Raw genomic sequence first — 57671 nt, 5'->3', positions numbered from 1 at the left:
TTTGAGATCACGTTTATATGAAACATCTTTATCTGAAATTGGCTTTTATAGCTGAAGCAAATTACACATTGTGGTCAGATTCTTTTAAGCACAAGACCTGGTATTATGAATAACGGGCATCCTGTTTTGAATAAGGGCTGTTTTGTTAAGAATTTAAAGAAAACCGGTACAAATGATCCGGGAAGAGCTTCATCCGGAAGGTGGTATTGGATGAATTTTGTGCGCTGAACAAAATAATATTTGTAATGATTAAATTAGTGGTTGAAATTCTATTTTTATATATCGAAACTTGAGGACTAGAAATTAATAAACCTATTATGGATAAAAGAGTAAAATTTGACTTTGAAATATATTTCACGAATGGAGGAAGCATTAAAGGCGAAGATTTTCGTCTGGATATAGCGGGAGATACGATAACGGACAAAGAGCTGGCCGATTATATTGTAGCTGACTTAAGATTGCTGATGGTTGGCCAAACCAAAATCCTAAACAAAGAAATCCTAACAGAACCACATAAAAGAACGCCAATTGATGCGGAAATTGAGCAGGATCTGTTAATTGATTTGAGTCATACCATTGAAGAGGGGCTTGTCACTTACAAAGGTTTGCCTGCTCCGGTGATCTGTGATTATTTAAGCAGGGAAAACTCAAAACAATTTTATGAGGAAGGGACAGAATTTCAGATTGGAAAAATTGAAATGGTAAGCAATACAGGGACTTATATTGACTGTCCGTTTCATCGATTTGAGCATGGCAAAGACCTTTCGGAAATTGGCCTGGAATGTTTCACCGACCTGGATGCAGTTGTGATCAGCATTCCTTTTTCAGAAAAACTGGAAATCACAGAGGAGCAACTAAAAAACTATGAAATCAGAAACAGGGCAGTGTTGATACACACCGGTTGGGACAAGAACTGGAATACGGAAAGATATTATGAAAACCATCCATATTTAACAGAAGGAGCTGCGAAATACCTGAGAGATTGCAGCGTTAAGTTGGTAGGTATTGATTCACACAATATTGACAATACCCAGGGTAGGAGCCGACCTGTGCACACGATACTTTTAGGGGCAGAAATCCTAATCGTAGAACATCTTTGCAACTTATATCTGTTACCGAAATCTGATTTTACATTTAGCGCAATACCGCCTAAATTTAAAGGGGTCGGGACATTTCCGGTAAGGGCAATGGCTAAACTCAGGAAAATATAGGGATCAGTTGCTTTTCAGGATTTCGACAGTATGGCTAAGTATTTAACTGCAATGGCTCGGAATTTTGGTGTTCTGCAGATCGATGCCTGGTCAAAAAAGCATCGATAATAATCAATATTGGAATAATTTTTTGGCGATTCAATTGCTAATTTAGATGTCTGCTTATTTAAATTGATTATTTTTTTTCAAGTAGTAAAAACCAAATGTAGATTAACAAAAACCAGCTTAACCGAACCTTCCAATCCCATTGTCGAATCATTTCCTATACCATCCAATTAACATCTCATGAAAAAAATAATGATACCATCACACGAATCACTCAGGTTTGTTTCTCAGGCTGATATCGTCTACTGTAAATCAGACAATTGTTATACGAGTATCTTTTTAAATAATGGAGAAGAATTGTTGGTTTGTAAATCGTTGAAGAAAATCGCTCAGGAATTAGATGCTTTATTATTTGTTAGGGTAAATCAGTCCTATTTGATAAATAAAGATTGTATTAAATTAATAGACAAGAAAAGCAAATTTATAGAATTAATAAATAGTCAGCGTATTCCATTTACGATAACTATTTCAGAATTGCTTTCCCTTATTTCTGTAAATTTGGTCTGATGGGGATAGCCTCTTTATCTCTTTCATAAGTGTTTGCTGCTCTACTTTTGACCTGGTCATTTTGATGGCCAGCCGATAATGATGTATAGCTTTTTCAACGTCTTTATCAGCGTACAGGTAGCCCAATAATTGATGGTAGTAATTGCTATCGTTCATGTCTAATTTTTCCGCTTCAGAAATGGCCTTTTCATAGCCATGAACTTTAGCTAATGCAAATGTCCTGTTCAATGCAATGATGGGGGAATATGCGGTAATCATCAGCTGATCGTATAGTTGCAGGATGTGTTGCCATTTGGTTTCATCAGCAGGTGTGCTGTGCCAGTAGGCGATACCTGCCTCCAAATGATATTTCGAGATTTCAGGACCATCGAAAGCATTGATCAGATAATAGTTGCCCCGATCTATGAGTGATTGATCCCATAATCTGCTGTCCTGTTGTCCGTAAGCGATGGCTTCGCCCGTATGACTGATCCTCGCGTCCAGGCGTGAGCTTTGGTAGCACATTAAAGCAAGCAATGCGTTTGATTTTGGGGTATTGGTCAGGGGATTTTCCAGGAGTACAAGGGCAAGCCTCACCGCTTCTGAACAGAGGTCTTTTCGTATCAGTTGATCGTTTGTTTTTGAGAAATAACCTTCATTAAAGACCAGATATAAAGTCTTTAAGACCGTTTCGATTCTTGATTTAATATCCGCTTCCGTTAAATTGATGAGCTGGAAACTGTCGTTACGGAGGTTTGCTCTGGCCCTGAGCAGTCTTTTTTTTATCGTTTCCGGTTTTGCCAAAAAAGCATTGGCAATTTCTTCCACACTAAAGCCGCAGAGGATTTGAAGTGCCAGACAGATTTGTGCTTCGGCTGAATTTGCAGGATTACAAACCGCAAAAATCATGGCCAGCTGGCTGTCGGCAATCTGCTGGCTATCAAATTCAAAATGTTGCTCCTCCTGAAGCTTTCCTTTTATCAGTTCATTTCTAACCTGGTTTTCAAAAATTGCGGCACGTTTAAAATGATCTTTGGTTTTATTCTTTGCAACAGTGTAGAGCCAGGCGGCAGGGTTTTTTGGGATCCCATTAATTGCCCAGTTTTCGGATGCTTTTAAAAAGGTGTCACTGGCAATATCCTCCGCAATTTCGATATACTTCATCCCAAAATGACGACACAGGACGGCCGTCATTTTGGTATACTCCTGTCGGAATAAATGGGGTAAAAGTTGCTCGACTGAATTTGCCTGTTCCTGCATGAACTATGTTTTTAACAGCTCCCGTACTTCAATGTTTCCACCGATTTTAAAAATAGGATTACTTTTTGCCAATTCAACAGCCTCCTCAATGGTCTCTGTTTTTACAATGATATAGCCGCTGATAAATTCTTTGATCTCGGTGTATGGCCCGTCAGTAGTGACATTGTTGGCATGTACAGTCACCGCACTTCCCGGAATTGGCAGCAGTGTGTTTCCTTTATCAACCAGTTTATTTTGTGCTACAATGCCGGCAAGCCAGCTCATCCTTTCCTGCATTTGCTCAGGTGAAGGTTTAAAATTGATGTCGTTTATTCTGAAGATTAATGCGAATTCTTTCATAATGGTATTAAATTTATAGATATTTTAAATATTTCTGCAAATTTCATCGTAGTCGACCTTAAAGTCTGGTTTTTTTGTTCCTTCAATAATCAGGGGTTGAATGTCATCGATTCCTATGTATTTTAAGATCGCAGTAAGGTGATTCACGATGTAGTCATTAACGGGGTTGAATTCCTGGTTATAGCTTCCGCCTGCAGTGATGGCAAGGTATACCGTTTTATCCGTCAGTAATCCGATTCGCGTTCCGTCTGCCTGATATTTAATCGTTTGTCCTAACCTGACGATCTGATCTATATAGGCCTTTAATGTAGCATGTATTCCAAAATTATACATTGGTGCGCCTAATATGATCACATCAGCATTCCTGATTTCCGATAATAGCGTATCTGAATAGCCTAATTTTTGCCTTTCCTCTTCAGTGATGTTGTTCCCATCTTTGAAAGATGCGTAAATCTGTGGACCATCCAGGTAAGGGGGACGGTCATCGATCAGGTTCCGTTCGGTAATGTGACTTCCCGGGTATTTCAGGACCAGCTTTTTAATAATCGCGTTTCCCAGCTGAATGCTGTGAGAATAATTCCCCATTGGGCTGGAAATAATGTGTAATAGATTTTTCATTAGCATATAATTGTTTTTTTTAGCCCTATAACGATTGGGATTTAGGAACGGGGACATTTTTCTGATGTCGATTTTTTACAATTCTGAATCAACTTAAATAGAGAATTTTGCCTGTAAAATTTCTATTTTTACCCTCTTGTAGGTCTTTAAAGAAGCATAAATGCAATATCTTATTGGTGCAATCATCGCCGTTTACATTGCCATACTGATTTTAGGTAAAAAGAAAAAGGGCACCGCTGATTATATATTGGCAGCCTGGTCATTTTTTGCGGGGCTGCACCTGAGTTATATCTACTACTATGCAAGCGGCAAATATCTGGACATGCCGGCGCTAATAGGCTGGAACGCGCCTATTCCGCTTGCCCATGGACCCTTTTTTTATGCTTATGTCCTGCAACTCACACAACAACAGAAAACGAGATATCGCTGGTTGCTGGTTTTTGCCCCCTTCTTTTTAGCCTACCTGTACCTGTTGCCTAAACTGCAACCCCTGTCGGACGCCGCTAAAATTTCATTGTTAAATGGAAATCAGCCACCTGAACTGAAATGCGAATATCTCTTTCCTGTGCTTACTTTTCTGATTATTTGTTCGGGAGTCGTTTATGTCGCAGCGGTGCTGGTCCTGCTTAGAAAGCATAAAAGAAACATCAACGAACAGCTTTCCAATACGGAGAGAATAAGGCTGATCTGGATACGTCACCTGATTACCGGAATCGTTATTATTCTCAGTTTCTTCATTTTGGGCCAGGCGGAACTGACTTTTCTTTCGGTAGTTGGCTTCATCGTTTTCCTTGGCTATTTTGGAATAAGACAAGTTGGGATCATCAGTGATGAAACTGTGGAAGAAGAAATCGTAAAGACGAGGTACGAAAAATCAACCCTAACGGATGAGATGGCTCAAAAAATACATGCTGAATTGATCGCAGTGATGCAAACTGAGCAATTGTATAAAGCTCCGGATCTTAGCCTGAACATGCTGGCGAAGCGATTAGGGGTTCATCCCGGTTTATTGTCCCAGGTTTTAAATGCCGAAGAGCAAAAAAGCTTTTACGACTATATCAATGAACATCGGGTCAATGAATTTAAAGTGCTGGTGGGTTTACCGGAAAATCGAAACTTTACGATTTTAGCCATTGCATTTGATTGCGGGTTCAATTCAAAATCATCCTTCAATAGAAATTTTAAGAAGATCACACAGCTCTCCCCATCTGCTTATGTAAAGCAGCTGCAGTTGCACATGGCCGAAGAATGATAGAATTATAGGTGCCAACTCATCTGGTGGGACGATTGCAGCAGTTGAAGTCCGGATACTTGCAGTATGAATTACATACGTTATGCAGCTCTGGCTATGCTGAAAGGTCTTCCTTTCCTTATGCTGCCGATTGAAAACAGATTTTTATCAGCAACATTTAAAAACAAATTACATATGAAAACAGTGAATTTAATTAATCGGATGGCCTCGCTTACCATGGTACTGGCACTTACGACAGCGGTATTTACAGGATGTTCTAAAAATAAGGAGGAGGGCCCGGTTGGTTCGACTGACAAAGGGATGGTCAAGATGACCGTTACTACGTCCGGCGAGTTTGACAAGAACAAGGGGGCGGATATCAATGTGACCGTGTCGTCGCACGACAGCCGTGCTAATTATCAAAAGTGGAAAGTCAATGGAGTTGAAACGGGCGCAGAGATGAACCATACTTACCTGAGTGATGCTTTTAACGGAGGTAAAACTTTGATATTAGAATCGCCGGAGACTTACCTGGGCGCCAGTGTTAATGTAAGTGCTGCTACATCTGACATCGGTTATACTTTAAAATATAAGCTCGAAGAAAAAGGAAAGGTAGTAGAAGAAGCAACGGTTTTAGTTTCTAAAGACAAACCAGTAAGGAAAAACTGGGTATTCAGCAATTATGGTAAATAGAATCCATTACTTCTCCGGACTTATCTTATCCGTATTTATTGCTTTTCATTTAGCAAATCAGCTTTTCTCCCTTTTTGGAGCTGAGGCACATATTGAACTGATGACTTTACTCAGAACGGTTTACCGACACATCGTCGTGGAGACCGTTCTCCTTTTTGCTGTCGCATTTCAAGTGGCAACAGGAATCAGGTTGTCATTTAAGAAGGGTAAAAAATCGATAGTCGAGCGGGTACAGCTTTATTCAGGGCTGTATCTTTCTCTTTTTCTCATCGTACACGTGACTGCGGTGATGTACGGCCGACAGTTGCAGCTGGATACCAACTTTTATTTCGCTGCCGCGGGAATGAATATATATCCTGCAACCTTTATCTTCATTCCCTACTATTTTTTTGCCGTAGTTGCCGTAACGCTTCATTTGGCTTCGCTGCACTACCTAAAAACAAAATCTGCAAAGGTTTCCTATAGCATTGCAATCATTGGAATAACGGTTTCCATACTGATGATTACCGGTTATACCGATGCTTTTAACTGGAGGACAATACCGGTTGAGTATGAAAATTTCATTAAAGGGGTGTTGCCGACCAAACCGCGAGTTCATTTCCTGCCGGGTCCATAAAATGAAACCTTCTTCCCCCCGGAAAGCTGAAAATTTCCTTAGAGATTTGTCCTCCTGCTTCCATAATTCTATGCTGTATTTGTACCAGGTCTTCATGGTAAAGAATAACCAGCGCGCCGTTTTGTACAGTGGCATCGCTTTGGAAAAAACCTCCTTCAAGTCCGCTTTCTGAAAAAGCAACATATCCGGGGCCATAGTCGGTAAATTTCCAGTTAAATGAAGCCTGATAGAACTGTTTTATTGCCGCCAGATCGCTGGCTTGAAATTCAACGTAATTGATGTGGTTATTTTTCATGCGCTCAATTTAAGTATAATCTGTCAATTGATAAATCCACTCAATTTTTTGATGCCAGTCAGGTTCCAGACATAGTCTTTAGTAGTAACACATAAAAAAAGGAAGTGGACTGAATCCACTTCCTTTTAAAATTTACTACCCCCGTTACCAGTTCGGATTTTGGACCAGTGTTCCATTGCTGAGCGCAACCTGGGCCGTAGGTATTGGCCACAGGTAATCCCTGCTCAAATTGAATTTACGGTTTGCACTGGCTTGTGCCACCACAAAGCCATTTGGATCCCTTGGAGGAACCGTACCACTGGGATTTTCTGAAGCGATGTACTTTCTGCTCAAAATAGCCTGTGGTAATACAGTTTCCGCAGTTTTCCACCTCAGCAGGTCCCAGTAACGGAAGCCTTCAAAAGCAAGTTCAATCCGGCGTTCGTTTCGTATGGCAGCCAGTAAAGCCGGACCGGCCGTAGTATTAGGCAGTTCTGCAAGGATCGTTGGGTCTCCGTTCACGTTTCCTGTCGCCCTGCGCCTGATTTTATTAATCGTATTGTCGATATCTGCCGGTGCAATTACATTTAATTCATAAGCTGCCTCTGCATAATTCAATAGTACTTCCGAATACCTGATCACATTGTAGTTGACATAACTTTGCTGGCGGAACCAATCTCCGAAAGTAAAATATTTCCTCATCCTGTAGGATATGGCCGGTAAATAGGTGACGATTCCGGTAATTGAAGGGTAAGGTAATGACTTGTTGAATATCGTCTGTCTCATCCGCGGATCTCTGTTTTGGTACTCTTCCAGGGAACTTGCCGGGCTGGCAATCGGAACATAAGGCGTACCATCTTTCATTGGATAAGCGTCGACAAGTGCTTTGGTAGGCGCAATGGTACCTTGCTCTGCCAGACGCAGATAACCATGCGATATAATGTTATTTGATGCATTTTGACCATAGTTTTTAACCAGGATGTTTTCCTTATTCGTGGCATAGGTATAATTTACCTGTGGACCAAAAGTATTTGTTATCGGATTGCCGGCGGCTCCACCATTGTATTGAAACTCATAGTAATAGCTGTCGGCCGCATCTGCTCCAGGTGCGTAATACAAACTATGTTTGCTTTCTGTGATCACCAGTTTACTGGCATCATAAGCGATTTGTAAATTGCTCGTCGCGGTTGGCAGGCTGCGGTATTTATCCCAGGTACCGGCAAACAGCGCTACCCTCGATTTGTAAGCCAGTGCCGCGGAACGGGTAATGCGTCCATAGTCAGCAGCCGGCTGCACATCGGCAGCCGGACAATTTGCTGCTACAAAATCCAGATCGGCATAAATATGATTGATCACCGTCTGTCTCGCTGTTCTGGGGGTATATAAAGCCTGGTCATCCGCATTTGCAATGGTCCGGTCCAGATAAGGGACATCACCATAGCGCTTTACCAATTCAAAATAGGCGTGGGCCCTGAAAAACCTGGCCTCTGCGATAAATCTATTGATCGTGGCTGCATCACCGGTCACACCCGGCGCTTTCTCGATCAGGTTATTTGCAGCCCTGATCAGGCGGTAAGCATTGGTCCATTCGCCCGCGCTTGCCGGTGCAATGCGTGCCCCGTCTCCGATCCCCTGACTGCCGGTGCCATAAGCATCATCCGAATAATTGTCCTGGTAGGGAGTAGGGTTTCCACTGAGATCCCCGGTAAAACCGGGCAAAAAAGTATATAAGTAATTGGCAGCCTGGCCAAGATCGGAGGTTGTTTTCCAAAAGCCATCGTCTGAAAGCGTAGTTTGCGGGGTTTGGTCCAGATTTTTCCGGCAACCAGCTATCAACAAAAGCAGCGCAGGTAATAGCCAGATCATTTTAATGGAATATGTTCGGGTCATGTTGTTAAAAATTAGGTGATATTGAAATAAGATCTTCTGCTTTAAAAGGTAACGTTTAAGCCAAATGCATAGGTTGCTGCATAAGGGTAGTTAAACGCAACATTATTCGGGCTTTCAGGATCGAAGTATTTGAACTTCATCTTTGAGGCCGTCCAGATGTCCTGGGCGGTGAAGAATATCCTCAGCCTGTCTATATTTACCTTTTCCGTCAGCGATTTTTTGAAGGTATAGCCCAGCTGTACATTTTTTAAGCGGATGTACGCTCCGTTCTGCAGCAATGAACTGTTTACCCTGGTATTGGTTCCTCCTCCGGACAATGGTCTTGGATACTGTGCATTCGGACGTTCCGGAGTCCAATAGTTGTCCCTGTAGTCGTCGTGCGGATACCTCCAGCTGTTCACAAAAGGAATGATCTCACTCGAAAAGATTTGAAAATTACGTTTGCCTACACCCTGAAGGAAAACGGTAGCATCAATGCCTTTCCATTGTGCGTTTAAATTCAAACCGAAGCTATATCTCGGATCGGTATTTCCGAGGTAAACCAGGTCACCATGATCGGCTTCCGTACCTAGCCCGCCGTTGATGAGGTTGTTGCCATCTATATCCTGATATTTATAGTCGCCGGGCCCCTGGTTGTTGGAACCAAACTGCTTGGGGCTGTTGGTCACTTCTTCCTGCGACTGGAAATATCCGGTTGTTCTATACCCGAAAATTGAGTTCACAGAATAGCCGGGTATGGTTCGGTTTACACCTTCCCTGTAAACAACACTACCCTTAAAATCAGTGATCTTATTTTTATTGTCGCTGATGTTGAAACCTACGCCATAATTCAGTTCACCTGCTTTATCCTTCCAGCTGGCATTAAATTCCCAACCTTTGGTTTCCATGCTTAAGGCATTGGTCGTACTTGGGGTTACCCCCAAAAGATCGGGCAGAGCCACCTGAAACAGCATGTTGTCATTGGCTTTTTTAAAATAGTCAAAGCTGGCTGTTAAGCGGTTGTTCAGAAAAGCCATATCTAAACCAATGTTATAGGTCTTGATAATTTCCCAGCCAATGGCAGGCGAGGGTAAGCCGCTTTGAAAAATGGTGGCACTGGCAGAGTTGTTAAAAGGGTAGATGCCATTGGAAAGTGTCGGGACATAGTCGTAATTTCTTTCCCAGGCATTTTCAGATAGCAAGGCATTGCCGAGCTTTCCATACGAGGCCCTTAGTTTGAATTCGTTTACAAATTTCAGGTTGTCACTAAACCATTTTTCCTGCGTTAAGCGCCAGGCAGCCGAAAAACCGGGGAAGTTTTGGCTTTTATAGCCTGGTGCCAAACGCGAGGTTGCATCATTACGAAATACAAATTCGAGGTAATACTTGTCCTTATAATTATAGTTAAACCTTCCAAATAACGAGACCCAGGTATTGGTTTGAATCGCATCCCCAACAGCATTTATCGGCAGGTTTGGTAAGGTGGTATAATTGAGTGTGGGCAAGTCGTTGTTTACTAAATTGCTTTTAGTGGCATAAATAAGGTCGTAATTGTAATCCTGGTATTGGAAACCAGCTAAAGCCTTAAAGTGATGGTCGGCCAGGTCTAGATTGTACTCGGCAGTTGCATTTGCACTATAGCTGTTCTGGGTAATGCGTTGCTTATAAAGACTGTTAGGGTTGTTTAGAAAGCTGGTTGGCAGGAATTTCTGACTTGGCTTATCCCAGCTATAGAGGGGGACCGTGACCAGTGAACGGTCCTGGTTTCCCTGTTCAAAGCGGGGGCTGAAGGTCGCGCTCAAAACGAGCCCTTTTGCCAGACTATCGGCTTTCAAGGTAAAAACGCCATCAAATGTTTTAGTTGTTGTTCTTCTATAGCCTCCTTTTTCCAGCCATGCCTGAGTCCTTCCGGAGTCGCCACCGAAAACACTGCCATCCTCGTTGAAAATAGGGAATACCCTCCTTATGTTGTACATGTTATAAAGCAAGCCCCCATCGCCGGATGCGTTAATAGACTGGGAGATATCGACCCTGTTCCTGATAAAAGATAACCTGCTGTCCAGGCTGAAAATTTTATTGAATTTGGTGCTCATGTTGAACCGTGCATTGTAGCGGTCGTTGTTGTCCGGTCCGAATTTAAAAATGCCTTTATTGTCATTGTAACCGAGGCCGATAAAATACTGACTGCTTTCGGTACCACCACTAATGTTTAAATTGTGGTTTTGGGTATAATAGCTTTTTCTGATAAACTGTTTAATGGGATCCGTATTGTAGTAATAGAACTGATTGGTGGGGTCATTTGGCTGAAAGCTCTGGCTGGGATCCTGCATCCAGGCAATCTGCTGATTGGTCCAGGCAGGGGTACCATTGTTATTCACGTTGGCCAGATTTTGTAAGGTCGCTTCTTCCCAGGAGTTTAAACGGCCGGGCACATTCATGATCTGTTTGTTCGACAATAAACCGGTATAGTTAACCTTGGTCTTGCTGTTTGCAGTTCCTTTTTTTGTGGTGATGAGCATGACGCCGTTTGCTGCTTTTGCCCCGTAAATGGCCGCCGCTGCAGCATCTTTCAATACAGATATGCTTTCAATGTCGTTCGGGTTTATCTGTGTCAGATCGGTGTATTCTATTCCGTCTACAATTAACAGGGGATTGTTTGGCCCGTTAACGGAAGAAATCCCGCGGATGTTCAATTTCCAGCCTTCATTGCCCGGCTGACCGCTGTTACGGGTTACAATCAATCCCGGTGCTACTCCTTGCAGGGCTTCAACGACATTGTTTACCGGTCTGTTTTCAATTGCCTTGGTGTCAATTGTAGAAATCGATCCGGAAATACTTGTTCGTTTTTGCGTACCGAAGCCTACGACGACCACTTCGCCCAAATCGCCGGTCGCCAGTTGAATCGTCAGGCTGTAATCAGTCCTTGCATCAACAGTAATGCGCGCTTCGGAGTAGGATAGGTGCCTGGCGATAAGGACATCGCCAGGACGGGCATTGATCGTAAATTTGCCTGCTCCGTCGGTCTGGGCTTTGGCTGAACCGCCTGCAACCATAATGGTTACCCCTGGGATGCCGAGTCCGTCGGTACCCTTAATCGTACCGGTAATGTTTTTTGTTTGTGGCCAGGCCAGAAATGGCAGCAAAACAAAGAGCACAACATATTTCAAATGAAAAATACATCGTACTAATTTCAGATTTGTAAAATACCTCATAAGCATTCTTGGTTTAGTAGTTAGGTTAATTTGTGTGTGTGGTACACGGTGTTGAAAAAATTGGTTGGGCCAATATTAGGGTAGCGACCGAAAAAAAAAGTCGGAAATCTTTAAGAAAAAGGGTGAAAATTTTTAATATAAGGGTGGATCAGAATGTCAGTTCTATGCCTGTTTTTGCAGCTAAAGCGTTGAATTCCGCGCCGTTAAACCTTGTTTTTAAACTTCCTCCCTGGTTTAGGTAGGCTTCGTCAATTCCTTTCCAGGTTGCCCCGTATTTTTTTTCTAACCCTATCGATATGCTGATGCTTTTTGAGAGTTTGTATGAAGTGCTCAGCCCGGCAGATAAGCTATAACCGTTGGCGGTTTGCTTAAAGCTCAGCGGCTGACGGAACATTTCGTTCAGGTTCCATTGTGCCTTTGCCAGGTAACGGTAATAGCCGGCCTCGATGTTAAGGCCAAAGAGAAATCTTTTCAATTGACAATTGATTTCGGCCCCGGCAATGCCTCCTTTCCAGGTGTTTTTATAGCTGGAATTCAGGGGCGGATCACTTTCATGATCAGGAAGGTCGAGGATATACAGCTTCCGGTCGGAATACGCAATCCCCAGGTAAGGCTTTAAGTTAAGAGAGCTTCCTATAGGAAATCCATACTTCAGTTGCAGGGAATAGTCGTACAGGCTTCCCTTATTGGCCATTCCTTCCAGGTTGAAAAACGGATCCTGCCTGTTGTTCTGCAGGTAATCTGTATCTGTAACCGAACCTTTCTTAATGTGGTGCAGGCTAAAATTAGCGCCAAGTTCTAAACGGCCAAATAACCTTCGACTGATGCCAATATTGAATTTAGGGCCCCTCATCTTAGTCCAAACCAGTTCGGATAAAATATTGGGTGGGCCACCATCAGCATTCCCGGCTATTGACCAGTTGTAATCGTGTTCGAAATGTGCAACAGAAGCCGTAATTCTCCAAGATGGCGACTGTGGGTAGGCATAAAATGCACTAAACACCAATAGGAGTATGGAAATTGTTTTCTTCAAGCTGTGGAGGATAAAAACCCATGCTGTATTCCGACAGCATGGGTTGGGTTTTGTTTTCTAAAATGGTGTGCTAAAGCATTAGTTTAGTTTTGTCAGCTTAAACCTTTGCGCGGCAGAAGCTGTATTAGCGGTAACTACGACTATTTTAGCCAGATCTGCGGAACTGCCGTCCTTAACGGCCAATCTCAGTGAAGTGGCGTGTTTTGGTGCAAAGCTGAAACCATCATTGCCCCGGTTGTACAGGTTGAATTTCTGGGAGTTACCGTTAGTGTTGGTGCTGATTTCAACCTGGGCGCCGCTTACTGTCGAAGCGCCTTCCACCGTAAGTACTTTTGTGGTATCCAATACTGATTTGAACTGATAGGAATGGTCTGCCAGTTTCCTGATGCGGAACCTCTGGTTATTCCCGGTGCTGTTGGCATAAAGGATGATGTCGGTGCCGTTTGTGGTGGAAGCACCGGTGATGTCAATTGATTTTGTGCTCAGATAAGCAGGACTGATCCTGTATATTCCCTCAGAGGCAGCAGGGAAATACAAAGACCTCAGGCCAGCTGCATCTCCAGTACTAATGTTGGCCCGCTGACCGGTAAAGGTGGTCCCGTCCAGCCTGGTCATTGGTGGATCGTTCACATCGATTGCAAAAGATGTAGAGCTGTATAGCATGACAGAATTGAAATCGAAAGGCCCTTGACCAGCGTAGTCAGAGAAAATATTGTAGTTGTGCGCGTTGCCGGAACTTACCTTCGAGATGTCTACGATGACATAGGAATTTCTGTCGGGCCTGCACTGTTCATGCATCACGCCCAGGGAATGCATCACCTCATGCATTGTAATGCCTAGATGGGTATAATTGAACATGTTTACCGTGTTGACCCTTCCCGGGAACCATCCCAGTGGCGAGTTGTTGCCTGTCGACTTTTTAAACTGCATGTATTCGGGCTGCGTAGTACGTTGGATGAACTGGATCCCTGTTGAATCCGTCAGCCTGTCCAGCGCGAGGTCTATTGTCGCCTTGAAGGAATTGTGTTGCGCAGTGGTCAGCCCATCAGTAGTTGGATACTGGTAATATACTTTTGCGCCTGGCCAGGTCGACAAAAAGTTTTGTACGGTGGTTGCCCGCTCTACTGAACTCAGCCCCGACAGGCTTAGTTTCTTTAAGGCGTTGAACTGCTGTTTGTTCAGAATGATGTCATCGGCATAGAAAAACTCATCGTTGATTTCTTTAACGATATTGACATGTCCGTTGATGCTCAGCTTATGGACTACCGTATCGCCACTCTTGCCCGAAGTGGTCGGGTCTGCATCGGCATTGCCGATATTTTTCTTGCAAGAGAACAGTACAGTGGCAACAAGGCACAATCCCAGGATTGGTTTAAAAATTGGTTTCATGTTTTTTGGTTTAGGTTAAATTCTGTAATGGTGTTTTAAGGGATTAATTCAGCTTTGTCAGCTTAAACTTTTGCGCTGCTGAAGCCGTATTGGCGGTAACCACTACTATTTTGGCCAGATCTGCAGAACTCCCATCCTTAACTGCCAGTCTGAGTGTTGTGGCATGTCTTGGTGCAAAGCTGAAACCATCATTTCCCATGTTGTACAGGTTGAATTTCTGAGCATTACTGCTGGTGTTGGTGCTGATTTCTACCTGGGCTCCGCTTGTTGTTGAAGCGCCTTCTACCGTAAGTACTTTTGTGGTATCCAGTACCGATTTGAATTGATAGGAATGGTCTGCCAGTTTCCGGATGCGGAACCTTTGGTTATTCCCGGTACTGTTGGCATAAAGGATGATGTCGGTGCCGTTTGCAGTAGCGCCGCCAGTGATGTCAACTGATTTTGTGCTCAGGTAAGAAGGACTGATCCTGTAAATTCCGCTGGCAACAACAGGAAAATACAAAGCCCTTAAGCCCCTGGCATCCCCGGTGCTAAGATAGCTTCTCTGACCTGTAAAGGTGCTTCCGTCGAGTTTTGTCATCGGTGCATTGGTCGTGTTGTTTGCAAAATCCCATGAGCTGTACAGCATCACCGAATTGAAGTCGAAAGGGCCATGACCGGCATAATCTGCGTAAATGTTATAATTGAAGGCACTGGCGGCAACTACCTTGGTCACATCGACAATAACATAGGAATTTCTGTCTGGTCTGCACTGTTCATGCATCACGCCCAGAGAGTGCATGACTTCGTGCATGGTAATGCCCACAGAGGTATAGCTGGCCATGTTCACTGTGTTGACCTGATTTGCGGTCCAGCCAAGGGGCGAGTTGTTGCCGGTGTGTTTTTTAAACTGCATGTATTCCGGTTGTGTACTGCGCAGGATGAACTGTATGCCTGTCGAATCTGTAAGTCTGGCGAGGGCGGTATTGATCGTCGCTTTGAAGGAATTGTGCTGCGCAGTGGTCAGCCCATCAGTAGTCGGGTACTGGTAGTATACCTTTCCACCAGGCCAGGTTTTTAAAAAGTTCTGTACGATGGTGGCACGCTCTACGGTAGCCAGGCCCGACAGGGTTAGTCTTTTTAAAGCATTGAACTGTTCCTTGTTCAGGATGATGTCATCGGCATAGAAAAATTCATTGTTAATCTCTTTAACAATATTGGCCTGGCCGCTGATGTTGAGCTTGTGCACGATCGTATCGCCATTGCGACTGGAACTGACAGGTTCCCCATCGGCATTGTCGATATTCTTTTTACAAGAAAAAAATACGGTGCTGGTTACAAGGCACAATCCCAGGATTGGTTTGAAAATTGATCTCATTGGTTTTTTTGGTTTAGGTTTATAAAAATGATGATTGAATTAAATTATTATCTCAAATCTAGTTGGGAGCCAGGGTTTTGAGGGGGGGAATCATTAACATTTTGGGTGAAAATTTTTAAACCTGGGCGCTGTATTGACGCGAAGAGCGCCTGACAGTATTTGAATCGGTTAAAATTTAATTAGATTTGAATAAACCAGATATTCTAACCAAACCTCTATGAACAATGTTTTTTGTTCCCTGTTCACCAGATTTTTTCTGCTGTTTTCTATTTGTATTGGTTTATATGGAGGAGCTTATGGACAGGAACCTTCATTTGTCAACCTGAATGTGGAGCATGGATTATCCCAGAATTCAGTTCTGGCGATCACACAGGATTCAAGAGGTTTTATCTGGTTTGGTACCGGAGCGGGCCTGAACAGGTACGATGGTACCCGTTTTAAGATTTATACCTCCGGGGCGGACAATCCAAATGGTATTTTGGACAATTATGTAAAATTACTGCTGGCGGATTCTTTCCAACAAATATGGGTGGGAACGGCCGAAGGACTAACGAGGCTGGATGTGCAGACCAACTCGTTCTTCAGCATCAGAAACCGATCATTTGCAAAAGGGAAAGTTACACTCAACACCATCTATGAAGATCAACAGAAACGTTTTTGGGTCGGGACGAAAAATGGACTTTTTCTGTTAACGGATAGAAAAAAGAACAGCTTCAAAAGGATGTATGCCGGTTCGATCGCCGGGCAGGACATCAGGTCTATATATCAGGATTCAGAAAATTGCCTTTGGCTGGGAACAGATCAGGGCATCAGCAAAATCAGTAACCTGGGTAAAAATCCGGTACACCGCAGTTTCAGGCAGGTGATGAATGATGGTGCCGCCGTAACTCATCATATCACTGCGATTTGTGAAGATAAAAATAAAACACTTTGGATTGGCAGTTCTATGGGGGGATTGGCTTTTTACGATATAAAAAAGCAAGAATTTGTTAAACCTGCAATTCCCGGCCTTTCCGGAAAAACCATCCGCGCAATTACAGCAGGGAATAACAGGTTATGGGTGGGGACGGAGGACGGATTATATATCGTAGATCCGGTAACAAAGGCAGCTTCGGTTTATCAGCACAACCCGCTTGATGTAAAGAGCTTAAGTCAGAATTCTGTTTACAGTATTTTTCGCGATTTAAATGGTTCTATGTGGGTTGGGACCTATTATGGTGGTGTAAATGTGGTGTATCCCCATAATAATGTCTTTTATGGATCACTTAGCCTTCCGGCAGGTACTGTTAAAAATCACAACAATGTGGTCAGGGGCATTACCGAAGACAAGGAGCATAATTTGTTCATTGCAACAGATGGCGGTGGTCTGAATAAAAACAGCGGAGGATCAGTGCAGGTATTTAGAAATTCTCCAAATGAAGAAAACAGCATTGGAAGTAACCATGTAAAAACCGTTTATAAAGATTTAGACGGAGACATCTGGGCTGGAACGCATGAAGGAGGCTTGAATTTATATGCCCGCGGAAGTAAAGGCTTTAAAAGATTTTTTTATAAAAATAATGGAAAAAACTCCAATCGTGATGTGCTAACGCTGTTGCAAGATACGAGGAGGCGTTTTTGGATTGGAACCAATTATGGATTGATCGTTGCGAAGAAAAACGGCCAAAACCTGAGTCCTGACCCTGAAATAAATGTCAGCCTGCTCAGCAATGTCATTGTTAGAAATATTGCCGAAGATGCCGCAAAAAACATCTGGTTCGCTACTGATTCCGGGGTGTTCCTGCTTAGAAATAATGCTAAATACGTAGAGGCCATCAAAGAATTGAGGCAGGTATATGTCATGTCTATCCATCCGGATAACAAGGGGAATTTATGGTTGGGGACCTATCAGCAGGGTTTAATCCGATACAATGTTCAGAATAGGAGCCAAAAGGTTTTCAGGATTTGCGATGGTTTACCTGATAACAATGTGTTCAGCATTCAGGAAGATGAACACCGCAATCTTTGGATGGGGACGAGCTGTGGTTTATTGAAAATAAACATGGACACCCACAGAATTCAAACATTTGACTTGAAGGATGGCTTAAAAGGTGCTGTTTTTGCCGCGAACTCCGTTTATAAGGCAGGGAATGGAAAGATGTATTTTGGAAGCGAAACGGGGTATACCAGTTTTTTTCCTGATCAGATTAAAACGAACGATTATGTGGCTCCTTTAGCCATTACCTCTTTAAAGCTTCTCGGCCATACGGAGGGGATTCATTTGAAAGAGAAATTATTGACGAATGGGAATGACGAAACGAAAAAAGTTCAGTTTTCAGCTGATGAGAAAGCTTTTACAGTGGAGTTTTCACTGCTCAGTTACATCAGGTCTGGTAAAAATGTTTATGCTTATAAACTTGAAGGGCTGGATAAAAACTGGATTTATACGAACAACGCATCTATTACCTACACGCATCTGCCAACAGGTAATTATACACTTTACATCAAAGGGGCAAACAATGATGGGGTCTGGAGCAAGCCTGTCGGGATTAATTTAGAGATTTTGCCCCCTTTTTGGAAAACATGGTGGGCTTATTTATTTTATGTCCTAATGATTGCGGGGCTCTTGTTTTTTGTCGTACGGTTCTTGTTTTTACAGACCCTCGTAAAAAAGGAAAATGCATTGCATCAATTCAAATTAAACTTTTTCTCCAATATTTCTCATGAGATCCGTACACACCTGGTCCTAATTCTGGGCCCCCTGGAAAAATTAAACATTTACAGCAAAGAAGACGAGAGTGTAAACAGAAGTCTTGAAAATATGAAAAGGCAGGCAGACCGGCTTTTAGCGCTGGTTAATGAACAGCTGGACTTCAGGAGGGTGGAAATGGGGAACCTGAAGTTGGAAATTGGCGAGCACAACATCCAGACGTTCTTACAGGATATTTTAGTCAGCTTCGAACACCTTTATGCTGCTCAAAATATCCGTACATCGATCGTTTGCAATGCACAGCAGCTGATGCTTTATTTCGATAAAAGGCAATTGGAAAAGGTGGTCTTTAACCTGTTGTCCAATGCGTTCAAATTTACACATCGGGGTGGGGAAGTGAAGATCATTATTGATGAAACTAAAACCGGATTGACCATAAACATTGAGGACAATGGGAAGGGGATCTCGGCCGGCAACCTGGACAAGATTTTCAGCAATTTTTATCAGGAAGAAGATGCTGACTTGCAGAATACAGGATATGGACTTGGATTGGCCTTGTCAAAAGCAATTGTAGAATTACATAAAGGCACATTGTCTGTGGAAAGTGGATGGGTAAACCAGGAAAACAAGACCGTTTTTACCGTATTTCTATTGTTCGATAAAAAACATTTCGGGCAATATCCATTGGTTGAAAATGATTTTTCGACAGAAATATTAATGAAATGTACCGACGAACCAGAGGCTTTATGCAAGGCTTCTTTACAGGACGATTCTTCGGCCGGGGAAATGAAAGTGGAGGAGTTTCAGTCCATTTTAATCATCGAAGATAATGCAGAAGTCAGCGCTTTTATCGGGGAGTCGCTTAAAGGTAACTATAAAATTTTACAGGCAGCCAATGGAATAGATGGATTTAATCTAGCCGTTGAGCAAATTCCGGATGTGATTATCAGCGATGTGATGATGCCAAAAATGGGCGGATATGAACTGTGTAAAAAGTTGAAAACGGATATCCGGACAAGCCATATCCCAGTGATTTTACTCACCGCCAAATCGGAAGCAGATCATTATAGAAATGGCCTTGAAATGGGTGCTGATATTTATTTAACGAAACCATTTAGTATCGGTATCCTGCAGCTGCACATTCAGAATCTGCTCCGCTTGTCTCAGAAAATACGTGATCAGTTTGGACCTGGCGTGCTGACAAATTTATCTGAAATACCGGCCATAGGGAAAATTGATCAGCAGTTTCTGGATAAAATCATTAAAATAGTAAACGACAATTTAGAAGACTTTGAATTTGGGGTAGCAGAGCTGGCTGCGGCTGTTGGGATGAGCATACCTGTGTTGTATAGAAAGCTAAAGGCCGTCAGCAACCTCTCAGTAAACGAACTGATCAAGTCAATTAAAATGGACCGGGCTTACGATTTGTTAAAAAGAGGCGACACAAGAGCGTATGACATCGCTTACAAACTAGGCTACAACGATAAAAAGCATTTCAGCAAAGAATTTAAGAAAAAGTTCGGTCAGTCCCCATTGGAGCTGGAAAAGACTTTAGTAAATTCCTGATCTTTAGCTGATGTGCCAGTCCGATTTTAACAGCGCAAACTGATATTCACTGACCCATTTACCATCCGAAAATGCACTTTCTTTGAAATACTCTTCTTCTTTGAAGCCCAGGCTTTTCAACAAAGCTATTGCGGCCTCGTCCTGAGCGTCCACGATTTTTACAATGCGGTTCACTTCCGATTTATTAAACAGGAGGGATATCATTGCTGCTGATGCTTCTTTTGCATAGCCCTTACGTTGTTCCTCAGGAGAGATGCTGACCTTCATTTCGGCAGTAAACTTGTCATTCTTTTGTAGTCTAAGGTAGCAATCCCCAATTCTTTGATTACCGACCTTACTTTTTAGTACATATATTGACCAGCCGCTGGTTATTATTTTATCCGGTCCGCTTTTTGGTGCCGCAATGGCGGTTCCTAAATCCAAAAGATACTCCCGATAGCTGATGATGTCAAAATCCGAACAGGCATAATCGGAATCCTGGTTTGAATGCTCCGTTTTCGGATTGATCTTTTCTGAAATTTCCAGGGTTTTACGGGCATTTAACGCACCTGCATAGGCACTATCCGAAACTTCTCTTCCATTATCTTTAACAAATGAAATATAGGCTTCCATACGTTCATTTATATGTTCCTGAGCGATCTTGAGGGTATGTGTTCCTTCAATTCTTTTTGACCCGATCAAATCGCATTGGGATATTTTTAAATCAGGAAAATAGACCACGAGCATTGCACGATCGTCATGAGTCATTCGCTCAATTTCGGAGGGCAATTGCCAGTTAAATGTGATTTTATCATCTGTTTGGCTGATGGAAGGGTGAATGGCTACAGGAAGTGTTCCCATGCTCAGTAATACTTTGCTATAGTCCAGACTGGTGTTTGGATATGTGCCCTGAAGCGCATTCTTTTTATTGTAAGAAACTGCCTCATTGTATTCGTTTCTGTCCGTTCCGGCCACTACAAGGCGATATCCTACCTGTATAGCCGGGAGGGAAGGGCTCAGGATCTCATTTACGAGCGTCATCTTTTGACAGTTTGCTTTCCTGCCCGGAGTGAGCGGTTTAGAGCTTCTACCTATTTTTCTGATGACGTATTTACCTTTTAAGGTATAGCCAACCAAATTGCCGATTCTACCATGGAATCCGCCAAATATGCCGTTTATTAATTTTCCCATAACTGTTGTTGAATTAAGTAATTAAGCTTTGTGATAACAAGTTACGAAATGTTTTTGATATGATTATTGGATGCTGTTAATTAAAATTAATAATTACCACATTGTAAATACATAGTTAACAGGCTGGTTAGACCAATGATTGACCTATCAACTACCTGTTAATGATTAAATAACCACTAATAAAAATAAAACACAAATGATTAACAAATCAGTTACAGTCAAGACTGAACGGATGCCTTAATCTTTAAACCGGAGTCCAGGCACTTAACAAACGATAATGGAGCTCGCTTACTTTTTCTTTTCCAGGTATCTGGTGTTTCTGTTCTATAGGGCTTTTAGCTGAGTATTGCAGAATGATTTGTAATTAAACTTTCAGTATATTTTGAAAGTTAAATAACTTGTGTTATGTTTGTCTATGGAACTGGCAGAAGCAAAACAGAAATTTATCGAAGCATGGGGTAAACTAGGTTCAGAGTGGGGGATAAACCGTACGATGGCACAGGTACATGCCTTATTGCTGGTCTCGCCCGAGGCCCTGACTACAGAAGAAATCATGGATGCCCTGAGTATTTCCAGGGGAAATGCGAACATGACCCTGAGGGACCTGATCGGATGGGGGCTGGTAGAAAAGCAACACCGGGCGGGGGAGCGTAAAGAGTATTTCTTTGCAGATAAAGACACCTGGAACATTGCAAAACAGGTGGCTAAAGAACGAAGAAAGCGAGAGCTTGATCCGGTGATAAAAATTCTGGATGAACTCTCGGGTGTAAAAGGAGACGCTAAGGATCCGGAATACCTGACTTTTCATAAGTCGGTGACCGATATTAATAAGCTGGCAAAGAATGTAGACAAAACACTGGATACGATGATCAAAGCGGAAGAGAACTGGTTTTGGGGATCTATAGTTAAAATGTTTAGGTAGGCCTTTTTTTAGATAAGAAAATAAAACCATACCGGGTATCGGAATGTAAAACAGAAAAATTATGACAACGAATTTTTATAATGCAACCTTGCTTAAGGGCCTTGCTATGTCCAATCTTTTGGCCTTCCTGATAGTAGGACTTATGAAATACTCCAAAATACCGGACAATGGAACACTCGTGTTTTCGATATTTGTGATTGTACCTATATTAATGGGGATGGTGAGTGCCTGGTTCTGGATCAAAATTGAGCTGAAAACCAGAGCACTTATCGGATACACGATCTTAAATGGTCTCCTTGCCATTTTATTAAGCTTCGTCTTTCTGCGTGAAGGTGTGATTTGCCTGCTTATGGTATCTCCACTTATTTTTGCCTTTCTCATTACCGGGGTTTTTCTGGGACTGCGCATGTTCCGTAAAAATAACCAAAAGCTAAATGTAAGTGTGTTCTCCCTGCTCTTCGTGGTGTTCGTAGTCGATTCGCTCTCAGAACATAGTTATGTAAATCTGGTTGCGGATGAAATAGTGATCAAGGCCACACCTGAACAGATCTGGAAGAATGTGGTTGCCTTTGATAAAATAGAAAAGAAAGATGATTACTGGTTATTCCAGATCGGCATGCCCAGTCCAGCGCAAACTACGGTAGAGGGGTATTATAAAGGAGCAGGGCGGAAATGCATTTTTAGTAACGGCTATACTTTTGACGAAAAGATCGTGACTTATGAACCGAATAAGGACCTCACTTTTGACATCATTAGCCAACCCCTTGATCCTGAAATTATGGGACATATAGACATCCTCCGGGGGCAATTTCTGTTGAAAGACAATGGAAACGGAACGACTACATTAGTTGGTAACAGCTGGTACCGCCTGCACGTTTTTCCCGTTTGGTATTATGACATCTGGGCCAAAAGCATCGTCAGGAACGTGCATGTGAGGGTCATGGAGCACATTAAAACGTTAAGTGAAAAAGGATAAGGTATGATAAAGCTGGTAGGAAATTTCCTACCAGAAAACCGTGTACAGCGCAGTCAGTATTCCCATGATGAGGAGGGATCCAATGATAAAACCGGTGTTGACTTTAAACATAGCCGTATCCACTTCGATGGCCTTCCGGTCGGCTTCTTTTTCCGGTTTCCAGAGACTAATCGTCACCATAATGATCACAATTAACACAAAATCAATGGTCATTCTGTCGAGGAAAGGATAGTCCGGAAATGCGCCGTTTGTCCATACGGGCAGGAATTTTAACACCGTTGAAATGGGAATCGTCAATAGGGCTCCGGTCATCGCTGCTGCAGCTGAAGTACGTTTCCAGTAAAAGCCAAGTAAGAAAATGGCCAATACACCAGGAGAAATAAATCCGACATATTCCTGTATGAACTGGTAAGCCTGATCCAATGATTTTAGGGCTGGGGTAACCAGTGCTGCAACCGTAAGGGAAACGACAACTGCCCATCGGCCTACGCGGACCATCTTTTTATCGGTCGCCTCTTTTTCAAAGTATTTCTTATAAATGTCCAGAGAGAAAATGGTCGATATGCTGTTTGCTTTACCTGCCAGTGAAGCGACGATGGCTGCTGTAAGTGCGGCAAATGCGATCCCTTTTACTCCTGGGGGCAGTAAATTCATTAGCGTTGGATAAGCATGATCTGGTTTAACCATTCCTCCATCAGACATTTCTGCATGAAACAGTCCTTTATTGTGCAGTACGTACATCACAATTCCCGGAAGTACGGCAATTACAGGAATCAACAATTTTAAAAATGCGGCAAATAAAATTCCCTTCCTTGCGGTTTTAAGATCAGCTCCTAAAGCGCGTTGCACAATGTATTGATTGCAACCCCAGTAGGCGAGGTTGTTGATCAGCATTCCTCCGATCAGTACAGACAGGCCAGGAAGTTCTTTGTAATACTTGTGAGAAGAATCGAATATCATGTGAAAATGCCCCGGGGCTTCGCTCCTTAAAACGGAGAGTCCCTTGAAAATATCCTGACCAAATCCATACTCCTGTGCAAGTAAGGAAAGCGCAAGATAGGTGGTGATCAAACCGCCAAGAATCAAGACGATGACCTGGATGACATCGGTATAGCCGATTACTTTCATTCCCCCTAAAGTGACTACCATTGAAAAAATACTCAAGCCGAAAATACACCACTCAAAACTCAGGGTAGATATCGAGGAAATGGCCAGTGCACCGAGATAGATAATGGAGGTCAGGTTTACAAATACATAGACCAGTAACCAGAATACCGCCATTACCGTGCTGACTTTATCGTTGTACCGCTTCGATAAGAACTGCGGCATGGTAAAGATTTTGTTTTTCAGATAAACCGGAATGATAAAGATGGCGACAATAATTAAAGTTGCTGCAGCCATCCACTCGTAAGAAGCAATGGCCAGCCCCAATGCAAAGCCGGAACCTGACATCCCGATAAAATGCTCTGCCGAGATGTTTGATGCGATTAAGGAGGCCCCGATTGCCCACCAGGTTAAGGAACCTTCAGCAAGGAAAAAATCCTTTGAACTGATGTTACTTGACTTTTTCTTATGATAAATATAATAGCCATAGGCAGATACGGCGATCAGGTAAATAAAAAAAACAATATAGTCTGAAGTTTGTAATTGGTTCATGGTTTAGGCTGCTCTCTATTTATATTTGGCGTTGTGGGGATTCAGTATACATTGTGATCGCTCACAAAATGCTTAACTGTTGCACGAATGTGGCGTTTTCGTACAACAGCAGGGGGGATTAGCTCAGGGCTAGAATTTCAGTGTAAGCGGAAGGTATTTGCTCACCAATGCCTGATAATAAGGCTTCAGTTCCTCCCAGCTTTTTTGGTTGGGGTTCTTGGAGTAGAGATCGTAAGGGTTAAACAGGTCCACCCATTTAAACATTTCATGATCTTTTTCATTCATCAGGTGATCGTAAGCGTGTTCCCGGTGCTGGGCATAGAAAGAGTGGTAACGAAGCATGTATAAACCTGGTTCAGGGATATAGTCTTTCATCATATGGTATACATATTCATCATGACCCCAGGACATATGGACCTGATCCAAACCGCAGTTTTCTTTGTAAACACCCAATTTGCTTTGATAAGTTTCATTGTTGAAATCCGGATTCTGACTGAAAAATTCAGGAAAAACAATTTTATCAGAATAGGCGCATCCTACCGGAAAAGTATCACCTACTACTGCCCATTGCGGCTCACCAAATAAGCAAAGCACCTTTCCCATGTCGTGAATCAGGCCTACCAAGACCATCCAATCGGGATGTCCGTCATTTCTGATGGCTTCAGAGGTTTGAAGGAGGTGCTGCATCTGATCTAAGTCTGTATCCGGATCAGAATCGTCTACCAGTTCATTTAAAAAATCGAAAGCTTTCCAGATCGGCATTTCTTTTTTATCGAATTTCAGGTAGTCTGCTTTTTTCTGAATCACGAAATCATAAGTCTGGTAGGTATGGTTGAGCCGGTAAAATTCTTTTACCCCATCTTTTACCGTTTCTTCATAATTTCTGAATTCTTCTTCTTTTTTTTCTTTGTTGATTTCAGCAGGATCCGGATAACGGTTCAACACGTCGTGTTCCCATTCATCTAAGTTCTCTAAGGGACTATTGTCTTTCGCTGCGGAATTGATTTGGTTAGTATTCATAGGATTGCAGATTAATCTTAATTGTTAATTCAGTCCGTTTATAGTATTAAAGTTGTAGTTTTGAAAGGGTAGATACTCAGTTCTAGCCGGATTTATTTACTTAACCGATTAAGTAAATGGTCAACCTAACCAAATTAACCAAACTATCTATTAACCAAAGTATCTTTAGTAAAATGGGTAACATCACCATTAAAATGTTGGCTAAGGAATTGAATTTGTCAACTGCTGCCGTGTCAAAAGCTTTAAGGGATAGCCACGAGATTAGTGAGGGTACTAAAAAACGCGTGTTGGAATTGGCGGCCGCTTTGAATTATGTACCGCATCCCTATGCGGGAAGCTTACGGGAAAAGAAAAGCAATACCATTGCGGTAGTGATTCCGGAAGTGGCTGATAGTTTCTTCTCCTTAGCTTTAAACGGCATTGAAGCAGTAGCCATTGCGAATGGTTATCATGCGCTGATTTACCTTACCCATGAATCTTTTGAGCGTGAAAAGACACTTTTAAAGGACCTGGAATCGGGACGGGTGGATGGTGTCATCATGTCCGTTACCATGAAAACCGATACTTTTGATCACCTCAAATCTTTGAATAAGATGGTGCCAATGGTCTTTTTTGATCGGGTCTGTGAAGAAATTGATACGGCAAAGATCACCACAAATGATGAGGAATGCGGTTATCAGGCCACTCAGCATTTGATAGACAGTGGTTGTAAAAAGATTGCCATCCTGTCCATCTCAGAATCCTTATCGATCAATTCTAAAAGAATTCAAGGGTATCAGCAGGCATTGCTGGAAAACGGAAGGGAAGGTGATCCGGCCTCGATTATTGACTATGGGGAAGATTCTGTTGAAAATTTTGAACAGCTCAGAAAGGTGTTTAGGGAGGTAGACAGGCCCGATGGTATTGTGGCGACGGTAAGTAAAATGACGACTGATATTTATCTGGTCTGTATGGAATTGGGCCTTCGGATTCCCCAGGATGTTAAAGTGGTTTCTTTCTCTAACGATTCTACAGTTGCCATACTAAACCCTTCCTTAACGACGATTACCCAGCCTGCATTTGAAATGGGGGAATTGGCCGCTGGTATTCTGTTTAAAGCATTGAAGAAAAAGTACCTGGTATTGAGCGAAGAAAGTACGGTTGTTCCTTCTCAGCTTTTTGTGAGGAATTCCACGTCCTCATCGGTTTAGATAAACTCCTTAAATTAGACATATGAAACCATCATGATCTTACAGATTACACAACGAAATGAATGCCAAGATCATGATCGCTTCATCACCATTAAAGACAAATATATTCCAATGAAAAAAATGTTTTCGCTCTGTTTTTTGATTTGCCTTTATTGTAGTGCGTATGCACAGCATAGCGGCGTAACTTTTAAATCATCCGATCCGGCACTGGAAACTGCCTTTGTAAGGGCAAAAGAAATGGCTTTAAGCTATAAAGGTAAACCTGGAGATCCGGTAGGCCCATGGTATGAATCGGCATTGCCACCACGTTCTGCGTTTTGCATGCGGGATGTTGCACATCAGAGTCTCGGTGCTGAGGCATTGGGATTAAATAAGGAGAACAAAAACATGTTCCGGCTTTTTGTTAAAGGAATCTCCGCCTCAAAAGATTGGTGTTCTTATTGGGAGATCAACCATTTCGGAAAACCGGCTGTTGAGGACTATCGGAATGACAAGGAATTCTGGTATAACCTGAATGCAAATTTTGACATCATCACTGCAAGTTGGAAACTGTATTTATGGACGGGCGATGAAGAGTACATTAAAGGAGCAGATTTTGTGAATTTTCAGGAAAAATCTGTCAGCGATTATATTGATAGTTGGGTATTACAGGTAGATTCTCTTTTGAGCAGACCTACTCATCCAAATGCTGCGGTTCCTTTTAATGAACAGGATGCCTTTCACAGGTGCCGTGGTTTACCTTCTTATACAGAAGGTCTTCCGAATATCAAAATGGGGGTGGATCTGGTGGCTGCATTATACCGTGGCCTGAGCTCCTATGCGGAGATACTGGAGGTAAAAGGACAACATCAAAAAGCAAAGTTATACAGGAAAAAAGCCCTCGCTTATCAGAAGAGCATTGATGCATTCTGGTGGAATGATTCCGCTTCGCGATACCACACGTTTTATACTAGTGACCACAAGTTTGGGATGGATGAAGGAGAAACATTCTTGTTGTGGTTTGACGCTTTAAAAGAAGGGGAGAGAAAGGAAAAGACCATACAGCGTTTGCTATCCAGGGACTGGAATGTAGAAAATCTGTCTTATTTTCCATTGATCATGTATCAGAACGGACAGGTAGAAAAGGCTTATGGTTATATGCTGCATTTAACAGATCCTGCGACGAAAAGAAGGGAATATCCGGAGGTGTCTTTTGGCGTGGTTAAGGGTTTTGTAGAAGGTTTGATGGGACTGGAAGCTGATGCAAGGATTAACCAGATCAGCACTTTATATCGTGGGAAATCAGATAGCAGGTCAGAACTAAGAGATGTTCCTGTATTGAATACGCTGATCACGGTAAAGCATGACGGAAATAAGAAAACGACCTTAATTAATAACGGGAAAAAGAAAATTTTGTGGCAGGCAAAGTTTGTAAATGATCAGGGGAAAATCGTGATTAAAGAATCAGTTTGGGTGCAACCGAAAACCACTAAAGAAGTGAGTGGCATTTAGAATGAATATTGTGCTGCAGTTAGGGTGAGTATTGTGCTGAAAATTTGTTAATTTGTAGCTATTAATTGCTTTTCATCCTTAATTTATACTGTTATGAGATCAACCCAATACATTACCTTAGGCTTATGCGTACTCTCTTTGAGTGCCTGTAGCATCTTTAAAAAAACTGCTAAAGAACAAACAGCAGAAGACGCGAAACAAAGCAATGTTATCACCGACCGGAGATGGAAACTGGTGGAACTTGCAGGTAAGCCGGTAGCTGATAAAGTAAATGGCAAAGAACCGTTTCTTTTACTTCAAAAAAGCGATAGCCGTTATTCGGCTTCCGGAGGTTGTAATGGAATAGGAGGTGAGTTTACGCTGGAAAATAACGGAAGAATAAAATTCGCTCAAGGCATGTCTACGATGATGGCTTGTGAAAATATGGAGGTTGAACAGGAGCTGAGCAAAGCTTTGATCACCGCCGATAATTATAGTCTTAGCGGAGATAATCTGTCTTTAAACAAAGCCAGAATGGCTCCATTGGCACGCTTTAAAGCGGTAAAATAACAAGGCTTAAACGTAAGAGTCAAAAGACTTAAACATAAGAAGAGGAACTTAGCATTTTTGCATAAGTTCCTCTTTATCATTAAGGGGGGATTAAATATGGATGTTATTTTTTCTGTACGCCTTTTTTTGCCGCTTCGATAATTACGCTGGCTACTTTTTCTGGTTGCGACATGAAGATCACGTGGCTTCCTTTTACTTCTGTCACTTTCGTATTGGAGCGTTTGTACATCGCATGTTGAATCTCCGGAGCAATACTTTTATCTTCTGTAGCGATCAAGCCATAGGCAGGTTTATCTCTCCAGGCTGCATGGGTAACCGGTGTGATGAATCCTTTTGCGTAAAAGGCCCCTTGTGAAGCGTACATGAAATCTGCTTCTTCCTTACTGATGTCGGCAGCGAAACCTTTGTGGAATTTTGCTTTGTCATAATAAACGATTCCTTTATCGTCCGGAGCAAGAACTCCGTTTTCCGGCGCTGGAGGAGCGGTTTGAAGCCATTGTATCGTCGACTCCCCATTGTCCGGCTGGAATGCTGCGATGTAGACCAGCGCCGCTACTTTTGGGTGATTTCCTGCTTCAGTAATTACTGTTCCACCCCAGGAGTGTCCTGCCAGAATTACCGGGCCATCTTGTTTATCTAAAACAACTTGAGTTGCTTTTACATCATCTTCAAGAGAGGATAAAGGGTTTTGCACTACAGTTACATGGTATCCTTTTTTTGTAAGCACAGTATACAATGCTTTATATCCTGAGCCATCTGCAAATGCTCCATGTACCAATACCACATTTTTTATTTCCTGAGCGTTTACTTCATTCACTGTACCTGCTACTGAAGCGATTGCAACTGTTGTTGCTAATAAACCAGTTTTGATTTTGTTTTTTAGATTTAGAGTTTTCATCTTTTTTAGCGTTGAGTTTTTTGTTCGGATCAACAATACAAAGATGGGGCGAAATGAGGCCTCAGGTAATAGACATACTTCCTATTAGATTGTAATTTTTTCCCTTACGCGATTTGCTTTTTATTTCTGTAGCCAATGGGAGAGTAGGAGGTGTGTTTTTTGAAGAAATTACTGAAATAAGCAGGATCTTCAAATCCAAGCTCATAGGTGATTTCCTTGGAAGACTTGTCTGTGTAGTACAATAGCCTTTTTGCTTCTATAATGATGCGTTCCTGGATGATCTGGATGGGTGTTTTTTGCTGAAATAAGGCAAATAGGTTTGACAATGTTTTGGGGGATCTGTTGAGTTGTTGCGCATAGAAATTAACGGAATGCTCATTGTGAAAATTGCCTTCTACCAAGAGGTTGAATTTACGGATGATGTTGAACCTGTCGCTCTGCATTTTGGGATCCGGGAGGTATTCTGATTTGGCCAGCTGGGTCACCGTAATGATCAGTCTTTTTAATAACATGATGAGCATATCGTTCTGGACATTGTCGGAAGTGTTCATTTCGGAAATAAACATATTGAGCAATAACAACATTTTTTCCTGCGCAGCTTCGTTCAGATTGATGAATAAGTTTTGACCTATCGCAAATAGAAAGCCTACACAGCTGACTTCCGAATCATGGTCTATCATACAGTAAAACTCCCTGTTGAATTGCCAGGCTACGACATCTGCACTGCGATCAAAAAAGAACGACTGATTGAACATCAGCGGTAAAACAGATTGTGCCGGAAAGACCATTTCTTCCCCATCAATAGTGACTACCTGCTGCTCAGCACGGTTCCAGACGATCGTGAAATATTTATTGTCGCGGTCTTTGCTATAGAACAGCCGGTCAAAATATTGCTCCGAGTTTAGGAGTAGCAGGTGGCCACCAGAATTTGAATCAGTGAGGTGTAATTTCATTTCAGGTAAAAGTAAATGATTAATTTTGCAGTTTATGAAAAAACAATCCATCCCCATACATGTAGCCGAACTGGAAGAAAATGGTATCGAGATTCATCCGATCAGCAATAATATCGAACCTTATCAAATGCCCCATCGGGATGATCACTATATGTTCATTATTCAACAGGCGGGCTCGATGCTACTGGAAGTGGATTTTAAGGAAGTATCCATACTCGGGGCCTCCCTGTGTTTCGTTGCTCCCGGACAGGTACACCGGTACTTAAATTATGACGATGCTCAGGGCTGGATGTTATTTGCAGACACGAGTTTACTTTCTGTACAGAGCAGGGACATTTTTAGCGCCTATTTTAATGCAGGGCAAATGGCTGCCGTTGAAAAAGATGATGCGGTATTTAAGCTGGTGCCTTTGTTGGAGGAGGTAGTCGGTAATGTTTTGGTTCCATTGCGCGAAAAGCTGATCAGTTCGCTTACAGACAGCCTCACTTCATTGATCGCTTCCAGCATTCTAAAAGGACAACATATTACACATGTGATCGGTGGACAAAAATACAACACCGTGATCCGGTTTAAAAAACTGGTAGCTGAAAAATATAGTGTCCTGAAGCAAGTGAAAGATTATGCTGAAATGCTCAACCTTAGTCCACTTTACCTGAATGAAATCACGAAAGAAATCACCGGATTCTCTGCAAGTTACTGGATTAGCCAGGAGATCATTCTGGAAGCCAAGCGAATGTTGTATTATACAACGCTTGATGTCAAACAGATCGCTTACGCTTTGGGGTATGAAGACCATGCCTACTTTTCCCGGTTTTTTAAGAAACATGTAGGGATGACTGCCCTTACTTTCAGAACTACTTCAGGAACATAAAACCGTTATTTGTCCAATCATAACCCTTGTCTGGCTATCTTTTGAGCGTAGCCTGTCCTGTAATTTTGTAGCCGTATAATAATTAATAACATACGTTACAAAATGACAGAAACAAACCACCTTGCATTGGTTATCGAGGATAATCAGACCAGGGACAAGCACATCACAACGACACCGGAACAGCGTTTTCAAAAAATAATCATACCGATCATTGTTTCGGTTTTTGCCATCTACCTCAGCATTGGGATGACCCTCGGTGTACTTCCCGGCTTTGTGAAAAACGAATTGAAATTTGACAGCCTTCTGGTAGGGGTCGTGATCGGGCTACAATTTTTAGCTACCTTATTAACCAGGGCTTATGCCGGTAAACTCACCGACACTAAAGGTCCGAAATCGAGCAGTAAAATCGGAATACTACTGATCATCTTATCCGGTATCATCTATCTGATCGCTGCATTTTTTAGTCAGCTGGCTTTAGTCGCTTTAGGACTGATCATGCTCGCGAGGATCGTTCATGGTATTGCAGAGAGTTTATCCATTACCAGTGCCCTAACCTGGGGGATCGGATTGGTGGGCACCCAGAAATCGGGCAAGGTGATGACCTGGAACGGGATTGCCATGTACGCCGGAATAGCGATAGGTGCGCCGATGGCGATATGGATGAAAAGTACTTTTGGCCTTTCTTCTGTGTTTGCCGGGCTAATATTACTTTCTATCATCAGCTGGCTTTCTACCGTTCAGCTTCCAACTTTACCGGTTGATGCCTCGCATGTCAGGACTCCGTTTTACAAAGTGATCGGGCTTATCGCCGGACAAGGATTGGGACTGGCCTTTTCCTCTATTGGATTCGCCTGTTTATCTTCCTTTATTTCCTTGTTATTTGCTGCCAAAAACTGGGGCAACCCATCTATGGCTTTTATGATATTCGGGACGACGTACATTCTGACGAGGGTGTTTTTCTCCTCCTTTCCCGATAAGTTTGGCGGATACAGGGTAGCGCTTGTGTCTTTGCTCATCGAGGCTGCAGGCCAGCTGTTGATCTGTTTTTCATTGACAGAAACGATGGCACTGTTGGGTTGTGCGCTTACGGGTGTTGGGTTCTCCCTGATATTTCCTGCTTTAGGCGTCCTGGCGATTAAAAAGGTGGCACCGCAGATGAGAGGAACAGCACTGGCAGGCTACGCGGCGTTTTTTGACCTTTCTTTGGCGCTTGCAGGCCCGATTGCAGGCCTCATCGCGGGATGGTTCAGTTATCAGGCAATTTACCTGTTTGGCGCGATTAGTTGTCTGCTGGCCTTATTCATTGTCTTTTCTAATAAGCATAAGTAAAGCATTATTTGTCTTAGAATCATATATCATTCATTATGGAAATTGTAAAGAAAAAGGGAATACGCTCCGTGTTTAGCGTAAAGGAAAAAATATTCCTTAGCCCACATTATATCCGCATTATCTTTGAGATGACGGAGCAACAAGTTAAAAAGTTTGCCAACGCACAGATTGGTGCACACAATAAAATATTTATCCCTGCACGAGGTTCAGCTGAGGTTCTATTTCCGGATGATGCCGAAGAAAGCGGGAAGGAGGCGTCCGTAAAAAGGACCTATACTACCAGACATATCGATCTTTTAAAGAAGGAATTATGGATTGATTTCATAGACCATGCAGATCATGGTCCGGCATCTTACTGGGCAAGCCGGGCGGTTGCAGGAAGCAAGCTGGGGATTGCCATGAAAGAAGGCGGCAGACCCTTGTTTCCGGATGTAACGGCGTATTTCTTTGTTGGAGACAGCACTGCAATTCCCGTTATTGGGGCGATGATGGAGCAATTGCCGCCTCATGTGCAGCTGAAAGCAATTCTGGAGGTACATGGGGAAGAAGATGTGATCAGTCTGCCTTCCAAAGCCAATGCAAGCATTAATTGGGTTTACAATAAGCAACCTGAAATGGGCAGTAAGCTTTTTGAAGTGGTAAGGGATTTAAGCTTAACAAATCACCATAGCTTTTTCTTTTTTGCAGGTGAATATGATAGCGCGAAAAAGATCAAACAACACTTTAAAGAGACGATGGGTTGGTTACCTGTCAGTTATTCTGTGGTTTCTTACTGGAAAAGAGGTGCATCAGAAGATGAGTCTTCATTACTGCGCTCCGTGGACAGACGTTCTTAATTACAGATGATTTTACCGGAAGTTCTTCAGTAGATTTTGAGGTCAAACAGAAATAATCGAAGAGCCTGTATCATAAATCATGATTCAGGCTCTCTGACTATTATTTCATAGATTGATATAAATACATGCTATAATCAGTTGGAACTCCGGCATGGTCTAATTGCCGGAGCATCGCTGTAATATTTCCTCTATGATAGGTCCCGTGATTTACAACGTGTTGTATTACCTCACTATGTTGCATGGACAAAGTCGAATAGATCACAGTTTGTTCCATGTCAGTAGTGCTGACAAAATCATAGTAGCTTTTGGATAACAGATCCTGTTTTTTTCCAAAATCCTGAAGATTTAAGGCTTTTACTTCTTCTGTAAGTCTTGCAATTGTACTCCTTATGGCCTCGTAATCATCTGATGTATATTTCCTTGTTAAGAGTGAATGCCACCCATAGTCAACAATATAAATATGCATTAGTGTATCAAAAATAGACGGGAAAACACTTTTGATATTTTCATGGCATAGTTCTGACGGGAGTTGCATTAAGTGATTTAAAAGAGTTTTATTGGCCCAGGTATTATAATTAAAAAGCTTTATTGAATGATTGCTCATCATTGTCTTTATTATGTGTAAATGAAAAATGATTAGATTTTTATGTATGAAAAATACATACATTCTTATGCCAGAAATTGATATAGACATATCAATGCGACATAATCATAGAATTACCAACCAGCTTTGAGATTTAGCAGGTCAGTTTTTTGGTTATATGTGTGATTGGATTTTCCATGGTCACCTCCTTCTCTTTTGAGTAAGTAATAAGTCAAAAATATACTTTTTTTTCCGTAGAACAAACTTAACTATATCACCAGATTTGTGACCATTGCTCTTGCCTTGAGGCCTTCGCTATGAAGTTTACGAATGATGTGGAAGATGCCAATGATCTGGTTCAGGATACGTTGATTAAAGTCATTCGTTATCATGACTTGTATAAACTATTTTGAAGGCTATAAATACCATGAAATAGCCGAAGAACTGAACTTCCCGATTGGTAGCTGGCAATTTCATTGCTGATTAATCTTTTTCAATCCTTTATAGTCAAATATCCAGGAGCGACCGGGAAATATCGGTCGGAAATTAGCATGGGAATTTTTCTACTTCACACAAATAGAAAAAACAATGAAAAAGCAAATTCTAATGATGTTGGGACTGATGGCAGTATTGTCGTCCTGTTCCAGCTACAACTATTATTCAGTCAGCAATAAGAAACTGAATTCCGAATACAGTACCTATGCCTGGTTACCTGATGGCAAGTCCAAAGCTTCGAGCGTGTATGATAATGATGTTGCAGCGGATAAGATTGTAGAGGCAGCAAGCACGGAGCTAGACAAGAGGGGATTTAGGTTGGATAACCGGAAGCCGGATCTGTTGGTCAGGTATACTGCCGTGGTGAGCAAAGAAACAAAATCTTATAATGAGCCGGTATATTACGATCCTCCCGGAAGGTATATTCCGCGTGTAGGTATTCACCGTGGCCGTGCTTTTTACTATTATTCTTACCGTAATCCTTTTCCTGTATATGTAGGTAATGAGCAGCGGACTGTCAATGTAAAACAAGGCAGTATCATGATCGATTTAATCGACCGAAGGTCTAAAAAAGTAATCTGGAGAGGCTGGGCAGAAGGAGAACTCAATAATCCGGAGAAGGCAATTAATCAATTGCCGGAAGTGATAGCGAACATTTTTAAAAAGTTCCCGGCTTAAGGAAGGGTTGATGACGGTTAGGTTTTAAGGATATATGCTGTGCAGGGCTTTGCCTCGCCGGGATATATCCTTTTTTATTATATTAATTTACTGATTAGTAGTGTTTTGGATTGTTTATTGGTAGGTTTTTTTTCGTAACTTTAAGTTCATATACGGTTGTTACCTTTACAGTAGATATGGAAATTATATTATGGAAATTAACTACACCATCGCAGCTGCTGTATTAATTGCTGTAGCAGCATTGATTGTCTTCCTGATCCGAAAGAATGAGAAGGATAGAAAAAAAATGGAAAAGGAAATTATCGATTCAGAGATTAAGCCTGAAAAGCACGACTCGGGGCACGTATAGTACATACTAGAGAAGGGGGAGGGTATGACCATACTCATCATTGTTATCGGATTGGCGCTATTATTTGATGTCATCAATGGTTTCCATGATGCCGCTAATTCTATCGCAACTGTGGTCGGAACACGGGTTTTATCTCCTCGGTTGGCGGTGTTATGGGCAGCCTTTTTCAATTTCATTTCGTATTTAATTTTTAAGCTTCATGTCGCAAATACAATTGCCAAGGGTATTGTTCATCCCGAAATTGTAACGATGCAGGTCCTGATAGCGGGATTACTGGCGGCCATTATATGGAATCTGGCGACCTGGTTCTTTGCACTTCCTTCAAGTTCTTCCCATACTTTAATTGGTGGTTTTGTCGGAGCGGCCATCGCAGGTGCTGGTTTCAGCGCCGTAATGTACTCGGCAGTTTTAAAAATTGTGCTGTTTATCTTTTTGGCGCCCTTAATCGGCATGTTGGTTTCTACGGTGATTTCTATCGTGGTGATGTGGGTTTGCAGAAATTCTAACCGGGGAACAGTAACCCGGCATTTTAAAAAATTGCAGTTGGTTTCTGCAGCAGCTTTTAGTATTGGGCATGGTGCAAATGATGCGCAGAAAATAATGGGTATCATCGCTGTAGCCTTAATTGCTTCCGGAGAATTGGATAAAAATGCGGAGATCCCATTTTGGGTTGTGATCTCCTGCCATACTGCGATGGGACTAGGTACCTTACTTGGAGGCTGGCGTATTGTTAAAACAATGGGGTCGAAAATAACCCATTTGAAACCCTTTGAAGGATTTAGTGCGGAGACTTCAGGAGCAATCACTCTTTTTTCTACCAGTATATTGGGGATTCCGGTAAGTACAACTCATACCATTACCGGTGCTATTATAGGAGTGGGGGCGATCAGGAGGTTCTCAGCGGTGCGTTGGGGAGTGACGATCCCCATATTGTATGCCTGGATACTTACCATTCCTATGACCGGGTTGCTGGCCGTTCTGATCCATCACATTTTGACCTGGACCGCTTTTTTTTAACAAAGGAGTGTGTTTCATCTGCAGGAATAATTGAGCAGGACCTGTTTTTGTTGTAACAATTGATCATATTTGGAGTCTTTTTAGCTTAAAATCATACATTTAATGCTTCAAAATATGGACTGCGTAACACTTCCTTTTAGAAGGTGCCTGACTGTTTTATTCTTTTATTGCTTACTTATTCCTTTTACTTCATCAGCACAACATTTTAAGGAAGATAAGATCACGATATCGGGTGCTATAAAGAACTTTGATAAAGAAAAGAATCAGCATACGGTTGTATTTCTGATCAATTCAGCCGTAAATGGGACGATTAAAAAAACCGAAGTTGTTGACTTAGGGGGTAAATTCAAATTTGAAAGTGTGATTGCCTGTCCGCAGGATGTGGTTATTCAGTATGACGAGATTTCTGCTGAAGTATTCTTTCGTCCCGGGGATCGGCTTAATATTGAATTGGGAGGAAATCCTTCCTTTAGGATCATTGAGGGGGATTTGGCTCGGGAGAATCGAATGATTCAGGAATTTCTTGCCGAAAGGGCCGCTGGCAAGGGCTATATAAAACCTAAAGGCGCATCTTCTTTATTTGAGGCCTGGGCAGCAGATTATACCAAATACGACGCATGGAGTAAATTGATAAAACATTACAATACTCCCGGGGTTACGGGAGACTCCATTTCTTCTTTTCTGAGCGGCTATAAGATGAATGAGCTTCCTGTCGTATCTGTTCCGTATATTGAGTTTTTATCTGGACTATATAGCTATTTTACACGTCAGGCGGATGCAGGTAAATCTGCATTGTTTGCACAATATGCCAAAGAAAGGAATTTTACAGGACTTGGAGGCTTATTCTCAGATCACATCAAACGTAAAACCAAGGGCTTAACCAAAGACCTTTTATTTACCATGCTTTATATGGATGCTTTGAATGGCGAACAGCTGGCTGAGTTTAAGGTTTTATGGAGTAGGGAACCGGTTTTTAATCCCTATTTGAAAAAGAAAATATTTGAAAAAAGTTTGGAATTGGAGGCCTACTTAAAAAAACAGCAAGTTAAAGATGCGAGTACATTGGTACAAATTGGTCATACAGAAGGTCAATCTGTTTTAGACTCGGTTGTCAGGAGATTTCCCGGTAAAGTGATTTATGCCGATTTTTGGGCACCCTGGTGCAGTCCATGCATGGCAGCTATGCCTGCATCAAAGGAAGTACAACAGTATTATAAAAACAAGGATATTGTATTTGTGTTCTTTGGAAACCGATGTAGCGATGAGTCCTGGAAAGCAACCATAGCCAACCGGGAGCTTCCTGGTGTTCACTATAACTTAAGCAATGATCAATATAACCTGCTTGCGTCGAAGTTTAACATCAATGGGATACCGCATTATTTAATTATAGATAAGGGTGGAAAGGTGGTCAATGGTAATGCACCGGGGCCGGAACAAAAAGAAAGTTTGAAATCCGAATTAGACCTCTTGTTAAAACAGGCAGTAATAGGGGCAGATAAACCGTAATTTTTTTAGGATATTGATAGGTTCAATATATAAGAACTAGAGAAATTAATCGTTAATCAAATAATAGATGAAATTAGAAATTAATTATGGCTGATAAACTAACTTTTTTTTCCGAAGCAGATAACCCTCAAATGGTGGAGGCATTTCATAAAGCACAAGAAACATTCAAGTACTTCTGGAGAGAACTCTCCTGGGAGCATCGCAGGATTGTTCCCGCACTTGATTTGGCTTTTGTAAAAGTGGCGTTCCTGGAGAATGTATCTTATCAAACCGCACCTATCGTGGAGCATATGTGGATTAATAACGTAGCGTTTGACGGATATTCCGTTAGCGGGGTACTCGTAAATGATCCGATTGAACTGTCGAATGTGAAGAATGGAGATTTGGTTGAAGTACCCTTAAATCAGATTAGTGATTGGTTATTTACCAGTGGTGGCAAAACCTATGGAGGATTTACCATACAGGCATTGAGGTCTGGAATGGAAGCACAGGAGCGCAAAGAACATGATGAGGCATGGGGATTGGACTTTGGGGATTATAATGATATTTCCATTGTTTTTGAACAAAAAAAGCAGCCTGAAAACCTCATTGAGCATCCGATGAGCATCAATATGAAGGATAAACTAGCCACGTTTATCAGGGAACAACCCGAACAACTCATCCAACAGGATGGTGCAGGATATACAATTTTACACAGAGAAACCGTAGCAGGGAACAGGAGTTCTGTAGAGGTGTTACTGCAATTGGGTGCGGATAAAAATTTAAAGACCGATAAGGGAGATTCCCCATTGGACCTGGCAAAACAGGTTGGATGGGAACAAATAATTCCATTGCTTGAAAACTAGAAACTCCTTCCAAACCAGGTAGCACTTGATTTGCTTACAAGCTTCAGGGGTTTGCATACATGCGCGCGATTTAGCTTACCGACCTTTGGATCATGGAAATAAAACAAATAGCGTTGGGCAGCCAGGGTTTGGTTGTGCCGGTGATCGGCCTGGGCTGTATGGGCATGACGTAAACCAAAAACGTTAGCGGAAAGCATTTGACAACGCTAGTCTCAAAACTAATATGAAAGAAAAACAAATAAAGGCAAAGCAACCCTTTTTAATAATTGGTGCTACAGTAACATGGTTCGCCGTAATACTTCAATTGTATCTTAGTATTCTTAATAGCGTAGAATCAGTGTCAGAAACCATCATTAGGTTTTTTAGTTTTTATACTATCCTTACCAATATTCTTGTAGCTCTATGTTTTACGGTTCTTTTGTTGAAACCGAATTCCCGCCGGGGCATTTTTTTTTCAAGACCAGGTGTGTTAACAGCTACTACCATAAACATTACCGTTGTGGGACTATTATACAATATCCTATTGCGACAGACATGGTCCCCTGAAGGGGCTCAACGAGTCGCAGATGAACTACTCCATGTAGTTGTTCCATTACTGTTTATTTTGTATTGGTATTTATTTGCGCCCAAAAGTGGATTGGGGTGGAAAAGTGTTTTTCCCTGGTTCCTGTATCCTTTGGTCTATGCTATTTTCGTTTTATCTCGTGGTGCATTATCTGGATTTTATCCTTATCCATTCATTGATGTGAATACCCTTGGATATCATAACGTGCTTTTAAACTGTCTTGGTTTATTTATTGGGTTTTTCTTGCTATCACAATTATTTATTGCAGTTACAAAGGTAATGCGAGGATGAAACACATTCCTCTGTTACTAAAGTAATTAAGAACAAAGCAGGTTAGCTTTGTATATAAATGCCTATTTTTATTTTTTTTTGCACGAAATGGCTAAAATTTTTATCGTCGAAGACGAAGCGGAAATACGGGAAGAACTGATACAATTAGTTAGTGCGCGGACTCATGATGGTATCGTAGGGGCCTGCGGCTCGGTAAAAGAAGCATTACTACTCATCCCATCTGCGGCTCCGGATATTGTATTGATGGATATAGAACTTTCTGATGGCCAGAGTTTTGAGATATTGGAGCGCCTTCCTTCAACACCTTTTTCGGTAATTTTTGTAACTGCCTATGCGCATTATGCACTACGCGCCATCAAGGCGGGGACATTGGATTATCTATTGAAGCCCGTAAAGGAAAAGGAATTGTATGATGCCCTCGATAAAGCCAGCTTGCGATCTAATGTCTTGCATGCGGTACAAAAGGAAATCCTCTTCAATAAGCAATCGACAATGTTGGTATTGAAAACCCTTAATGAAACGTATTTTGTGCGCCATTCCGATATTCTATATTGTAAGGGAGATGGTGGCTATACTACCTTCTTTTTACTTGATGGCAGAGAAATTACAACAAGTACAACACTCAAAGAATATGAAACCTTGTTGCCGGAAGGCCTGTTTCTGAGAATTCATAAATCTTTTCTGATTTGTCTAAACTTTATTATTTCGTACCATCATGATGGCTTTGTTTTTTTACAAGGTGGTATACAGGTGCCTGTATCTACCCGTAAGAAAGATTTATTGATGCAAAAAATGACAATTAATAATGCATCATAAACCCTTGAAGATCTCCTGCCTCATCTCTATTTGGCTAATCATTACCCTATTTATCAGCTGCGGCGGGCCTTCCTCTCCGCGAATAAATCAAGGCCAGTTACTGGATAGCTTATTTGAGCAGATAAAACTAAGTAAGCAGCCTAAAAAAGCAATACCACAACTACAAAAATTAATAAAAGAAAATCAAACGGATAGCACCATACTTAGTCGGGCTTATTTTTACCTCAGCTATTGCTTACTTAAAAATAAACAAGACTCTGCTTCGTTTGAAGTGGCCAAAAAAGCTTTAACTATATTGCCTTTGTCGGAAAAAAATGGAGCCCAGGCAGCTACCAATTTCTATTGGATGGGCTATCTTGAGCAAAAAAAAGAGCAATATTATGCGGCAACTTATTACTACACACAAGCGGCATATCTTATTGATGCAGGCAATTTGAAGCTCAGTTTTCCAAAATCTTCCGGTATTATTTTATTATGGGCATCACAACTAAACAGTTACAATAACAGACTGGATTTATCTAATAGATTCGCCAGGAAAATGCTCTTTCTTTTGAAAAAAGATACCAGTATGTTGGCAAAAGACTTGTCTATATCCGCGAATTTATTGCTTTCACTAGGGCATTTAGATCAAAAAGGACTGGCTAATGACTCCGTTCGATTCTATTTAAATCGGGCCACAGCAATAAAAAAGAAAACCAAACTTGCCCGTATAGATTACAATTATTATATATCAAAAGCAAAAATATTTTACGAGGGTAAAGCATTAGATTCTGCCCTTTACTATCAATTAAAAGCCTATAAAGCAGATACCTCCAATGCTTTTATGGCCTACAACAATCTATTGGGCATTTATGTAAACAAGCATCAATTGTCAAAAGCACGTGTGGCAGAGCGTGAAGTTACCAAGCGGTTAAGCCAATCTGATGCAGATAATTACCTGGTGTATCTGGAAAATAAGATCGCGTTTGCTATCGCTCGTGGCGATCATAAAAAGGCACAATCGTCATTTGAAGAGTATGTTCAAAAAAAGAATGAGAGAGAAAAAAATGAAAACCGAAAAGCAGCAAACGAAATATCTTCGCTCTATAAAACAGTGCAAAAAGACCAGCAAATTGGTGCATTAAACAAAAACATAGATAAGATAACGGGACAATTGGAGTTGAACAGGCTCTGGTTGGTGGTGATTGTTCTTTTTTCAGGATTGCTGTTTGCGATGATATTATTACTGTTTTTAGACCGAAGGAGAAAAAAACTCATTACCGAAAATAAGCGGGTTTCAGATCTTAATGTCAAACTTGAATTGGAACAAAGGTTGTTGCGGAGCCAAATGGACCCTCATTTTATTTTCAATTGCTTAGCGGGTATTCGTGCTTTGGTTCGGCAAGAGAAAACTCAGGAGACCCTCACTTACCTGGATCATTTTTCCGTTTTGATGCGAGAGAAACTAACGGCAGGTAACCAACGAAATATTGACTTGAAATCTGAAGTGGACTTTCTGGAAAACTATTTAAAGCTGCAGCAAATGAGGATGCCAGGCAAATTCGACTATGTATTTGAATTGGACAATGAGGTTGCCAATATGTTTGATGAAATAGAGATTCCGGCAATGTTGCTTCAGCCATTTATAGAGAATTCTATTTTACATGGATTTAAAAACATCAGTTATAAAGGTCATATACACGTATTAATGGCCATTAACAATGAGGTTTTAAAGATCATCATTAAGGACAATGGCGTTGGTTTGGATACCACTGATCAGCCGACCCATACTTCGCGTGCCACCCAAATTGTAACAGAACGAATTCAGTATTTACAAACTGAAGGTTTAGGAGAGGCTAGCCTGTCGATGAATTCCCAGGTGGATGCTCCTGGTACAATTGTCACTTTACGGATTCCGGTTTAGGTGTAGCGCTCGTTAACTGAAAGCCAGCACTTCTTTATCGCCTTGTCCGCCCTAGTTTTTATTTCTTTTATTTGAAATAAAAACTAGATATCATGAAAACAATTATTTTAACTGCATGTATTGCGTTTGCAAGCCTAGGTTCAGTATCTGCAAAAGCAAAAGTCCCTATTTGTCTTCCCTGCGAATCCATCGAAACTGTGCAGGAATTACCCAAAGATTCGGAGATTGCAAAACTGATAGGGAAAAATGTAAACGTAGCCTATATGTACAAACAATACGGAGCGCTTTGGATGTCTCTTTGGAATAGTGATGGAAAATATGTGTTGAGCGATGAGGGCAATAGGAGCTATGTAGAAGTTGATGCACAAATGGCCAAAATATTAAAGGAAAAACATAATATCGATATAGAAACGGCAGGAAGCCCCTTGTCTTTTTGGAAAAAAATAGGCGGAAAACTGGTGTTCTTAATCATTGCAGGTATACTTGTTTATGGAGTGATCCCTTCAAAAGATAAAGAGGTAAAACCTGTCAAAATTTAACATACCTAATCCTTATTATGAATCCTCTATATTTAATCCCCGTAATTTTATTAATTGCTGGTGTGTGCTACATGGTGTATATGAACGCTCAGCACAGTAGTGCAAAATCCGAAATCAATTTAGAACAGGAACGCAGCAGATATGATATTTACAAACAAGAGCTATTAAATGAAGATTTTCCGGAGCTAAAGCAATGGATGAAAGATAAACCTATTGATGCTTTTACAGGGGCATCCGTACCGCAGTCTACCAGTAATAAATTACAGGAAATAGTGAGCGATGGCGTGAAAAACATCGCATTATCTGCCATTGGGCTAGGGCTACGCAGGGTACAAACGGATTGCTTTTGGGTATTAAGCGGCAAAGATTTACATTTTTTAAGCACCAATACAGAAGGCGATTTAGACGAACATATTATTTTTGACACCTTTAGAATAGAAGCTGCCAGCTTGCAATACTCAGGTGTATTAAAGTCGCAATTGGGGATATATTCAAAAGCTTCCGAAGAATATCTACCTAAAGTGCATCTCATTACATTTAACATTGATGACAGTTCTTTATCCCTCGAAATTCACGACAGGCTAAATTACACACCTGGTCCTGCCGATATGTTAAATATGAAAAAACAACTGGCTAACCGAGCCAAATACCAGGTAGTAGGCGAGAAACTTGTGAACATTTTGCAAAGTAGGTTTAGCAATTTAAAAACCACCTAAACAATTATGAGCAACTTTTTTAAAGTTTTCAATGCCCTATTCAAAGAATTGAGCATGAACAAAAATGGATTGAACGGCTATGATTTAGATTGTGTACTCGTAAGTTCCATGTATGCCGAACAACAATCGGCATACTTAAACTCTTACGAAACAGGACTTAGTCTATCTACCATCAAAAAATTGGTAGAAGAATATTGGGAAGTTTATGATAGAGACGATGCCCTGAAAATATTGATAGACTTGCTCCACAGAAACGAAGACGAATACATAGATTTTGTGTACAAAGCTTTAGAAGATGAAAGCAATTATGAAGCACTTTTAAAAGCAAATCTGCCAACCGATGAAGGTGCTTTTGAATATTATTTAGATATCTATAGAAGCTTAGGCAACACCATCCCAGAGCTGATAGAAGAAAATGTAATCAGCCATTTTTCTGAACTTAAAAAGATAAAAGACAGCGGTTGGAATCTTGGCAGGGCCGCATTTTTAGCCCGTTGCTGTTTTGAACTAGGCCATCTTTCAGAAGAAGAACTTAAAGATTATTTAGGTAAAACGCATACTGCTTTAAAGAAGTACTGCGGCACCTGGAGAGAATATACGATAAGCTATATTTTTGGCAGATCGATTTGGGGTGGGTCCAATAATGGCGGCATGATAGCCATTGCAGATACTTTGTTAAACGATGATAAAAGCCCTTTGAAGAATAAAGCATTGTGATCAACTATAAAAAGAGCAAAGCTTAAACGCCCCATCATTTTATTGATGAGGCGTTGTTTTGCTTTATGTAGTTGTTTTTTATTTAAACAACTGAGCTAAAGTTTTATTCAGCTCTTCTCCTCTTAAATCTTTTCCTACGACTTTACCATTTGGATCAATCAGGAAGCTTGCAGGTACTGCTTTTACACCGTACTCTGTAGCTGCCGTGTTTTGCCATCCTTTCAATTCAGAAACGTGTGTCCAGGATAATCCGTCGGCTTCAATGGCTTTCAACCAGGCGTCTTTTTTAGAATCCAGGGAGATGCCAAGCACTTCAAATCCTTTGTCATGGTACTTTTTATAAGCCGCAACCACGTTAGGGTTCTCTTTTCTGCATGGACCACACCAGCTTGCCCAGAAGTCAATCAGCACATATTTGCCTTTGAAATCAGACAGCTTAACGATCTTGCCATCTTTATCCGTCATGCTGATTGCTGGAGCAACTTTACCTTTACCCGTTTTTGCATCGATAGTCAGTGATTTAGTAATCATCGCGCCGATAGCAGATTGCTGGGCTTCTTTGGTTAAACCTGCAAATAGTTCTTTGGCAACGGGAAAGTTCGGATAGCCGATAAAACGATCGTAAATGATTGCTGCAGCACCTGCTGAGGAAGGATGCTTACTGATGTATGTTTTTACTGCAAGCTGATTTTTGGTGTCCAGATCTTTAAATTCCTGATCAATTCCAGCACGCGTTAAGGAATCCACTTTAGTTCCGGCAGCTTTCGCCGCTTTTTCTGCTTTATCCAGTTTGCCATAAATACCACCTGCTGTTGCGGTAATTTCTTTCCATGGGCCGCTGTAAAAACCCATGTATACATCCTGAGCTGCAGATCCTTTGATCTGAGCCATCGAAAGACTGTCGGCCGTTTTTGTTACGGTAATGGCTGAATTTTCCAGGATAAACTGAATGGGATATTTCAGGCCTTTGTTACTCAGGCCATAAAAGCCAGGAGATTTAACCGTTCCTTTGAAGACAAATTCACCATTGGTCACGTTAGCGGAATCAACCTTTACGGGATTGCCGTTTAATTCATGCTCCAGGTAGATTTTACCTGTTGCTTTGGCAATATTTCCCTTCAAAAGGTATTTGCCGTTTTGAGCGAAGCTTTGTGCGCTGGAACAGATCATTACTGCAGCAAGTGGCATAATTGCCAGTGTTTTCTTTATGTTAGTTTTCATCTTGTTGTCTTTTAATTAAGGTGTTTGTTATTTGCTTACATTCTGTACAATGGTACCATTACCTGGGTTTTTAATGGCGCCCAACGGAATAGGCATCGTCCACAAATGAGAAGTAGGAGAGAGTGTGTAGTTCTGACCGTTTTCTGTTTTCGTTAAGGTCGTCGCGTAGTTCGGATCTTTATTTAAACGACGTCGATCAGCGAAGGTGGTAATGCTGTTGATGAGCTCATTTGCTTTTGTGCGTTGAATCAGCTTAACGGCCTCCACTGTGTTTGACGCTGACAGTGGGGTGTAATTTTGAGGGAAGATCCTTTTCACACGCACTGTATTCAATGTTGTCATCGCTCCGGGAACATCGTTCAGACGGGCCTGGCATTCTGCTTTAATCAGGTAGACCTCTGTTGTAGTCAGACCTCCATAGTTAAAAAAGCCAATGGTGATGCTCGTGTAATAGGTATCCGCTGCAACCGTTCTCAACTTCCATCGGGAAGCGAACCTGGCATCTCCGGTTTCAAATTTAGGTGCACGATCTGTTCTCAATGCAGATTCTCGGCCTGCTCCATTGGCGCTGCCATGACGAAAGTAATAGTTCTCTACGAAATCAAAACCCATTGGTGATGGTGCATTCGTATACTTGTCCGGTTCTTCGATTTGGGTTTTGTAGGTGGCATAAAACTGGGGCCAGTCGAACAGTTTATCGTTATACTTCAATGCTTCATTCGCCGCGCTGAGTGCTTCTGCGTATTGTCCCATGGTGAGGAGTATACGTGCTTTAAGTGCATGGGCTGCGCCTAAATTCGGATGTAGTGGTGTCGCGCTGGTGGCACGAAGGTTTGGAATTGCTTCGTCAATGTCTTTCAACATGAAGGCATACAAATCTTTGATGCTCACCTGAGTGTGTGGCGCATTGATGTCTGCACTTTGAATCAATGGCACAGATAGCTTAGTAGCGGCGTTAGCGGCTTCATAAGGATCTGCATAATAGTTGGCCAGTACATAATAATTAACTGCCCTTAACACTTTTGCCTGTGCAATCAGTTGCGCTTTATCTGCATCTGAACCTTCCGTTGCAGCAGGAACGTGCTCAATTAACAGGTTACTTGTCGATATTCCGGTATAGGGGTTGTAATAAGGCCCCTCATCACTACCGCTGATTGGAATCCGGTCTACATTCTCATTCCAGAAATAATTGACCGAATACAAAGGGTAATAATTCAGGTTCGCCGTGGTTTCGAACTTATCGTTCATCAACAGGATCGCCTGTGTAATGGTGGTACGCTGGTTTCCATATTCATCACGAATCAAGGCTTCGTAGTCGGCCAGTGTAGTTGGGATCTTTTGGCCTTTAGGCACGATGTCCAGAAATTTCTTGCAGCTGCTGAAGCTAACCAATAGAATCAGGGCTGAGATTTTCAGTGTATTTGATAATATATTTTTCATCTCTTCTTGCGTTAAAAATTAAGATAAACACCCCATACATAATTTGCCGGGCGATATCCACTCAATAAATACTTGGCTTCTTTACTTTTTGCTATCGTAAATGCGTTCTCCACATTGAACTGGAACCTTAGGTTTTCCAGGTTCGCTTTTTTGAGGAGGTTTTTCGGTAAACGGTACGCGAGGGAAACGTTTCTAAGGCGGATGTTTGAAGCGTCGATTACATTGATGTCTGATTTCTGATAGATCTCCGCACTCTGACTGTTATAAGCAGGATCTTCTGCAAATACCAATCTTGGAATGTCGGTTCTGTTCTCATCACCAGGAGTTTTCCATCGGTCATTGATCTCTTTATTCACCGCTGTGATTTGCGTCACATAACCTCCAAGGGCGCCATTATACGCACTTCCCAATACTGGCAGGAAGGTGTTTCTCATTTTATGTCCACCTTCAAAGGTTAACAGGAAGGAGAAAGAGAAATTTTTATACTCCAGCAGGTTATTAAAGGCACCGCTATAGGTAGGCACCGTTGAACCGCTATATACAATAGAGCCTAAGGTAGCTGGCGAATTCAATACTTTTTCGCCTTTCTCATTGTACACCTGAGGCAAGCCGTCTGCACTTAATCCTGCCCAACGGTAGCTATAAATCGCATTGTAAGGGTTTCCGATTCTTGGGTAAGCCTGTGGGTAATCCAGCTGTAAATAATACACCGGCGCTTCGACATTCACATAAGTGACCTTGTTTTTATTGCGGGCATACAAAATGCTGGTATTCCAGGTGAAATCTTTGCTTCGGATCACATCCGCAGAGATGGACAGTTCGATTCCCTTATTGGTCATTTCGCCATTGTTGATGGAGTAGGTACTAAAACCAAATCCTTCTGTAGGTACACCCATAGTACTTGCCAGGAGGTCTTTACCTTGTTTGTTGTAGTAATCCAGGGATCCACTGATGCGGTTTTTGAAAAAGGCAAAATCTGCACCGATGTTATCTGTGGTTGTTTTTTCCCATGACAACAGGGGATTTGGACGGTTACCAATTGTTCCCTGTAAACCGCCTACGTTATTATTGCTGTAGTAAAAGGCCGTCATGTAAGGTGCTGCATCTTTAGCGATGTTTCCACCGATACCATGAGAAACCCTTAATTTTAAAAGGTCTACCCAATCGGCATTAAAGAAGGATTCTTTGTAAATGTTCCATCCTGCACCGACAGACCAAAGTGGTTTGTTCTGGTATTTGGAATTGGTACCCCATAAGTTGGAACGGTCCCAGCGCAAACTTCCTGTAACCAGGTATTTACTGTCGTAGGCATAACCTGCGTTTGCATAAACCGATACGAATCTGTTTACATTTTCGCGCTGACTGGCGATGTTGCTGTTTGAAAAATATTTACCGCCAATGATTGCACCTGGTACATTAGCTAAAGCTTTGGCATTGATCAGATCGAAGGTTAATACTTTCGGATCGTAATTGTATAGGTATTGATCTTCGAATTCCAGCTTTGTATCTCTGATTTCAGTACCGATAATTGCGGTCAGGTTATGTTTGTCGCCAAATGTTTTGTCGACATTTAATTGCTGACGGAAATTATACGCAGTATTAAAGCTATCCTGATCGTAATTGATGTTTCCATAAGGCAGGTTAAAGGTTACCGGTCCTCCGGCAACTTTTCCGGCATAGCCATTTACCTGATCTCTCACATAGAAAGAGTTTTTATCAAACATTCTGTTGAAACGGTCTGAACCAAACTCGTATTGAAAAGTAGAGCGGTAAGACAGCCATTTGGTGATGTCTGCGTTTAGTTTAACGAAGGACCTGTTGCTGAAACTTTTAAAGTTGCCAAGGTTACGACTTTGCTCATCCAATGCGGTAATGTCCATGTTGTAAAGACCATTGGAATTGATCAGTGACATGGTGTTTGCGCTAAGACGGGAGGCAGCGGTAGAAGTAAAGTTGGTGCCATCCTCATTTTTTAGGCGGTCGTAAGGCAGGTAGGCGTACTGTGGATTTTGAGTATTGTAGTTTTGCTGTGTAGCGTTGTTATAGGATAAGTAATTGGCGAGTTCCAGGGTCAGCCATTTATTGATTTTTGTAGTGTTGTTGATGTTTAAACCAAGGGTTTCGTCTTTGGTGTATTTGTCTTCGGACTTGTTGTTGCGATAGGTCAGTGAAGAATAAAAAGAGTTCGTCTCGGATGCGCTGCCAACGCTCACATTGTCTTGTTGATAGAATGGGTTGCGTTTGCTGTATTTTTCCATGTCGTCATAATATTGATAACCGGATGAAGCCAGTTGGTTTAACTTGGCATCCAGTTGGGCCTGAGTCAACGTTCCTGCATATTTTGCAAGGATGGCCTTGATGCCCTGGCTCTGGTAACCTACATTGGTCAATACGTTCGCTGCATAAGCGGCAGAATTTGCAGCTTTCAGCTTTGGATTATTGGTTTCCCATTCTTTTTCCAGGCTCACAATGTCTGCCGAATTGGTCAGGTTATCGGTGTATACGGAATTAGAAGAAAGTGTAATTGTGCTCGATGCTGAGATTTGAGGTTTGCCTTTTTTAGGTTTCTTAGTGACGATCACAACTACTCCGTTTGCTGCTCTTGCCCCATAGATGGAGGCTGCTGCTGCATCTTTTAATACGGTGATGCTTTCGATATCTTCCAGGTTTAGTCCTGGTAGATTTTCGGTAATGGAACCACCGGTGTTGTATTTGGTGTTCTCTACCGGAAAGCCATCAATCACGTATAAAGGATTGGTCACACCTTTCATAGAGGTAGTTCCTCTGATCAGGCCATTGTTATATCCTGCAATTCTGCCTTCTAATAAAGAGCTGAGACTGCTTAAACGTTGTTGTTCGAGCTTCTTTACCGGAATGCTGGAGAATGCGCCGGTAACGCGTTCTTTTGGAAGGGTTTGGTATCCGGTTGATACGGTCACTTCTGCGAGTTGTCCGGTTTGCTCGGTCAGGTTGATGCTCCCTAGATTCTCCTGAACGTTCAGTTCCTTACTTTGATAACCCAGGTAGGAAATCACAAGAACCGCTTTATCATCGACGTTATTCAGGGTAAATTCGCCATTCTGATTGGTGAGGACCTGCCTTTTTGTTCCTTTGACTTTTACGGTCGCGCCTGGAAGGGGAAGGTTGTTTTCATCAAGGATTTTTCCTTTCACATCAATTTCCTGAAATCGGTGGATCAGTTCCTCCACGAAACTGCGTTCCTTTTTCCTGATCAGCACGGTTTTATTGTTGATGCTGAATTCGAGTGGCTGGTCTTTGAAGATCTGCTCGAGCACATCTTTCAGCTCTGCATTTTTTACGTTGATATTTACTTTGTTTGCATCTTTCAATAGAGAATAGATGACAATAAAATCATATCCGCTTTGGTCGCTGATCCGATCAAAAATCGTGAACAGTTCTGCATTTTTTGCAGAGAGGGTGATCTTTTGTGCATAGGTTCCGGCACTGACTTGCATGATCAATGCAAATAAGAGAAAAGTGGTTAGCTTCATGATTCTCCATAGTTTATACGGCGCGCGCGGACGGCGTCGCAGATGAGTGCAATTTTTGTACATTTGTTGTAGGTTGGTTGAAGCTATTGGCCTTGTATTTTCTAGATCGCGGCCTTTAGCGGTTAGTTGACAATTCTGTTGACAGCCGACCTTATTTTATACCAGTTCGATTGGCGTCGGACTGGTGTTTATTTCTTGGTCTGGCTTTAATAGTTTAGGTAAGTTTTTATTGCATTACGGTCACCCTCCTTCCTTCGACTATAAATTTAACGGCATTGGAATAGCTGAGCATGTTTAACACTTCGCTAATGTTTTTATTGCGGGAGATTTTTCCACTGAATTTTTCTTTAGAGATCGGGCCATGGTAGGTGACTTCAATGTCGTACCATCTGCTGATTTTTAACATGATTTCGTCGATGCGTTCTTCGTTGAAACGGAAGTCTCCGTTTTTCCAGGCTAGGGCTGATTTGGTGTCGGCCGGGGAAACGAGGATGTTCGCTGTGTTGTTTACGAGGGCTGTTTCACCTGGTTTTAGTAATTGTTGTATTTTATGTTCATTGGTGATTTTCACGCTTCCTTCGAGTAGGGTGGTGGTTGTGTTTTGTTTATCCTCGTAGGTGTTGATGTTGAAATGAGTTCCGAGTACTTGTACTTCTTGCTGGGTTGTTTCTACTATGAAAGGGTGTTCTTTGTCTTTTGAGATTTCAAAGTACGCTTCTCCGGTTAGTTTTACTTTACGGTTTTTTAATCCGGCGAAAGATGCGGGGAATTTTATAGAAGAAGCGGCGTTTAACCATACTTTACTTTGATCAGGTAGTTGGAGCCTGTAAGTCTGTCCGTTTACGGTAGATAGTGTGTTGCTTTTATTTGCAGCGTTTTCTGTTTGATTTTTTATGCTGTAGATTACTTCGCCGTCGGCTGATTTGCTGATCAGGATGCCTGCTTCTGAGGCGAGTTGTCCGCTGGTGGTGTTTGACAGGATGATTTTTTTACCGTTGTCCAGGGTTAGTGTTGCGGAGTTTTTGCCGGCTGGAATGTCGTTATGGAAGATGTTTTTATTTTGTTGACCGTCTTTTTGAAGTACGAGTCCTATACCAACAATAATAAATATTGCTGCTGCAGCGGCTGAAATCTTTAGCCATAGCTTTATCGGTTTCCTTTTCTTGTTGGAGTTTTTATCGGTTTGGTCTGGTTGAATTTGTTGTTTGAGTTCAGCCCACTTTTTATCGGTATCGAAAGCATTGTAGGCTTTGAAAGCTTGTGTAGCATCGGTTCTGATTTGTTGAAGTTCTTGTAGCAGGTTTTCTTCTTCAGAATTGAGTTCCAAGCCAGAAGCTTTGCTAGCCTCCAGTTTCTCCAGAACTATATCCCAATCTGGGCCAAATGGTGTGAGTTTATTATCCATAATCAATACTGTGTCGTAAGAAAATAGGAGATGGGTGACAGCAGATCTTAAAAAAGATGCGATTATGTTGTAATGGATTGATTATGAGTCTGTAAAAATGATTTTTATTTACAGGATTCCCATAAGCAAGCCAAGAGTTTTGGTTCTTAATGCGTTATATGCTCTTTTTAGTTGGGTTTTTACGGTATTGATGGAAACACTTTGTTTTTCAGCGATTTGGGCATAGCTGAGTTTGTCCATTGCATGGAGCATGAAAATCTTTCTGCGATCCGGTGGGAGGGACTGAATCATCTCGATGATTTTTATATAGCGTTGGTGTTGGAGTTCCTGATCTTCTTCCTCGTCTAAGATTGCTTGTTGTTCTTCGAGAATGGTTAGTTCAGTGTTTCGCTTTTCTGCGATAGCAGTTTTTCGAAGGTAGTCGATGCTTTTGTATTTTATTGCCCTGCGGGCGTAGGCTCCAAAGCTGGTGGTAAGGGTTATGAGGTCCCGTCTTTGCCAGTAGTTGATGAAAAACTCCTGGACAAGATCTTCGGCGATGAATTGATCGTGGACATAGTCCATAGCAATCATGCACAAGAATTTGTGATTCTTGCGAAATAGTACTTCAAAATCATCAATGTTGAGTGTGCCCCGATCTTCCCCCACCATATGCCAAATATATAAATATAGTTACGGAGAATTAAGCAGAAGATATTAACAAAGGCTACTGATAGGGTATGCGGAAACGGCCACTGGGACAAATAGCTTTTCTATTTTTAAAGTTTCCAAAAAGCAAGGCAACTTCGATCGTTGTTAATAAGTATGGCTGGTCTTTGAATAAACTCATAATGCCTAAGCTTCTTTGCATCGCTAGGATAGAAATGGTCTATTATAGACCGTTTAAATTATTGAAATTATTGTCTTAGAATCAATATATTTGTGAAATCTCATACTCAACAGTGTGGAAGAGCAGTATAAAGAGTACTCTAATTATATCAAAAGGTCGACTTCTAAAAAAACGACACCTATGGTGAATAAGAGGCATAATTAGCAATATGGAAGAAACGACACCTGTTATTAATAAGATTCCTTTTAAAGTCTCAGCGAGGACGGCAAGATTAATTGGTCGCGAGAATATTGCAACGTCAAAAGGGGCTATTATCGAGTTGGTGAAGAACGGTTATGATGCTGATAGCAAAATCAGTATTGTTTATTTTGATAATAAATATTCTTCTCTGCTTAACGAAATTGATGAAAATCACTTTCAGCATCTTTTAGCACTGGGAATTCAGAAAACTTTACTTTTAACTGCATACCAAAAGGGCGAGGAAACATATGTTTTAAACACCGACCTCAATGATGATGATAGAGTTAATCTTAGGAAGGCACTTGCAAAATTAAGTGTACTCTATCTTTTAGACTGTGGTGAGGGAATGACACAAAATGTAATTAGGGATCATTGGATGACTATTGGGACAGATAATAAGGCGACAAATGTCTTTACGTCATCGGGTCGGGTTAAAGCGGGGGCAAAAGGTATTGGTCGGTTTGCTTTGGATAAATTGGGAGGTAAATGTGAGATGACAACGGTGTTTAATCCTGCCGATAGAAGTCCTGATACTGATAGCGAAGGAATCCGAACAACCTTTTCAGGATATAAATGGATTGTTGATTGGGAAGATTTTGAGGGGGACTTCAAGACAATAGATAGTGTTGATGCCCAGCTTATTGGACTTAATTCAAATAGCTTTGAAGAAGAGCTCAGGAATATTATTCCTGAATTGAGCCTTCCGACGATTAAAGATGATCAGGGATATAAATTTGGTACCATTCTTAAAATTACTGATTTAAGAGATAATTGGGATGATTATTTTGTTGATCAAGTTTATTCTGATTTGGAGGTGCTTGTGCCGCCTAAAGAAACGGGGGGATTCGAAATCTATGTTTTTAGCTCGCTAACACCAAATAAATATGGTGAGGTATTTGGCTCTATCTGTGATGATTTCGATTATAAATTACATGCAGTTGCAGATGATAAGCAAAACGTTACTATAACAATTTATAGGAACGAATATGACGTTGAATTAATAGATCAAGAGTTTTTTAACCGAGAAGAGATGCAAAACTACCCCTTCAAAAAGGATGATTTTTTGAAAGGTAAGTGGAAAAAGGAAACAACTTTTTCGAAGCTAATACCTGGTTTTGCAGCGTCTGATGAAGATAATGTTTTCATGGATATCGGTGTGTTTGACTTTACATTTTATTTTCTTAAAAGGAGTTTTAGTACGCCTGACGCAAATCGATTTTTTTATAGAAAATTCCAATCTAACCTTCGTAAAGACTGGCTTGAGAAATTTGGAGGTATTAAATTATTTCGTGACAATTTCAGGGTACGTCCGTATGGGGAAACCAAGGATGCAGCATTTGATTGGCTTGGCCTAGGAAATAGGAAATCGTCTAGCCCCGCAGGTGTTGCAAAAGAAGAAGGGGGGTATAGGGTAGAGCCAGAAAATGTAGCTGGGGCGGTTAAGATATCCAGATTAACAAACGTAAATTTTGAAGATAAGTCTAGTCGCGAGGGGTTGCAGGAGAATAAGACTTTTCAGATATTTAAAACTCTTCTTGCAGCTATCATTAGAGTATTTGAGGATGATCGGGCTTTTATCGCGAAAGAAATGTCTATTTATGATAATGTGAAATTTGGGGATGCAAGGAATAAAAAAGCAGCTCAGGAACTAACGCAGAGAATCTTAGCCCAACGCAGAGCTAAGAAAGCCCAACAGCAGTCTAATGGAGAATCACTCAATTCTTCTTCAGGAACCAACGAGAATCAAGAGGGAAGTAACGAAGATGAAGAAAAGGAGATACTTGCAGACGAGATTGAGCGAAAAGATGAAGAGATCGAAAAACTCAAGGAAGAACAGATAATATTGAGAGGGCTTGCAAGTAGCGGAATTGTACTAGCATCGTTCAGTCATGATTTGAGTAAGCTTAACGATGTATTGAGTTCACGAATGGAGAAATTGCGTAATATCCTATTGGAGAAATTAACGGAACAAGAATATGTAGGTGTGGCTGAACGAAAAAATCCATTTTTCCAAATAGAAAAGCTTAAGAAACAAGATTCTAAAATGCAGAATTGGCTTAATTTTTCTTTAGGGGCAGCAAGAAAAGATAAGCGTAAGAGAAAACAGTTGTTCTTGAAAAGCTATTTCTCCGACCTGAAAAGTGATTGGGGAACTGTGTTTGAAAATCGAGCTATTGTATTAGATATAACAAAAATTGAAAACTTAGATCTCCGCGTCTTTGAGATTGATTTTGACAGTATTTTCAATAACCTTTTTATTAATTCAATAGACGCTTTTAATCTCTCCAAACATGATAGGTCAAGGCTAATCAATTTGAGCACATCAGTATCAAGTCGTGAAATTATTATAGACTATCATGATAACGGACCTGGTCTATCACCAGATATTGAAAAACCTGATGAAATTTTTGATGCTATGTTCACGACAAAGCGTAATGAACATACCGGAGAAGAAATTGGTACAGGATTAGGTATGTGGTTAATAAAATCTATAGTTGATGAAAATGATGGAGCAGTGAGGTTATTATTTCCTGTAACGGGATTTGGTATTCGAATCACTTTTCCGATAAAATATAAAAGATAAGTTATGTATAAATTATTGTTTGTTGATGAGGAAAAGGATGTCTTTGATGACTTTTTAGATTATGTCGATTTATCTCCACTTAAGACGCAGTTTGAAATTATTACAGAATATCCGTCACCAACACTTGACGAAATGATTTTAACCATAATTAAGCTTAATCCAGATGCAGTTGTAACGGATTTCATGCTTAATGATCAAAAAGTAGACATAAAGTATAATGTTCCGTACAATGGGTCAACGCTTGTAAAGGAATTTACAGCTGTCAGAGAGGGATTTCCTTGTTTTATTCTTACTTCATTCGATGATAGCGCAGTAAATCAAAGTACTGATGTGAATATTGTATATATAAAAAATATCCTACATAAAGACGTAGAGGCCAAAACTAAAGCAAGAGCAACTTTTTTAGAACGAGTAAAGAGTCAAATAGATCATTATAGATCAAGAATTGATACCTCTGAAAAACGTCTTTTACAACTCATTGAAATTAGAAAGTCAGGAAAAGCAAACATTGAGGATGAGGAAGAAATGATCAGATTGGATAGTTTTCTTGAGTCTACCGTTGATAGGAAGAATGTGATTCCAGGAGATTTTAAAAGTTTGTCCAATATTAATAAATTGGAATCAATTTTATCCAAAGTTGATGAATTGCTAAATAAGATTGAGAAGAGAAATGAAGAATAAATTCCGAGATACACATCCCAAACGTACATGCTTAAAGAAATATGCTAACTATGGTGACTATAAACCTTATCTGGCTAATGATTTTTTTAAAAGATGTGGTTATACAGATTGTTCTGATTTTTGGTTTGGTGGTACCAATAATTTTCATATAGATCATTTTGTGCCTTGGAAAAAATATCCGTCTACTTCTGGCCTTAAAACTGACTACGAAAATCTAGTTTATTGTTGTTCATATGTGAATATTTTAAAATCGGACGATGAGACTAATTATATTGACCCTTGCAATGTAGACTTTAATAATCACTTCAGTAGATCTGGTACTGGGGCTATCACTCCAAATAGTCCTACGGCACAATATATGTATAAAAAGCTTAAGCTTTTCATGCAACGTTATGAGATTATTTGGATGCTAGATGAACTGCTAGCTAAAATGAAACGACTTGCAGCAGCAATCAGTGATCCGAAAAATAGTAAACTTAAAACCGTACTTCAAGTTGCCCATAGTGAGTTGTCCGTAGAGATGACAAGCTATCTTGATTATCTAAGAGCGAGTCAATAAAAATGAGGAATGTATTCAAGTATTTAGTTGACAAGGGGACTGAAGAAGCTAACCTAGTCGATAAAATGATCGTATCTGCCTTTTTATCTATCAATAAGATTAAAGTTAGTAAAAATAAGCTATTAAGGCGGCTATCCATATTACCTAAAAGTAAGCATTACTTAGATCTCTTGGAGTTTATTGCCATTATAGAAGCTGAGGTTATCGATTTTAATTTTGAAAAACTTATAGAAATATTTGAATTTATAATATCTCCCTCCGATAGGGTTGTAAATGGGGCAGTGTATACGCCAGTAGCGATTCGTACTTATATTGTTGAAAAAGCTTTTGCTTCTTTCGATGGTAATATCGAAAGATTAAGAAGTGCAGAC

Annotated in this window: 51 protein-coding genes (2 of these 51 only partly in view); 30 read left to right on the top strand and 21 right to left on the bottom strand. The window is 41.3% G+C overall.

The genetic code is table 11. The annotated features are described in order from the left end of the window. Positions 1-26, bottom strand: the 5' end (the start) of a protein-coding gene (locus tag BLQ87_RS13430) for a glycosyltransferase family 2 protein (protein WP_074607459.1). It extends 667 nt beyond the left edge of the window; 26 of the gene's 693 nt are visible here — the first part of the coding sequence; it begins with the start codon at positions 24-26; the stop codon falls past the left edge of the window. Positions 27-317: 291 nt separating this feature from the next. On the opposite strand from BLQ87_RS13430, the gene BLQ87_RS13425 reads away from it, so the two are divergent. Both BLQ87_RS13425 and BLQ87_RS34260 read left to right on the top strand, forming a co-directional pair. Then, a complete protein-coding gene (locus BLQ87_RS13425; protein ID WP_074607457.1) occupies positions 318-1211 on the top strand; it encodes a cyclase family protein in 894 nt (297 codons plus the stop codon). A 285-nt stretch (positions 1212-1496) separates the two neighbouring features. Continuing rightward, complete coding sequence (locus tag BLQ87_RS34260; protein ID WP_074607455.1) at positions 1497-1823, top strand: LytR/AlgR family response regulator transcription factor; 327 nt, start codon at positions 1497-1499, stop codon at positions 1821-1823. Here the strand turns inward: BLQ87_RS34260 and BLQ87_RS13415 are convergent. The 3 genes from BLQ87_RS13415 to BLQ87_RS13405 are packed head-to-tail and all read right to left on the bottom strand — an operon-like array spanning position 1785 to position 4019. Then, positions 1785-3062, bottom strand: a complete 1278-nt coding sequence (locus BLQ87_RS13415; RefSeq protein ID WP_074607452.1) for an RNA polymerase sigma factor — start codon at positions 3060-3062, stop codon at positions 1785-1787. The genes BLQ87_RS34260 and BLQ87_RS13415 overlap by 39 nt on opposite strands. A gap of 3 nt (positions 3063-3065) precedes the next feature. Then, positions 3066-3401: a YciI family protein gene (locus BLQ87_RS13410; RefSeq protein ID WP_074607450.1), complete on the bottom strand. Its 336-nt coding sequence runs from the start codon at positions 3399-3401 to the stop codon at positions 3066-3068. A gap of 24 nt (positions 3402-3425) precedes the next feature. Beyond that, positions 3426-4019, bottom strand: coding sequence for an FMN-dependent NADH-azoreductase (locus tag BLQ87_RS13405; RefSeq protein ID WP_074607908.1), 594 nt, complete (start codon positions 4017-4019; stop codon positions 3426-3428). Positions 4020-4179: 160 nt separating this feature from the next. Between BLQ87_RS13405 and BLQ87_RS13400 the strand changes: the two genes are divergently transcribed. From BLQ87_RS13400 to BLQ87_RS13390, 3 genes are all read left to right on the top strand, one after another. Next, positions 4180-5271, top strand: coding sequence for an AraC family transcriptional regulator (locus BLQ87_RS13400; RefSeq protein WP_074607448.1), 1092 nt, complete (start codon positions 4180-4182; stop codon positions 5269-5271). Positions 5272-5445: 174 nt separating this feature from the next. After that, positions 5446-5943, top strand: coding sequence for a hypothetical protein (locus BLQ87_RS13395; RefSeq protein ID WP_143010435.1), 498 nt, complete (start codon positions 5446-5448; stop codon positions 5941-5943). Next, positions 5933-6559, top strand: coding sequence for a succinate dehydrogenase/fumarate reductase transmembrane subunit (locus BLQ87_RS13390; protein ID WP_074607444.1), 627 nt, complete (start codon positions 5933-5935; stop codon positions 6557-6559). Before BLQ87_RS13395 ends, BLQ87_RS13390 begins: the two co-directional genes overlap by 11 nt. Here the strand turns inward: BLQ87_RS13390 and BLQ87_RS13385 are convergent. From BLQ87_RS13385 to BLQ87_RS13360, 6 genes are all read right to left on the bottom strand, one after another. Then, positions 6507-6854 (bottom strand): VOC family protein, encoded by a 348-nt coding sequence (locus tag BLQ87_RS13385; protein WP_074607442.1) that lies wholly within the window; start codon positions 6852-6854, stop codon positions 6507-6509. The genes BLQ87_RS13390 and BLQ87_RS13385 overlap by 53 nt on opposite strands. Positions 6855-6998: 144 nt before the next feature. Continuing rightward, positions 6999-8723 carry a RagB/SusD family nutrient uptake outer membrane protein gene (locus BLQ87_RS13380; protein ID WP_074607440.1) on the bottom strand — a complete coding sequence of 575 codons (1725 nt, stop codon included), beginning with the start codon at positions 8721-8723 and terminating at the stop codon, positions 6999-7001. 41 nt (positions 8724-8764) lie between these two features. Continuing rightward, the gene (locus tag BLQ87_RS13375; protein ID WP_172664909.1) at positions 8765-11914 is read right to left on the bottom strand and encodes a SusC/RagA family TonB-linked outer membrane protein; all 3150 of its coding nucleotides are present in this window, start codon (positions 11912-11914) and stop codon (positions 8765-8767) included. A 148-nt stretch (positions 11915-12062) separates the two neighbouring features. Then, positions 12063-12947, bottom strand: coding sequence for a hypothetical protein (locus tag BLQ87_RS13370; RefSeq protein WP_143010434.1), 885 nt, complete (start codon positions 12945-12947; stop codon positions 12063-12065). Between the two features lie 78 nt (positions 12948-13025). Further along, on the bottom strand, positions 13026-14336 hold the full coding sequence (locus BLQ87_RS13365) for a M12 family metallopeptidase (protein WP_074607437.1): 1311 nt from the start codon (positions 14334-14336) through the stop codon (positions 13026-13028). A gap of 43 nt (positions 14337-14379) precedes the next feature. After that, positions 14380-15693, bottom strand: coding sequence for a M12 family metallopeptidase (locus BLQ87_RS13360; RefSeq protein ID WP_074607435.1), 1314 nt, complete (start codon positions 15691-15693; stop codon positions 14380-14382). Between the two features lie 217 nt (positions 15694-15910). On the opposite strand from BLQ87_RS13360, the gene BLQ87_RS13355 reads away from it, so the two are divergent. Beyond that, positions 15911-19948, top strand: coding sequence for a hybrid sensor histidine kinase/response regulator transcription factor (locus BLQ87_RS13355; RefSeq protein WP_074607433.1), 4038 nt, complete (start codon positions 15911-15913; stop codon positions 19946-19948). Between the two features lie 3 nt (positions 19949-19951). Here the strand turns inward: BLQ87_RS13355 and BLQ87_RS13350 are convergent, their stop codons facing one another. Next, complete coding sequence (locus BLQ87_RS13350) at positions 19952-21118, bottom strand: GNAT family N-acetyltransferase (RefSeq protein ID WP_074607430.1); 1167 nt, start codon at positions 21116-21118, stop codon at positions 19952-19954. Positions 21119-21533: 415 nt separating this feature from the next. Between BLQ87_RS13350 and BLQ87_RS13345 the strand changes: the two genes are divergently transcribed. After that, on the top strand, positions 21534-22040 hold the full coding sequence (locus BLQ87_RS13345; RefSeq protein ID WP_074607428.1) for a GbsR/MarR family transcriptional regulator: 507 nt from the start codon (positions 21534-21536) through the stop codon (positions 22038-22040). Positions 22041-22101: 61 nt separating this feature from the next. Continuing rightward, entirely contained in the window at positions 22102-23016 is a 915-nt protein-coding gene (locus tag BLQ87_RS13340) for an SRPBCC family protein (RefSeq protein ID WP_074607426.1), read from the top strand. A 27-nt stretch (positions 23017-23043) separates the two neighbouring features. On the opposite strand, the gene BLQ87_RS13335 is transcribed toward BLQ87_RS13340, so the two are convergent. Both BLQ87_RS13335 and BLQ87_RS13330 read right to left on the bottom strand, forming a co-directional pair. Continuing rightward, on the bottom strand, positions 23044-24672 hold the full coding sequence (locus tag BLQ87_RS13335; RefSeq protein ID WP_074607424.1) for a sodium/sugar symporter: 1629 nt from the start codon (positions 24670-24672) through the stop codon (positions 23044-23046). 129 nt (positions 24673-24801) lie between these two features. Next, the gene (locus tag BLQ87_RS13330) at positions 24802-25692 is read right to left on the bottom strand and encodes an inositol oxygenase family protein (RefSeq protein WP_074607422.1); all 891 of its coding nucleotides are present in this window, start codon (positions 25690-25692) and stop codon (positions 24802-24804) included. A 116-nt stretch (positions 25693-25808) separates the two neighbouring features. Between BLQ87_RS13330 and BLQ87_RS13325 the strand changes: the two genes are divergently transcribed. The 3 genes from BLQ87_RS13325 to BLQ87_RS13315 all read left to right on the top strand — a co-directional run bounded on the left by BLQ87_RS13325 (position 25809) and on the right by BLQ87_RS13315 (position 28922). Next, complete coding sequence (locus tag BLQ87_RS13325) at positions 25809-26882, top strand: LacI family DNA-binding transcriptional regulator (protein WP_245723852.1); 1074 nt, start codon at positions 25809-25811, stop codon at positions 26880-26882. 111 nt (positions 26883-26993) lie between these two features. Continuing rightward, on the top strand, positions 26994-28373 hold the full coding sequence (locus BLQ87_RS13320; protein ID WP_172664908.1) for a trehalase family glycosidase: 1380 nt from the start codon (positions 26994-26996) through the stop codon (positions 28371-28373). A gap of 93 nt (positions 28374-28466) precedes the next feature. Then, positions 28467-28922, top strand: coding sequence for an META domain-containing protein (locus BLQ87_RS13315; RefSeq protein ID WP_074607418.1), 456 nt, complete (start codon positions 28467-28469; stop codon positions 28920-28922). Between the two features lie 103 nt (positions 28923-29025). On the opposite strand, the gene BLQ87_RS13310 is transcribed toward BLQ87_RS13315, so the two are convergent. Beyond that, on the bottom strand, positions 29026-29820 hold the full coding sequence (locus BLQ87_RS13310; protein WP_074607416.1) for an alpha/beta hydrolase: 795 nt from the start codon (positions 29818-29820) through the stop codon (positions 29026-29028). Positions 29821-29924: 104 nt separating this feature from the next. Next, positions 29925-30773, bottom strand: coding sequence for a helix-turn-helix domain-containing protein (locus BLQ87_RS13305; RefSeq protein ID WP_074607414.1), 849 nt, complete (start codon positions 30771-30773; stop codon positions 29925-29927). Positions 30774-30807: 34 nt separating this feature from the next. Here BLQ87_RS13305 and BLQ87_RS13300 point away from each other — a divergent pair, with 34 nt between their 5' ends. The 3 genes from BLQ87_RS13300 to BLQ87_RS13290 all read left to right on the top strand — a co-directional run bounded on the left by BLQ87_RS13300 (position 30808) and on the right by BLQ87_RS13290 (position 33809). Continuing rightward, the gene (locus BLQ87_RS13300; protein WP_074607412.1) at positions 30808-31644 is read left to right on the top strand and encodes a helix-turn-helix domain-containing protein; all 837 of its coding nucleotides are present in this window, start codon (positions 30808-30810) and stop codon (positions 31642-31644) included. 102 nt (positions 31645-31746) lie between these two features. Beyond that, on the top strand, positions 31747-32973 hold the full coding sequence (locus tag BLQ87_RS13295) for an MFS transporter (RefSeq protein ID WP_083361846.1): 1227 nt from the start codon (positions 31747-31749) through the stop codon (positions 32971-32973). A 35-nt stretch (positions 32974-33008) separates the two neighbouring features. Next, complete coding sequence (locus BLQ87_RS13290) at positions 33009-33809, top strand: siderophore-interacting protein (RefSeq protein ID WP_074607409.1); 801 nt, start codon at positions 33009-33011, stop codon at positions 33807-33809. Between the two features lie 100 nt (positions 33810-33909). Here BLQ87_RS13290 and BLQ87_RS13285 read toward each other — a convergent pair whose 3' ends face one another. Next, positions 33910-34416 carry a DinB family protein gene (locus BLQ87_RS13285; RefSeq protein WP_074607897.1) on the bottom strand — a complete coding sequence of 169 codons (507 nt, stop codon included), beginning with the start codon at positions 34414-34416 and terminating at the stop codon, positions 33910-33912. A gap of 293 nt (positions 34417-34709) precedes the next feature. Here BLQ87_RS13285 and BLQ87_RS13280 point away from each other — a divergent pair, with 293 nt between their 5' ends. The 12 genes from BLQ87_RS13280 to BLQ87_RS13230 all read left to right on the top strand — a co-directional run bounded on the left by BLQ87_RS13280 (position 34710) and on the right by BLQ87_RS13230 (position 44829). Next, positions 34710-34805 carry a hypothetical protein gene (locus tag BLQ87_RS13280; protein ID WP_083361845.1) on the top strand — a complete coding sequence of 32 codons (96 nt, stop codon included), beginning with the start codon at positions 34710-34712 and terminating at the stop codon, positions 34803-34805. Between the two features lie 175 nt (positions 34806-34980). Further along, complete coding sequence (locus tag BLQ87_RS13275) at positions 34981-35565, top strand: DUF4136 domain-containing protein (protein WP_074607407.1); 585 nt, start codon at positions 34981-34983, stop codon at positions 35563-35565. A gap of 190 nt (positions 35566-35755) precedes the next feature. Continuing rightward, on the top strand, positions 35756-35914 hold the full coding sequence (locus tag BLQ87_RS33770; RefSeq protein ID WP_172664907.1) for a hypothetical protein: 159 nt from the start codon (positions 35756-35758) through the stop codon (positions 35912-35914). Positions 35915-35938: 24 nt separating this feature from the next. Further along, complete coding sequence (locus BLQ87_RS13270) at positions 35939-36931, top strand: inorganic phosphate transporter (RefSeq protein ID WP_074607405.1); 993 nt, start codon at positions 35939-35941, stop codon at positions 36929-36931. A gap of 114 nt (positions 36932-37045) precedes the next feature. Continuing rightward, a complete protein-coding gene (locus tag BLQ87_RS13265; RefSeq protein ID WP_176832994.1) occupies positions 37046-38437 on the top strand; it encodes a TlpA family protein disulfide reductase in 1392 nt (463 codons plus the stop codon). Between the two features lie 86 nt (positions 38438-38523). Then, positions 38524-39282 (top strand): DUF2314 domain-containing protein, encoded by a 759-nt coding sequence (locus tag BLQ87_RS13260; RefSeq protein ID WP_074607402.1) that lies wholly within the window; start codon positions 38524-38526, stop codon positions 39280-39282. A 223-nt stretch (positions 39283-39505) separates the two neighbouring features. Then, complete coding sequence (locus tag BLQ87_RS13255; protein WP_074607400.1) at positions 39506-40138, top strand: Pr6Pr family membrane protein; 633 nt, start codon at positions 39506-39508, stop codon at positions 40136-40138. 87 nt (positions 40139-40225) lie between these two features. Further along, entirely contained in the window at positions 40226-40954 is a 729-nt protein-coding gene (locus BLQ87_RS13250; RefSeq protein WP_074607398.1) for a LytR/AlgR family response regulator transcription factor, read from the top strand. After that, entirely contained in the window at positions 40944-42857 is a 1914-nt protein-coding gene (locus BLQ87_RS13245) for a sensor histidine kinase (protein WP_074607395.1), read from the top strand. Before BLQ87_RS13250 ends, BLQ87_RS13245 begins: the two co-directional genes overlap by 11 nt. A gap of 92 nt (positions 42858-42949) precedes the next feature. Further along, positions 42950-43396, top strand: a complete 447-nt coding sequence (locus tag BLQ87_RS13240; protein ID WP_074607393.1) for a hypothetical protein — start codon at positions 42950-42952, stop codon at positions 43394-43396. Positions 43397-43413: 17 nt separating this feature from the next. Beyond that, a complete protein-coding gene (locus tag BLQ87_RS13235) occupies positions 43414-44112 on the top strand; it encodes a hypothetical protein (RefSeq protein ID WP_074607390.1) in 699 nt (232 codons plus the stop codon). 6 nt (positions 44113-44118) lie between these two features. Continuing rightward, positions 44119-44829 carry a DUF1266 domain-containing protein gene (locus tag BLQ87_RS13230; RefSeq protein WP_074607388.1) on the top strand — a complete coding sequence of 237 codons (711 nt, stop codon included), beginning with the start codon at positions 44119-44121 and terminating at the stop codon, positions 44827-44829. A gap of 78 nt (positions 44830-44907) precedes the next feature. On the opposite strand, the gene BLQ87_RS13225 is transcribed toward BLQ87_RS13230, so the two are convergent. The 5 genes from BLQ87_RS13225 to BLQ87_RS13205 all read right to left on the bottom strand — a co-directional run bounded on the left by BLQ87_RS13225 (position 44908) and on the right by BLQ87_RS13205 (position 53058). Continuing rightward, complete coding sequence (locus BLQ87_RS13225) at positions 44908-46050, bottom strand: TlpA disulfide reductase family protein (RefSeq protein ID WP_074607386.1); 1143 nt, start codon at positions 46048-46050, stop codon at positions 44908-44910. A gap of 27 nt (positions 46051-46077) precedes the next feature. Continuing rightward, the gene (locus BLQ87_RS13220) at positions 46078-47490 is read right to left on the bottom strand and encodes a RagB/SusD family nutrient uptake outer membrane protein (RefSeq protein ID WP_074607384.1); all 1413 of its coding nucleotides are present in this window, start codon (positions 47488-47490) and stop codon (positions 46078-46080) included. An 11-nt stretch (positions 47491-47501) separates the two neighbouring features. Further along, a complete protein-coding gene (locus tag BLQ87_RS13215) occupies positions 47502-51002 on the bottom strand; it encodes a SusC/RagA family TonB-linked outer membrane protein (RefSeq protein WP_083361844.1) in 3501 nt (1166 codons plus the stop codon). A gap of 226 nt (positions 51003-51228) precedes the next feature. Then, positions 51229-52407, bottom strand: coding sequence for a FecR family protein (locus tag BLQ87_RS13210; protein WP_083361843.1), 1179 nt, complete (start codon positions 52405-52407; stop codon positions 51229-51231). Between the two features lie 108 nt (positions 52408-52515). Then, a complete protein-coding gene (locus BLQ87_RS13205; RefSeq protein WP_074607380.1) occupies positions 52516-53058 on the bottom strand; it encodes a sigma-70 family RNA polymerase sigma factor in 543 nt (180 codons plus the stop codon). A gap of 386 nt (positions 53059-53444) precedes the next feature. Between BLQ87_RS13205 and BLQ87_RS13200 the strand changes: the two genes are divergently transcribed. The 4 genes in view from BLQ87_RS13200 to BLQ87_RS13185 are tightly spaced (at most 3 nt apart) and all read left to right on the top strand, a layout consistent with a single transcriptional unit that may run on beyond the window. Continuing rightward, complete coding sequence (locus tag BLQ87_RS13200) at positions 53445-56060, top strand: ATP-binding protein (protein ID WP_074607379.1); 2616 nt, start codon at positions 53445-53447, stop codon at positions 56058-56060. Between the two features lie 3 nt (positions 56061-56063). Then, positions 56064-56741: a response regulator transcription factor gene (locus BLQ87_RS13195; protein WP_074607378.1), complete on the top strand. Its 678-nt coding sequence runs from the start codon at positions 56064-56066 to the stop codon at positions 56739-56741. Next, positions 56731-57300 carry an HNH endonuclease signature motif containing protein gene (locus BLQ87_RS13190; RefSeq protein ID WP_074607376.1) on the top strand — a complete coding sequence of 190 codons (570 nt, stop codon included), beginning with the start codon at positions 56731-56733 and terminating at the stop codon, positions 57298-57300. The genes BLQ87_RS13195 and BLQ87_RS13190 overlap by 11 nt, the downstream gene beginning before the upstream one ends. A 2-nt stretch (positions 57301-57302) precedes the next feature. Further along, positions 57303-57671: the 5' end (the start) of an HsdM family class I SAM-dependent methyltransferase gene (locus tag BLQ87_RS13185; RefSeq protein ID WP_074607375.1), read on the top strand. Its footprint extends 1482 nt past the window's final position; 369 of the gene's 1851 nt are visible here — the first part of the coding sequence; it begins with the start codon at positions 57303-57305; its stop codon lies off the right edge, out of view.

It is taken from the genome of Pedobacter steynii, assembly GCF_900103665.1.
GTDB classification, from domain to species: domain Bacteria; phylum Bacteroidota; class Bacteroidia; order Sphingobacteriales; family Sphingobacteriaceae; genus Pedobacter; species Pedobacter steynii.
This window is presented reverse-complemented; position numbering and strand designations above follow the sequence as displayed.

Bases quoted from the DNA above. Each gene is read 5' to 3' on its own strand.
- BLQ87_RS13250 (WP_074607398.1), top strand. From the start codon at position 40,226: ATGGCTAAAATTTTTATCGTCGAAGACGAAGCGGAAATACGGGAAGAA.
- BLQ87_RS13410 (WP_074607450.1), bottom strand. From the start codon at position 3,401: ATGAAAGAATTCGCATTAATCTTCAGAATAAACGACATCAATTTTAAA.
- BLQ87_RS13415 (WP_074607452.1), bottom strand. From the start codon at position 3,062: ATGCAGGAACAGGCAAATTCAGTCGAGCAACTTTTACCCCATTTATTC.
- BLQ87_RS13290 (WP_074607409.1), top strand. From the start codon at position 33,009: ATGGAAATTGTAAAGAAAAAGGGAATACGCTCCGTGTTTAGCGTAAAG.
- BLQ87_RS13320 (WP_172664908.1), top strand. From the start codon at position 26,994: ATGAAAAAAATGTTTTCGCTCTGTTTTTTGATTTGCCTTTATTGTAGT.
- BLQ87_RS13310 (WP_074607416.1), bottom strand. From the start codon at position 29,820: ATGAAAACTCTAAATCTAAAAAACAAAATCAAAACTGGTTTATTAGCA.
- BLQ87_RS13385 (WP_074607442.1), bottom strand. From the start codon at position 6,854: ATGAAAAATAACCACATCAATTACGTTGAATTTCAAGCCAGCGATCTG.
- BLQ87_RS13245 (WP_074607395.1), top strand. From the start codon at position 40,944: ATGCATCATAAACCCTTGAAGATCTCCTGCCTCATCTCTATTTGGCTA.
- BLQ87_RS13255 (WP_074607400.1), top strand. From the start codon at position 39,506: ATGAAAGAAAAACAAATAAAGGCAAAGCAACCCTTTTTAATAATTGGT.
- BLQ87_RS13350 (WP_074607430.1), bottom strand. From the start codon at position 21,118: ATGGGAAAATTAATAAACGGCATATTTGGCGGATTCCATGGTAGAATC.
- BLQ87_RS13260 (WP_074607402.1), top strand. From the start codon at position 38,524: ATGGCTGATAAACTAACTTTTTTTTCCGAAGCAGATAACCCTCAAATG.
- BLQ87_RS13275 (WP_074607407.1), top strand. From the start codon at position 34,981: ATGAAAAAGCAAATTCTAATGATGTTGGGACTGATGGCAGTATTGTCG.
- BLQ87_RS13235 (WP_074607390.1), top strand. From the start codon at position 43,414: ATGAATCCTCTATATTTAATCCCCGTAATTTTATTAATTGCTGGTGTG.
- BLQ87_RS13285 (WP_074607897.1), bottom strand. From the start codon at position 34,416: ATGATGAGCAATCATTCAATAAAGCTTTTTAATTATAATACCTGGGCC.
- BLQ87_RS13190 (WP_074607376.1), top strand. From the start codon at position 56,731: ATGAAGAATAAATTCCGAGATACACATCCCAAACGTACATGCTTAAAG.
- BLQ87_RS13325 (WP_245723852.1), top strand. From the start codon at position 25,809: ATGGTCAACCTAACCAAATTAACCAAACTATCTATTAACCAAAGTATC.
- BLQ87_RS13220 (WP_074607384.1), bottom strand. From the start codon at position 47,490: ATGAAAAATATATTATCAAATACACTGAAAATCTCAGCCCTGATTCTA.
- BLQ87_RS13400 (WP_074607448.1), top strand. From the start codon at position 4,180: ATGCAATATCTTATTGGTGCAATCATCGCCGTTTACATTGCCATACTG.
- BLQ87_RS13390 (WP_074607444.1), top strand. From the start codon at position 5,933: ATGGTAAATAGAATCCATTACTTCTCCGGACTTATCTTATCCGTATTT.
- BLQ87_RS13295 (WP_083361846.1), top strand. From the start codon at position 31,747: ATGACAGAAACAAACCACCTTGCATTGGTTATCGAGGATAATCAGACC.
- BLQ87_RS13300 (WP_074607412.1), top strand. From the start codon at position 30,808: ATGAAAAAACAATCCATCCCCATACATGTAGCCGAACTGGAAGAAAAT.
- BLQ87_RS13375 (WP_172664909.1), bottom strand. From the start codon at position 11,914: ATGAGGTATTTTACAAATCTGAAATTAGTACGATGTATTTTTCATTTG.
- BLQ87_RS13280 (WP_083361845.1), top strand. From the start codon at position 34,710: ATGAAGTTTACGAATGATGTGGAAGATGCCAATGATCTGGTTCAGGAT.
- BLQ87_RS13315 (WP_074607418.1), top strand. From the start codon at position 28,467: ATGAGATCAACCCAATACATTACCTTAGGCTTATGCGTACTCTCTTTG.
- BLQ87_RS33770 (WP_172664907.1), top strand. From the start codon at position 35,756: ATGGAAATTAACTACACCATCGCAGCTGCTGTATTAATTGCTGTAGCA.
- BLQ87_RS13340 (WP_074607426.1), top strand. From the start codon at position 22,102: ATGACAACGAATTTTTATAATGCAACCTTGCTTAAGGGCCTTGCTATG.
- BLQ87_RS13265 (WP_176832994.1), top strand. From the start codon at position 37,046: ATGGACTGCGTAACACTTCCTTTTAGAAGGTGCCTGACTGTTTTATTC.
- BLQ87_RS13345 (WP_074607428.1), top strand. From the start codon at position 21,534: ATGGAACTGGCAGAAGCAAAACAGAAATTTATCGAAGCATGGGGTAAA.
- BLQ87_RS13215 (WP_083361844.1), bottom strand. From the start codon at position 51,002: ATGAAGCTAACCACTTTTCTCTTATTTGCATTGATCATGCAAGTCAGT.
- BLQ87_RS34260 (WP_074607455.1), top strand. From the start codon at position 1,497: ATGAAAAAAATAATGATACCATCACACGAATCACTCAGGTTTGTTTCT.
- BLQ87_RS13330 (WP_074607422.1), bottom strand. From the start codon at position 25,692: ATGAATACTAACCAAATCAATTCCGCAGCGAAAGACAATAGTCCCTTA.
- BLQ87_RS13225 (WP_074607386.1), bottom strand. From the start codon at position 46,050: ATGAAAACTAACATAAAGAAAACACTGGCAATTATGCCACTTGCTGCA.
- BLQ87_RS13200 (WP_074607379.1), top strand. From the start codon at position 53,445: ATGGAAGAAACGACACCTGTTATTAATAAGATTCCTTTTAAAGTCTCA.
- BLQ87_RS13270 (WP_074607405.1), top strand. From the start codon at position 35,939: ATGACCATACTCATCATTGTTATCGGATTGGCGCTATTATTTGATGTC.
- BLQ87_RS13305 (WP_074607414.1), bottom strand. From the start codon at position 30,773: ATGAAATTACACCTCACTGATTCAAATTCTGGTGGCCACCTGCTACTC.
- BLQ87_RS13405 (WP_074607908.1), bottom strand. From the start codon at position 4,019: ATGAAAAATCTATTACACATTATTTCCAGCCCAATGGGGAATTATTCT.
- BLQ87_RS13335 (WP_074607424.1), bottom strand. From the start codon at position 24,672: ATGAACCAATTACAAACTTCAGACTATATTGTTTTTTTTATTTACCTG.
- BLQ87_RS13425 (WP_074607457.1), top strand. From the start codon at position 318: ATGGATAAAAGAGTAAAATTTGACTTTGAAATATATTTCACGAATGGA.
- BLQ87_RS13230 (WP_074607388.1), top strand. From the start codon at position 44,119: ATGAGCAACTTTTTTAAAGTTTTCAATGCCCTATTCAAAGAATTGAGC.
- BLQ87_RS13210 (WP_083361843.1), bottom strand. From the start codon at position 52,407: ATGGATAATAAACTCACACCATTTGGCCCAGATTGGGATATAGTTCTG.
- BLQ87_RS13195 (WP_074607378.1), top strand. From the start codon at position 56,064: ATGTATAAATTATTGTTTGTTGATGAGGAAAAGGATGTCTTTGATGAC.
- BLQ87_RS13395 (WP_143010435.1), top strand. From the start codon at position 5,446: ATGAAAACAGTGAATTTAATTAATCGGATGGCCTCGCTTACCATGGTA.
- BLQ87_RS13380 (WP_074607440.1), bottom strand. From the start codon at position 8,723: ATGACCCGAACATATTCCATTAAAATGATCTGGCTATTACCTGCGCTG.
- BLQ87_RS13360 (WP_074607435.1), bottom strand. From the start codon at position 15,693: ATGAGATCAATTTTCAAACCAATCCTGGGATTGTGCCTTGTAACCAGC.
- BLQ87_RS13205 (WP_074607380.1), bottom strand. From the start codon at position 53,058: ATGGTGGGGGAAGATCGGGGCACACTCAACATTGATGATTTTGAAGTA.
- BLQ87_RS13365 (WP_074607437.1), bottom strand. From the start codon at position 14,336: ATGAAACCAATTTTTAAACCAATCCTGGGATTGTGCCTTGTTGCCACT.
- BLQ87_RS13355 (WP_074607433.1), top strand. From the start codon at position 15,911: ATGAACAATGTTTTTTGTTCCCTGTTCACCAGATTTTTTCTGCTGTTT.
- BLQ87_RS13240 (WP_074607393.1), top strand. From the start codon at position 42,950: ATGAAAACAATTATTTTAACTGCATGTATTGCGTTTGCAAGCCTAGGT.